Raw genomic sequence first — 57,671 nt, 5'->3', positions numbered from 1 at the left:
GTCCGCACAGGACTGGTCCTTCCTGTGCGAGGCGCGCCATCCCGACCTCGGGTTCGGCCTGGACGGCACGCGGATGCCCGACGCCAAGCTGATGGCCTACGGTCGCCACCTGTGCGCGGTCGCGCGGCGGCACGGCGGTGATGGCGCGGCCACCGAGGTCCAGGACGAGGTGGTGGGGGAGGACGGGCAGGTGGTCCTCTTCGCCGCCCGCCGGATCTGCCCCGAGATGGTGCGGGCCGCCGACGAGCGGGCCGCGAGACAGCGGCGCGAGCTGGAGGCCTACGAGGCGCGCCGCACAGCCGAGTGCGCCGCCCTGCCCCGCCACCGGCCGACGACCAGGCCGGTACGGCAGGCCACGATGCCCATGTCGGCCGAGTGGATGCTGGAGGCCATCGAGGAGGAGACCGAGGGCCTGGCGGGTGAACGGCTGGGCGCCGACGACGTGATGGTCGCGACGCCCGGCAGCCTCGCCATCTCCACCCTCACCGAGCTGGGAAACCTGTGCGTGACAGTGGAGGCCTACCGGGTACGGCCGCCTGTGGAGACCGAGGGCTGGCAGGCGGTGGCCGAGATCGGCTACCGGAGCACGACAGGAGTGCTGGAGATCTACGACGGTACGCGGACGTCGCCGGATCTCGCTGTGGGCGGTGCGGGGGACTACCGCGTGCGCGTGCACCAGCGGGAGCTGCCTGTCGACTACGACGAGCTCGATGAAGGCGAGGATCCGCCGCCCTCGGAAGAGTGGTTGATCATGGTCTTTCCCGGCGGTTCCGGGAAACCGGCGACCTACGTGCGGCACCGGTGAGCGTCAGGCGGATTCGGCCAGTGTGAGGAAGGCGGCGTTCGACGGGGTCTCGCGGAGCCGGCCGACCAGCAGCTCCAGGCCCTGCTGCGGGTCCAGGCCACCGAGCATGCGGCGCAGCCGCCACACCACCTGCCGCTCGGCGGGGTGCAGCAGCATCTCCTCGCGGCGGGTGCTGGACGCCCCGAGGTCGACGGCGGGGAACAGCCGGCGCTCGGCCAGGGCGCGGTTGAGCCGCAGCTCCATGTTGCCGGTGCCCTTGAACTCCTCGAAGAAGGAGTCGTCCATGCGCGAGCCGGTCTCGACGAGCGCAGTGGCGAGGATGGTGAGCGAGCCGCCGTCCTGGAGGTTGCGGGCGGCGCCGAAGAAGCGCTTGGGCGGGTAGATGGCGCCGGCGTCGATGCCGCCCGACAGGACGCGCCCGCCGGCCGGCGCGAGGTTGTTGTAGGCGCGGCCGAGCCTGGTGAGCGAGTCGAGCAGCAGCACGACGTCCTGGCCCTGCTCGACCAGGCGCTTGGCGCGTTGGAGTGCCAGCTCGGCGACCGCGACGTGCTCCTTGTCGGGCCGGTCGAAGGTGGAGGCGGCCACCTCGCCCGCGATGGTCTGGCGCATGTCGGTGACCTCTTCGGGTCGCTCGCCGACCAGGACGACCATGAGGTGCGTGTCGGGATGGTTGCGGGAGACGGCCGCGGCCAGCGCCTGCAGGACCATGGTCTTGCCGGCCTTGGGCGGGGCGACGATCAGCCCGCGCTGGCCCTTGCCGATGGGGGCGAACAGGTCGACGACCCTGGTGGTCAGCGACTCGGTCTCGATCGTCAGCCGCTCCTCCGGGTGGACGGGGGTCAGGTCGGCGAAGTGGGGACGCTCGCGCCAGTCGGCGCGGCCGTTCACCTGCTCGACGGAGACCAGCTTGGCGCCCGCGACGGTGGCGGTCACCTGGTCGCCGGCGCGCAGGCCGAGGTGTTTGATCCGGTCCAGCGGCAGCCGTACGTCGTCGGGGCCGGGCCGGTAGCCGGACAGGCGCAGGAACGCGCTCTTGTCGCGCACGTCCAGCAGTCCGGTGACCTGCCGGGCGGGTGCGGCGGCGGTGCGGGGGCGGGGGACCGTGGGAACAGAAGACACGGTGGAAACAGACATGATGAACCCTCCTCGAGGGCACGCCTGGAAAAACGCAGGCGGTGGGTGAGAGAACACGGGACGGGCCCTCAGCACGGACCCTTCAGGGAAATCAGCGGAGCAGGTGGACGCTCAACGCTGGTTCGCAAGATATCACAGTCAACGCGGACGGCAAGGGTTCTGTTCCCGTCGCCCCAAGCCGCCCACATCTCCCGGAGCGGGATCCGTCAAGCCGGCTGCAGGGCTCCTGCAATCGTCGGAGGCTTTCATGGAGGTGCGAGCCCAAGGGGGATGTCATGAAGAAGACCCAGTGCCCGACATGTCACACCACCCTCGACGAGGGTCCGATCATGTACCGCTGCGCGTGCTGCCGTCGCGCCGTGTTCGCCGCAGACCTGGAGAACGAGTACGTCACCCGGCTAGCGTTGTCGGATGCCGCATAAGTCAAGAATCGTGGCCGATGTCGAGATCACCCCGTTGTGTGATGCCATCGGCCCGATGGGGCCCTCGCTTCGCCTGCCGTTCCTCGAGACCTTTCTCGGTGCGGAGGTCGACGAGGGCGAGTGGATCCTCCACTTCCACTGCTTCCTCCTGCGTGACCGCGACGGCCACGTCACCCTGATCGACACCGGCATCGGGCCCACCTCCAGCTGGGCTCCCGCCCCTGGCGCGCTGCCGGGCGAGCTGGCCGCCGCGGGTGTCGCGCCCGGCGACGTCGACACGCTGATCATCACGCACCTGCACAGCGACCACTTCGGCGGCACGATCGTCGACGGCCGGCCGGTGTTCCCCAACGCGCGCCACGTCGTCCAGCGGGCCGAGATCGAGGCGACGTCCGTCCTCGACCCGGTCAGGGAGCTGCTGCAGGTGGTCGACGGCGATGCGGAGGTCGCCCCCGGCGTGGTCGTACGGCTGACGCCCGGCCACACCCCCGGACACCAGAGCGTCGAGGTCGGCGAGTTCACCATGGCCGGTGACGTCCTGCACCACCCGGTGCAGCTGGCCGACCCGACGATCCGCTACGTCTACGACGGCGACTCCGACCTGGCCGCCAAGACCAGGCTCGACCTGGTCGCCGGACTGCGCGCGCAGGGCCGGCTGCTCGGCACCTCCCACTTCCCCGAGCCGTTCGTCGAGCTGGGCTAGCAGCGCGCGGGCCTTGGCGCGGTAACGCAGCACCTGCACCACGCCGAGCAGCCAGACCGGGTACTGCACGGCCATCGCCCAGCGGTGGTCGCCGGTCAGGTCCATCGTCACGCCGATCAGCGCGATCACCGACATCGAGGCCAGGAAGCCGCCGCCGTTCACGATGCCGGTGGCCGCGCCGATGCGGCCCGCGGGGTTGAACGTCCTGGCGTAGTCGAAGCCGATCATCGATCCGGGGCCGTTCGTGGCGAGCACGACGACCAGGACCACCAGCAGCCACAGCGGAGCCCGGCCGCCCGGCCACAGCAGCACCGCCGTCCACGCGGTGGCGGTCGACCCGGTGACGGCCAGCACCAGCCACGATCGGCGCAGCGGGAAGCGGCCGGCCAGGTAGCCGAGGATCGGGCCGCACACCATGCCGACGGCGGTCAGCGCCGACAGCAGCACGCCCGCGGTCCCGGGCGCGAGTCCCTGGCCCTGCACCAGGTACGGGTAGCCCCACAGCAGCAGGAACGCCGCGGCCGAGCACTGGGTGGCGGCGTGGGTCCACATGCCCAGCCTGGTGCCCGGCTGCATCCACGCGGCCTTCAACCCCGGTGCGCGCCGGTCGGCCGAGGGACGCCCGTCGCGCAGGACGGCCGCGACGAGGACCGTGGCCAGCACGCCGACCCCGGCGGCGCCGAGGAAGGTCGGCGTCCAGCCGTACGCGCGCAACGATCCGATGATCGGCACGGTCGACGCGATGGCGCCGAACTGGCCGAGGATGCCGGTCAGCTGCACGATCACCGGGTTGCGGCGGGCCGGGAAGGACAGGTTGACCAGCCTGATCACGCTGATGAACGTCATGGCGTCGCCCGCGCCCACCAGGGTCCTGGCGGCCAGGCCGAGCAGCAGGTCGTCGGCGAAGGCGAAGACGACCTGGCCGCACGACATGATCAGCGCCCCGATGAGCAGCATGCGTTTGGAGCCGAACCTGTCGACCAGCACGCCGACGGGGATCTGCATCACGGCGTAGACGAGGAGCTGGAGCATCGCGAGGGTCGCCAGACCCGACGCGCCGACGTCGAGACGGGCGGCGGCCGCCAGGCTCGCGACACCGAGGGACTGGCGGTGGAAGACCGCGACGAAGTAGGCCAGGACGCCCGTCGCCCAGAAGATCAACGCGCGTGGTGTCACGGGGACAAATCCTATCTTTTTCGTAGGATGTTCCCATCACTGGCCCCGGCGCCGGACGTTCCGCGTCCGGGACGACGTTGTAGGTTGATCACGTGAGCGTGGACACGGAGTTCTGGGCGTCGCTGAGCAAGGTGCTGGCCGGGGCGGGCGCCTACATCACCGACCCCGGAGGAAGAACGCTGCTGGTCAAGCCCAACTACCGCGACCACTGGGGCTTCGCTGGCGGCCACGTCGACGAGGGCGAGGACCCCGCGCAGGCCTGCGCCAGGGAGGTCGCCGAGGAGCTCGGCCTCACGCTGCCCGTCGGCGACCTGCTGGTCGTGCAGTGGGTGGGCCCGCTGGACGTCCGGCCGCTGCCGCTGGTCAACTTCCTGTTCGACTGCGGCACCATCCCCGCCGACACCCCGATCACCCTGCAGGCGGAGGAGCTCGACGACTACGGCTTCTTCACCGAGGCCGAGGCCAGGAAGCTGCTCCCGCCGTGGGCCGGCGACCGGGTGCCCGCCGCGGCCGCCGCCAGGGCCAGCGGCTGGAGCCGCTACCTGCCGCCCGTCAGCGCCGGCTGATCGGAGAGCAGGGCCGCGGGCAGCGTCACCGTCGCCGTGATCCCCCCGTACGGCGAGGGCCGCAGCCGGACCCTGATCCCGTGCCTGGCCGCGAGCCTGGCCACCACGAACAGCCCGAGCCTGTCGCTCTCGGCCAGGTCGAACTCGGGCGGCTCGGCCAGCCTGGCGTTGAGCTGGCTCAGCTCCTCCTCGGGCAGCCCGAGCCCCCGGTCCTCGATGTCGACCTGAAGCCCCTCCGGCACGCCGACCGCCCGCACGTCCACCCTGGTCTGCGGGGGCGAGAAGAGGGTGGCGTTCTCCACCAGCTCGGCCACCAGATGCACGACGTCGGTCACGGCCGAACCCATCACCGCCACGTTCGGCGGCTGCGGCACCTCGACCCTGGCGTACTCCTCCACCTCGGCCACGGCCGCCCTGAGCACGTCCACGGCCGGCACCGGGTTGCGCCAGCCCCGGCCCGGCGTCTGGTCCGACAGGATGATCAGGCTCTCGGCGTGCCTGCGCATGCGGGTGGTGAGGTGGTCGAGCTTGAACAGGTCGTCGAGGATGACCGGGTCGTGAGTGCGCCGCTGCATGCCGTCCAGCTGGAGCAGCTGGCGGTGCAGCAGCGACTGGTTGCGCCTGGCCAGGCTGACGAAGACCTGGCGCACGCCGTCGCGCAGCTTCGCCTGGTCGACGGCGGCTCCGACCGCCGTGGACTGGACGGAGTTGAACGCCTGGATGATGTCGCGCACCTCGGTGGTCTGCGCTCCGGTGTCGAGCGGTTCGACCTCGGGCTTGGCGCCGCCGGCGCGCAGCTGATCGACGACGCCCGCCAGCCGTACCTCCGCGAAGCCGGTCGCGGCGTCGCGCAGGCCCGCCAGCTCGCGCACCAGCCGGCCGCGGAAGCGCAGGGAGAGCACGATGGAGGCGACGACGGCGACCAGGCCGATGCCCCCTGCGACGCCGATCTTGATCAGGATGGCGGTGGCGGTCGGGTTGACCCGGTCGACCAGGCCCTGCACGGCCTCGGACTGGTTGCGCTCGACGGCGGCGGCGAGGTCGTCGCCCCGCGACACCCAGGTCGCGGAGGTCGCGGGCAGTCCGTTGGCGGTCGCCTGGCCGCGGATGGCGTCCTCGATCGCGACGAAGTCGCGGTAGGCGGCGGAGCCGGCCAGCCCGCGGTAGGCGGCGCCGAGGTCGTCGTCGAGGTGGGTGAGCGCCTGGGAGTAGAGGAGGCGGCGGGTGGCCGACATCCGGGTGAACAGCGCCCGGTCGGAGGGGCCGACCTCGCGGGTCGCGAGCACGTGCACGATCATCGCCCGCTCCCTGGACAGGAGCTCCTTGGCCTCGCCGAGCATGGTGACCGACCTGGCCAGCCGGTAGAGCGCCATGTCGGGCACCAGGATCATCTGGTCGTACATGCGGAAGGAGGCGTCCACGATGTCGCTGTAGACGGTGATCGTCTGGATGGCGCCGACCGAGCGCGCGTCGACCCCTCTGCGCAGCTCGGGGAGGCGGTTCAGCTCGCGGTAGAGCGCCTTGAGCTGCTCGGCCATCTCCGGTGTGACGTTCTCCTGCAGGGCGGCGCGCCGGCGGAAGGCCGCCACGGCGGTGTCCGTCCTGCTGCGCTGGTTGATCAGCTCCCGGTACGGCCTGGCGGACGACAGGAACTCGGCCGACGACAGCCGCTCGCGCTGGAGTTGGATGTTCATCTGCTCCGACGGGTCGGCCAGGTTGGTGACCAGGTTGTTGATCTCCAGCAGGCGCAACCCGTCACCACCGGTCAACGCGGCCGCGAACGTCCACAGCCCGACCAGCGAGATCAGCGGGACCGAGAGCAGGACGAGCAGCTTGAGCGCGATGGGGCGGCCGGGGCGGGTGAAGCGCCTTTTCATGGTGAGATCGTCTCGCAGATCACACCCCTTTTGGGAGGTTTCCCATGCGCTTGCCGCGATCGATATCCGGATGGACCATCGCCGTCTTCGGCTTCCTTGCTTTCGCCCTGGGCCTGTTCGGCCTGCTGAGATCGGACGATCTGCTCGGCCTGCTGGGATTCGAGGTCGTGGAGATGCGCGGGCCCGGTGACTACACGAAGGTGTACATGGCGGCCTCGTCGATGGCCGCGGTCAACATGGGCGTCTACTACCTGCTGGCCGCGGCCACCGACTGGACACCGTTCTTCCGGTGGACCGTCCCGTGGAGGACGGTGACGTTCGTGGTGTTCACCACGCTGGTGGTGACGGGCGCCGCACCCGCCGAGTTCGTGGGCGTGGGGGTGTGGGAGGGGCTCGGCGCCCTGGTCACCGGCCTCGCGCTGTGGCGCGAGGGCAAGCTGTTTCAGCGCTCGTCGGAACGGCGCCCCGCGACCAGGTGATCGTCGGGGTGCGGGGCCTGCCGGGGGATCGTCCGCGTCTCCCCGGCGACGTCGTGGGTGTCGTCGTGGGTGCTGTCGGGGGTGTTGTCGTTGAGCTTCCGCTCCAGCGCCCGCTTCTCGTCCTCCAGCTTGGCGACCCGGTCGTCGGCCTGGACCCGGACGTCGCGCAGCGCGCGGCGCCGCAGGAGCGACCGGCGCGAACCTGAGCCGATCATCGAGACGCCGAGGAGCAGGACTCCCGCGGTGGCCGCGCCCACCAGGAACATCTCCAGGTGGGACGGCTGGAAGGTGTAGCCGACAACGGTGTAGGTGGTATCGGGTTCCATCGCGACGAGGTAGATGGTCGCGGCTGCGATCAGGACCAGGATCAGCCCCAACACGATCATGAGCTCACCTCTCTTTCAAGACGGCGCTTCCTCTGCCCCTGAACGATGGAGTCATGCGGCCGGACGCGGGCCGGTGGCGTCACGGCCATGTTGTCCACACCCTGTGGACAACATGCGGTCTGTGGCCGACCGCCCCGTCCGGCTCACTGTGTCATGCAGGGATCAAGCATGTCGCCGCTCAGGACGGGGGCGGCTTTTCCCCGCTCACGCCAGATCGTCTTGAGCACCCGCCACCCGTCGCGGACGGCGTGCAGGTTGCTGGCCCCGTGGATGCGCGAGCGCTCGTGGCTGGGCACCTCGCGGATGTCCAGCCCCGCCTTCGCGGCCCTGACGTTCATCTGCGTCTCGATCTCGAACCCGTCGCAGTCGAGCGCCATGGCGTCCAGGTGGTGGGCCCAGAAGGCGTTGTAGCCATAGCACAGGTCGGTGTAACGCGTGCCGTACAGGGCGTTGGTGGCGAACGTCAGCACCTTGTTGCCCAACGAGCGGACGGGGCTGATGTCGTCCGAGCCGCCGCCCTCGATGTAGCGGGAGCCCTTGGCGAAGTCCGCGCCGTCGACCAGGGCCTGCACGAACCGGCCGATCTCCCGGCCGTCGGTCGACCCGTCGGCGTCGATCATGACGATGATGTCGCCCTTGGCGGCGGCGAAACCCTCGGTCAGCGCGTTGCCCTTGCCCCGCCTGGTCTGCGTGACGACACGCAGGTCCGGGCGGAGGCTGCGAGCCACGGCCACCGTGTCGTCGACGGAGTTGCCGTCCACCAGGATCACCTCGTCGATCCAGGTGGGCAACGTCGCGAAGACGTGTGGCAGGTTGTCGGCTTCGTTGAGTGCGGGAACAACAACAGTGACGCTCGCCGCGAAGGGGCCTGTGTTCATGGAACCAAGGTCCACGATCACACCTGCAACTCGCTTGACATCCCCTTGCAGCTGGTGATGATCTACCGCATTCGGGACGAAACCCCGTGTTTCTGGGGCTCCCGGTGACCTGCGATGTTGTCTCTTTCGCTCGTTCCACGGCTCTGAAAGTAATGATCCACTTGCCGTCTCTTGACATCGTGTTAGGAAAATGTATGGAATCAGCGCCGGGTGGCCGCCGCCCAGCGCTCCAGGAGCGCCGCGGCCGCGCCCGAGTCGATCGCCGCGCACGCGCGTCCGTAGGCCGCCGCCAGCCCGCGCACCCCCTCCCGCCCGGCCGCCGCCAGCGCCGCGGCGGCGTTCAGGCAGACGATGTCGCGCACCGGCCCCGGAGCGCCGCCCAGCACCTGCCGCGCGACCTCGGCGTTGTACGCGGCGTCCGCGCCCCTGAGGTCGTCGACGGACGCCCGGGCGATGCCCAGCGACAGCGGGTCGAAGCGGCTCGACGTGACCGTCCCGTCCCTGACCTCCCAGATGGTGGACGGCCCTGTCGTGGTCAGCTCGTCCAGGCCGTCGTCGCCCCTGAACACCAGCGACGAGCAGCCCCGCGCCGCCAGCACCCCCGCGACGACCGGCGCCAGGTGCGCGTGGAACACCCCCACCGCCTGCGCCGCCGGCCTGGCCGGGTTGACCAGCGGCCCGAGCACGTTGAAGACCGTCGGCACGCCGAGCTGCCTGCGCGGCCCGGTGGTGTGCCGGAAGGCCGGATGGTGCCGCGCGGCGAACAGGAAGGTGATCCCCACCTCCGCCGCGACCCCCGCCGCGCGCGCGGGGGACAGGTCGACCACGACGCCGAGCGCCTCCAGCACGTCGGCGGCGCCCGTGGACGACGAGGCCGCCCTCCCGCCGTGCTTGACGACCTTCGCCCCCGCCGCGGCGGCGACGATCGCGGCCATGGTGGAGACGTTCACGGTGTGGGCCTGGTCGCCGCCCGTTCCGACGAGATCGACCGCGTCGCCGGGCACCTCCAGCGGGGCGGCGCCGTCGAGCAGCGCCGTCGCCAGCCCCGACACCTCCTCGACGGTCTCGCCCTTGGCGCGCAGCGCGACGGCGAACCCGGCGATCTGCGCGTCGGTCGCCGCGCCGGCCATGATCTGGCCCATCGCCCACGCGGTGTCCCGCGCGCGCAGCGATCGACCGTCGAGCAGCGTGCCGAGCAGAGTGGACCAGGTCGTCATGTTCGAGCCTCCAGTCGTGCGGACGAGGAGGCCAACCATCGATGACCGCCTCGCGAAGGGCGGTCATCGGACATCGCGCAGGGACCGCCTAGAAGGCCGGCCACCAGGAAAGCGCGATCATGACATGACATGCTACCGGCATGTCGGTGCTCTCCCCCCTCCGGGACACAGCGGTCGGCGCCGCCGGCACCGCCCCCGCGCGCACGCGTCGCCGGATCTGTACCGGTCCCGCGCGCACGCGTCGCCGGATCGGGGCCGGCCCCGCGCGCACGCGTCGCCGGATCGGGGCCGTGCCGCCGCAGGAGACACCGCGAAGGGAGCGGCCGTGGATCTGAGGCGAACGTTCGACGAGGACGCGGAGCTCTACGACAGGGCCAGGCCCGGCTACCCGGCCGAACTGTTCACCCGCATCCCCGTGGCGTCGCGCGTGCTGGAGATCGGCTGCGGCACCGGGCAGGCCACCCGCGGCCTGCTCGGCCGCGGCTGCGTCGTCACCGCCGTCGAGCTGGGGCCCGCGCTGGCGGCGCTGGCGCGGGCCCGCATGCCGTCCGTCGAGGTGGTCAACGCCGACTTCGAGACGTGGCCGCTGCCGGCCGAGCCGTACGACGTGGTGTTCGCGGCCACCTCCTTCCACTGGCTCGACCCGGCCACGCGGGTGGCCAGGGCGCGGGCCGCGCTCCGCCCCGGCGGGCTGCTCGCCACCGTGGCCACGCACCACGTGGCGGGCGGCACCGCGGCCTTCTTCGCCGAGGTCCAGGAGTGCTACGAACGGTTCGACCCCGCCACGACGCCGGGCCTGCGGCTCCGGCCCGCCGCCGCCGTCCCGCCCGACGGTGAGGCGCTGCCCGGGTTCGCCGCCCCCGTCTTCGAGCGCTGGGAGTGGGAGCTGGCCTACACCACCGAGGAGTACCTCGACCTGCTGTCGACCTACTCGGGTCTCCGCGCGCTGCCCGCGCGCGCCGCCCTGCTCGACTGCGTCGGGGCGCTCGTCTCCTCCCGGTACGGCGGGCGCGTCGTCAAGCGCTACCTCACCGAACTCCGCACCGCCACGGCCATCGGCTGACACGGCGGCGTTGCGCGACCACGCTCTCCCCTTGGCCGCGCCTGCGAGGTGACCGCGGCCGCGAGGTGACCAGGGTCGGGAGGACCGGGGTCGGGAGGCGGCCGGGGCGGTGAGGTGACCGGGGTGCGGGGCGGCCGGGGCGGTGAGGTGACCGGGGTCGCAGGGCGGCTGGGGCGGTGAGGTGACGGGCGGCCATGGCGGTGAGGTGACCGGGGGCGGGAGGTGAGCGCGGCGGCCGGGTGGCCATGGTTCCACCGGCTTGCCGAGGTCACCTCGGCGGGCTGGAGTCAGCCGTCGGTGCCCGCCGGGCGCAGCGGGGTGACGGAGAGGTCGTCCAGCGTGGGCGGGCTGCCCGTCTCCTGTGGCTGGGCCGGTGACCCCACGGGGTGGTTGGCGATGGAGACCACCTGCTGCCCCTCGATCTTGTTCCGCGCCATCGCGGTGGCGCCCACGCTGGCCCTGAACAGCTGCGCGTGGGCGGCGGCGTTGCCGGGATCCCGATGCGCGATGATCTTGACGCGGGCGTCGGCCCAGGAGTTGACGATGCCGGGCAGGTGCACCGCGAGCGCGCAGAGGCACGGCAGCCCCGTCACGAGCAGGACGCACAGCAGCGCCTGACCGGACAGGGTGGCCGACTGGTTGCCGAGCGCGTAGGCACCGGCCGAGCTCAGCGGCAGGGTGAGCGCGGCCGTCAACCACCCCGGGAGAATGGGCGTCTTTCCTCTGGGCACGCTGGTCGCCTCACCGGCCATGCGGTGCCGTAACGGAACCGGCACCAGGACGGATGTATTCACGGCTGCGCAGTTTTCTAGCCATGGGCGTCATTGCTCCTAGATGGCGATAAGGGCATCTAGATGCGGATAAATCCGCTCTAGATAGACATAAAGGGCCACCGCTCGTGCGGCGAGCGGGAGACCCATGGCCGTAGTGGTACCAGTGATGGCTGGTGCGCGCCGGTGCTTGCCGTGATTCCGGATGTATGCGGACAGTCTCGGACTGCCACCCACATCTGCCGTTTCCCTCATAAACTGGGGCCAGTCGTATTTCTTGGCGGCCCTGCCATGGCGGGGCCTTTCTCGTTCTCGGGAACAGGTTGGCTGATGTGTGAGAACGATCAAGGCGAGGACCCTCTTGCCGTCCTTCGGCGGCGCATCGACAGGCTGTATCGGATAGACGCCGGCAGGCCGTCCTACGCGGCGCTCGAAAGGTACGCCGACGAGATCAGGAAGGAGGGGCCGGGCGACGACGCCTGGCGCCCGCTGCCGCGCGCCACCCTCGGCGACCTGGTGACCGGCAAGCACCGCAGGCTGCCGTCGTGGCCGCTGATCAGGACGTTCGTGCTGGCCTGCCATCAGGCCGCGACCGTCACAGGGCTGCCGGTCGCCGAGGCGGGCGACCTGATCCAGGAGTTCGTCGGGCTGTGGAGGGCCGCGGCCGAGCGGCCCGCGGGCGGCGACGTCCTCGCGCCCGCCCCCGCCGAAACGCCCGCCCACAGCGAGACGCACGCCTCCGGTGAAAGGCCGGCCTCCCGCGAAAGGCTCGCCCACAGGGAAGGGCCGGCCGCCGGGGAACGGCTCGCCCCCGGGGAAAGGTCGGCTCACGGGGAACGGCTCGCCCCCGGGGAAAGGTCGGCTCACGGGGAACGGCTCGCCCCCGGAGGAAGGCCGGCCCTCGGCGAAAGGCTCGCCCCCGGCGAAGGACCCGCCCCGGGCGAGGCTCGCACGTCCGCTCGCGGCGGAGCGCCTGCTTCCGGCGGGTCGTCCGCGCTGGGGAAGTCGTCCGCTTCCGGTGGGTCGCCCTCGTTCGGGAAGGCCCCTGGTGAGTCGTCCGCGCTGGGGAAGACGTCTGTCCCCGGTGAGGCGCCCGTCGGCGCGCTGGGCCCGGCCGCGCATCGCATGCCTGCCAGCTACGGCGCGGTCGGCCTGGAACTGCTCGACAGCGCGCGGGAGGGGAACGCGGGCGCGGCCTACGAGGTGGCCGTGCTGCTGGCCTGCGAGGCCGCGAAGGGCGACCGCGACAGTGAGGTGTGGCTGGAGGCGGCGACCCACTGGCTGCGCCGGGCGACGGGCAGGGTCGCCGAGGCCGCGGAGTTGCGGCTGCGCGGGGTCAAACTGGCCAAGGCGGCATTGGCGCTGGCCGTCGAGCGCAAGGCCGAGGGCGAGCCGAGTGCGCTGATCTTCTTCCTGGCCGCGATGCAGGCCGAGGCCGCCGTGCCGGGCCTCAGGCTCGACGTGTCCGAGGCCCTGTTCTCCTGACCGCGTTCTCCCGACCGCGTTCTCCTGACCGCGCTTCCCGGGGCGGAAAAGGTATGAGGCGGGTGCCGCTGCCGGGACGTATCCAGAGATGAGGGAAAACTCGAGGGGAGTTTTGCCGCGGGCGGTCGGAAGCCACGGGGATCGCCAGGATTACACTCCCCTTGAATCCCTGCAGGGTTTTCCGAGCGATGGAACAGACATGGACAAAGAGGCCACAGCGGTTATTTCGGGCGTCGTCGATGTGCGTGACGTCCCGCTGAGCAGTCTGTGTGAGAACGACATGTGCGACGCGGAGCTGGAGGGCATGCTGCGCCGCGTCGTTCCCGACACCCCGAGGGTCTCCGTCGCGGCGTTCAACTCCGCCATCTGAATCTGACGGGAGGGCGGCGATGGTGCCGTTCCGCCAGTTCGTCCTCAAGGTCCACAGCAGGTGCGACCTGGCCTGCGACCACTGCTACGTGTACGAGCACGCCGACCGGAGCTGGCGCCGACGGCCCAGGGTGATGTCCGCCGAGACGATCGCCTGGAGCGCGTTGCGCATCGCCGAGCACGTCAAGAGCCACGCCCTCGACCGGATCACGGTCGTCCTCCACGGCGGCGAGCCGCTCCTGGCCGGCCACGCCAGGCTGCGGGCCGTCGCCGAGGCGATCGAGTCGGCGCTGGCCGGCACCTGCCGCCTCGACCTGCGCCTGCACACCAACGGGTTGCTGCTGGACGACGACTTCCTCGACCTGTTCGAGGAACACGGCATCAAGGTGGGGGTCTCGCTCGACGGCGACCGGGCCGCCCACGACCGCCACCGGCGCTACGCCGACGGCAGGGGCAGCCACGACAGGGTGGTCGGCAGGCTGGCCCTGCTGCGCCGGCGTCCGCACCTCTACGCGGGGTTGCTGTGCACGGTGGACGTGGCCAACGACCCGATCGCCGTCTACGAGGCGCTGGCCCGGCAGGCGCCACCGCGGGTCGACTTCCTGCTCAAGCACGCCACCTGGGACGACCCGCCGGAGCGCGGGGCGGGCGACTGGCTCGTCGCCGTCTTCGACAGGTGGGTGGCCGACGGCAGGCCGATGTCCGTGCGGCTGTTCGAGTCGATCGAGTCGACGTCGAGGGGTGGCCCGAGCACCACCGAAGCGCTCGGCCTGGAGCCCAGCGACCTGGTGGTCATCGAGACCGACGGCGCCTACGAGCAGGTCGACTCGCTGAAGACCGCCTACGACGGCGCCCCGGCGACCGGGCTTGACGTGTTCTCCCACCCGCTCGACGAGGTGGCCGGGCATCCGGGGATCGTGGCGCGGCAGCGCGGGATCGACGGGCTGGCCGAGGCGTGCCGGCGCTGCCCTGTGGTCGGCAGCTGCGGCGGGGGCCTCTACCCGCACCGCTACAAGGGGGGCGGCTTCGCCAATCCGAGCGTCTACTGCGCCGACCTGCTCAAGCTGATCACGCACGTGCGGGGGCGGCTGCGCCGTACGCACGAGCTGACGTCGGCGCAGCTCGGCGAGCTGGCCGCGGGGCACGGGAGCGCGGAGACGGTCGCGGCGCTGGCCGCGGGCCAGGCCAGCCTGCGCAGGCTGGCGCTGACGAAGGCCGCCGCGCCGGGCGCCGCGTGGCGCCTGCTGACCAGGATCGACGCCGAGCATCCCGCCGCGCTGGCCGCCGTGCTGGACCACCCGTACGTGCTGGCGTGGGCGGCCGGACACCTGGCCGGTACGGCAGGCCCCGCCCACCTCGGCAACATCGCGGCGGCCGCCGCGCTCAGGGCAGGTGTCACGGCCGAGGTCGAGGTGGAGGTGCGTGGCGGCGTCGGCTACCTGCCCGGCCTCGGCGCCTTCACCGGCATGACCGGCACCGTGGTGCGCCTCGACGGCGGGGGCGCCGAGGCGGGCGGGGCAGCCTGGGAGCCGTTGCGGCGGCTCTCGGCAGGGGGGATGGAGGTGGCGGTGGAGGACCTGGACCCCTACCGCGACTGCCACCAGTGGTCGCCGGCACCGCGGCTGACCGGCGAGCAGGCGCGGGCGTGGCAGGAGCGGTTCGCCGCGGCCGTCCGGGTGATCGAGCGCGACCATCCCGCCTACCTGCCCGCGATCAGGGCGGGGCTGACCACGCTGACCCCGCTCAGCACGGTCGGCGGCGCCACCAGTTCGGCCTCCAGGCACGCGTTCGGCGCGATCGCCACCACGCTGCCGGACGAGGGGGAGAGCCTGGCCCTGCTGCTCCTGCACGAGTTCCAGCACGTGAAGCTGGGCGCGGTGCTCGACCTGTTCGACCTGTTCGACGCGCGCGACGCCCGGCTCTTCTACGCGCCGTGGCGTGACGATCCCCGCCCGCTGGAGGGACTGCTGCAGGGCGCCTACGCGCATCTGGCCGTCACCGACTTCTGGCGCCGGCGCGACGCCCGCGCCTTCGCCCGCTGGCGGGCGGACACCGCCATGGCCGTCGAGACGCTGCTCGGCGCGGGCACGCTGACCCCGCTGGGCGTGGCGTTCGTGGCGGGCATGCGGCGGAGCGTCATGCCGTGGCTGGACGAACCGGTGCCCGAGACGGCCGAGCGCGCCGCGCAGGAGGAGCGGGCGGCCCACCGCGGCAGGTTCGGATGACCAGGCGGGAGCTGTCCGGCCAGCTCAGCCGGCTGGGGGTGGCGGCCGGCCAGGTCCTGCTCGTCCACAGCGCGCTGCGCAGGGTCGGCGACGTCACGGCGGCGACCGCCGCGGCGGCGCTGCGCGACGTGCTGGGCGAGGAGGGCACGCTGGTCGTGCCCACGCAGACGGCCGGCAACTCCGACACCTCGCGCGAGCACCTGGAGCGGATCGCGGGCATGTCCCCCGGGCAGGTCGCCGCCTTCCGCGCGACGATGCCGCCCTTCGACCCGCTGACCACGCCGTCCACCGGCATGGGACGGCTGGCCGAGCACGTCAGGACCACCGAGGGGGCGGTGCGCAGCGCGCACCCGCAGACCTCCTTCGCCGCGCTGGGCCCCATGGCCGCCAAGCTGATGGACGGCCACGCCCGCGACTGCCACCTCGGCGAGCACTCCCCGCTGGCCCGGCTGTACGAGGCGAACGCGTGGATCCTGCTGCTCGGCGTGGGTTACACCGCCTGTACGGCTCTGCACCTCGCGGAGTACCGCCTGCCTGACCCGCCGCTCAGGACCTACCGATGTGTGGTGGAGGAAGGCTGGTGGGAATACCAGGACGTGGACCTCCAGGACGCTCACCTGACAGAACTGGGCGCCGATCTCGACAAAACGGATTTCTCGCGGAAAGGCGGTGTTGGCCGGGCAGAATGTCGTCTACTGCCTCTTGCGCCGATGGTGGATTTCGCAGTGAATTGGCTTGCCGTGAAATAGGAAGGAGGCGGGTTGCCCGAATCCCCGTACTTCTTTCTGAGCTACCGGCGCAACGACGTGAGCGACCTCTGGGTCGCTCGCTTCTTCAAACACCTGTCCGACGACGTGCGCGCCGTCGTCAACGTGGAGCAGCCGGGCTTCATGGACCGGCAGGTGCCGATCGGCGGGATCTGGCCATCACATGTCTCCCAGGCGCTGTCCACCTGCAGGGTCTTCGTGCCCGTCTACTCCATGAGCTACTTCGACAGCGAGCACTGCGGCAAGGAGTGGGGCGCCTTCAGCCGGCGTTGCGGTCCCGGCTCCGAGGCCATCCTGCCGGTGCTGTGGGCGCCGCTGTACGACACGCCGGTACCGGAGTGCGCGGGCGTGCTCAACTACGAGCACGCCGCCTTCGGCAAGGAGTACGCCAGAAGCGGCATCTACGGGGTCATGAAACTGCGCCGCTTCCGCGAGGCGTACAAGGAGGGCGTCTGGTGGCTGGCGCGCAGGATCATCGAGGTCGGCAGGACGGTCCAGGTGCCCTACCAGGCCATCCCCGACTACCGGGAGCAGCCGAACGCGTTCGCGACCGTCGAGACCGGCAGGCCGTACCACGTGACGGTGGTGGCGCCGTCCCTGAGTGCGCTGCCGGGTGACCGCGACCCCGGCTTCTACGGCAGGTCGCCGCTCGACTGGAACCCTTTCGCGGGCCCCGGCACGCTCGCCGAGGCGGCGGCCGAGGTCGTCAGGCGGCAGGGGCTGCGCCCCGTCGTCGGCACGCTGGAGGAGGCCGGCGGGCTCGACGGCGAGCAGGGGGTGGTGCTCCTCGACCCGTGGGCGCTGGCCGACGCGGGGGTGCGCGAGGCGGTGTCGCGGCTGACCGCGCCCGTGCTCGTGCCCTGGCCCGCGGGTGACACGCAGAGCGCGTCTGAGCGCGAGCGGCTGGAGCGCGCGCTGCGCGAGACGGTCCAGGCCAGGCCGATCTCCGACCTGGACGCGCTGGCCGACCTGATCAGGCAGGCGGAGTGGCGGCGGCTGCGCGAGGCGCCCGGCTATCCACCGCCTGGCCCGTCGAGCGAGAAACCGAGGTTGAGCGGTCCCGAGGAGTGGTCATGAGCGAGGGCAGGATCATCACGTTCTACTCCTACAAGGGCGGCACGGGACGCACGATGGCGCTGGCCAACGTGGCCTGGATCCTCGCCGCCAACGGCAGGAAGGTCCTGGCGCTCGACTGGGACCTGGAATCGCCCGGCCTGCACAGGTTCTTCCACCCCTTCCTGGACGCGGGGGTGATCAGCGCGACGCCCGGCGTCATCGAGCTGATCACCGACTACGCCTTCGCCGCGTTGCAACCGGTCGAGCGCGCGGCCGACTGGCACCTGGAGTACACCCAGGTGCTGCCGCGCGCGGTGTCCCTGGAGTACGACCACTTCCCGGGCAGCGGCACCATCGACTTCATCTCGGCGGGGCGGCAGAACCGCGACTACTCCTCGCTGCTGTCCACCTTCGACTGGGACAACTTCTACGAACGGCTCGGCGGCGGCGTCTTCCTCGACGCGCTGCGCGCCGACATGCGGCGCCACTACGACTACGTGCTGATCGACAGCCGCACCGGGCTCAGCGACATCGCCGACATCTGCACCGTGCACTTCCCCGACGTCCTCGTCGACTGCTTCACGCTCAGCGACCAGAGCATCGACGGCGCGGCGGCCGTGGCCAGGCACATCGACCAGCGCTACGGCGACAGGGGCATCAGGATCCTGCCGGTCCCGATGCGCATCGAGTCGGGCGAGAAGAAGAAGCTCGACGCCGGGCGGGCGCTGGCGCGCAGGCGCTTCGCCGGATTCCCCAAGGGGACCGACGCCGAGGAGTACTGGGCCGCCATCGAGATCCCCTACGTGCCCTTCTACGCCTACGAGGAGACGCTGGCCACCTTCGGCGAGGTCGCCTCCTCGCCGACGTCCATCCTGTCCGCCTACGAGCGGCTGGCCGGCGCGGTCACCGACGGCGACGTCAACGGGCTGCCGCCGGTCACCGAGGAGGTCCGCGCACACGTCCTGGCGCTGTTCGAGCGCAGGCCGCCCGAGCCGGAGGAGGAGGGGACGCTGGCGCTCGCCTACGTCCCCGAGGACCGGATGTGGGCCGACTGGGTCGCCGCGCTGCTGCGCCGGAGCGGGATGAAGGTCCTGCAGGTCAGCGCCGACCTGCCCGACTGGGAGCAGGCGCTGGCGGGCGCGGCCAGGACCGCCGCCGTGGTCTCGCCCGCCTTCCAGCGCTCGCCGAGGACCAGGCACTTCGTCGCGCAGCCGCCGCCCTACGTCGCCGTCTGCGTCGGCGACGTGCCCACCCAGGAGGGCGTCCGCATCGACCAGCTCGTCGAGGGTGAGGCGGCGCAGCTGCTCCTGCACGCCTTCGGCAGGGCCGGCCACACGCCCGAGCACCCCGCCGAGCCCGCCCCGATCGGCCCGCGCTTCCCCGGCACGCCGCCCAGGGTCTCCAACCTGCCGCCCCGCAACGCCGCCTTCACCGGGCGCGCGGCCGTGCTGGAGGAGCTGCGCAACCAGCTCGTCGGCACCGGCCAGGCGGTCGTCCTGCCGATGGCCCTGTACGGCCTCGGCGGCGTCGGCAAGACGCAGGTCGCGCTGGAGTACGCCTACCGCTTCATGGCCGACTACGACCTCGTGTGGTGGGTGTCGGCGGAGGAGCCCGCCGCCATCTCCGACAACTTCCTCGACGAGCTGGCGCCCAGGCTGGGGCTCAAGCCGGAGGACGCCACGGTCAGAGCCGTGCTGGAGGGGCTGCGGCGCGGCGAGCCGTACCCGAGGTGGCTGTTGATCTTCGACAACGCCACCGAGCTGGCCGAGCTCACCGACTATCTTCCGGTGAGCCCCGCCGGGCACGTGCTGATCACCTCGCGCAACCCCGCCTGGTCGAGCGTGGCCGCGCCGCTGGAGGTGGACGTCTTCAGCCGCGACGAGAGCGTCGAGCACCTGCGCGGGCAGGTGCCGGGGCTGGCCGAGAGCGACGCCGAGAAGGTGGCCGCGGCGCTGGGGTTCCTGCCGCTGGCCGTCGACCAGGCGGGCGCGTGGCTGCGGGAGACGGGCATGCCCGCGGGCGACTACGTCGAGCTGCTCGAGAGCGAGCTGACCAGGGCGCTGCCCACCTTCCGCGGCCCCAAGCCGGTCGCCGCCACCTGGAGCGTCTCGCTCGAACAGCTCAGGCGCCGCTCGCCCGCGGCGGTGCGGCTGCTGCAGCTGTGCGCGTTCTTCTCCGCCGAGCCCATCTCGATGACCATGATCTACAGCGACGAGATGGTGCGGCTGCTGCGCGAGCACGACGACACCCTGCGCGAGAAGCTCATGCTCGGCAGCGTCATCAGGGAGATCAGCAGGTTCGCGCTGGCGCGGGTGGACCAGGGCGACAACACCATCCAGGTGCACCGCCTCGTGCAGGCGGTGATCCGCAGCCAGATGGACGACGAGGCCCAGACGCGCGCCTGCCATGACGTGCACACCGTGCTCGTGGGCGCCCGGCCGCGCCAGGGCGACGTCGACGACCCGGAGAACTGGCCGCGCTACAGCCTGATCTGGCCGCACCTGACGCCGTCGCGGGCGGCCGAGTGCGGGGACGAGGACACCCGCCAGCTCCTCATCGACTCGGTCCGCTACACCTGGAAGCGCGGCAACTTCGAGCGGGCGCTGGAGCGCGGCCGGCAGCTGGAGCGGGCCTGGCTCGACTCGTACGGGCCCGACCACTGGCAGACGCTCTACCTGCGCTTCCACCTGGCCAACGTGCTGCGGTCACAGGGCCGCTACAAGGCGGCGAAGGAGGAGGACGAGCAGGTCATGGCTCTGCAGAAGGCCACGCTCGGCGGGCGGCACCCGCACACGCTCATGACCTCGGGCAGCCTCGCCGCCGACCTGCGCGGCCTCGGCGAGTTCAGGCAGGCGCTCGCGCTCGACCAGAACACCTACGCCCAGTTCAAGGAGCTGTTCGGCGAGGAGCACCCGCGTACCCTCGCCGCCGCCAACAACCTGGCCGTCTCCTACCGGCTGGTCGGCGACTGCTTCTCGGCCCGGCGGATCGACCAGGAGACGCTGGAGCGGCGCAGGTCGGTGCTCGGCGCCACCCATCCCTACACGCTGTTCTCGCAGGCCAACCTGGCGCGCGACCACCGGGAGGCGGGCGAGTTCCGGGTGTCGGTCGAGCTGCTGCGCGACACGCTGGAGAAGTACCAGGACGTGCTCGGCGACGACTTCCTCGACACGCTGCGCACCGCCAAGAGCCTGGCGGTCTCGCTGCGCAAGGCCGGAGCGCAGAGCGAGGCGCTCGAACTGGCCAAGGACACCTACGACCGCTACGTCCAGCACTTCCCCGCCTCCCCCGAGACCAGGGCGGCCGAGCTGGAGTACGCCTGCTGCCTGTCGGCGCTGGACAACAAGCCGCAGGCGCGGCGCATCGCCACGGGGATCCTCGAGGAGTTCCGCGCCGGCCTCGGCGCCACCCACCCCTACACGCTCGTCGTCGCCAACAACCTGATCACCTACCTGCGCGGCACCGGCGCGGTGCGGGAGGCGTGCGAGCTGGGCGAGCAGACCCTGGAGGCCTTCAGGGTACGGCTGGCCGCCGACCACCCCTTCTCCCTGTCGTGCGCCGTCAACTACGCCAACTGCCTGGGCGACCTCGGCGACCTGGCCGCCGCCGAATCGCTCGAGCGCGACACCGCCGCCCTGCTCAGGGGCGTGCTCGGCGCACAGCACCCCGACACGCTCGCCTGCCGTGCCAACCTCGCCGTCACCCTGCACTCGACGGGTCAGCAGCGCGAGGTCATCGGTCTGATGAGAGACGTGCTGGGCCCTGGACACCCCAACATCGAGTCGCTGCGCGAGTGGCGGCGCATCAACAGGGACCTCGAACCTCAGCCGACGTGACCAGCCAGCGCAGCACGTCGGGCAGCACCGACAGCGCGCCGAAGTGCGCCGCCCCGCGCTCCACGGCCACGACCGCGCCGGGGATCCGCTCGCCGAGCCAGCGGCAGTGCGCGACGGGGGAGAACACGTCGTCCTCGCCGTGCCACAACAGCGTGGGCGTCTCGATCACGGCGGGGTCGAATCCCCACGGCCGGATGAACGCCATGGCGTCGTCCACCCAGCCGTCGGCCGAGTGGCGCAGGCCCTCGGCGAAGTTGCGCCACAGCATCGTCCTGATGCCGTCGTCGGCCACCACCCTGCGGTCGGCCTCCGGTAACTCGTGGAACAGCCCCGCGACGAGCTGGGCGGGGTTGGCCCTGATCCGCCTGGCCGCCGCGCCGAGCCGTTCGGCGATCACGTCGTAGCCGGCGCAGGCGGCGCTGTACTCCACCACGTTCGACTCGGCCATCCCCTCGAACCAGTCGAGGCCCTCGGCGGTGCGCGGCGCCAGGCCGACGAGCACCGCGGCCTTCGACGTCCGTCCGGGCAGCAGCGCGGCGCAGGCCAGCGCGTGCGGCCCGCCGCCCGAGCGGCCCACGACGGCGAAGGTGTCGAGGCCGAGCGAGTCGGCGACCGCGCTGACGTCCTCGACCGCGTCGCTGACCCGGCGCCCGCGCGCGGGATCCGACCCGCCGTAGCCGGGACGGTCGAAGGTGATCAGCCGTACGCCAAGCCGGTACAGCACCGAGGCCCTGGGTCTGGGGCCGAGCCTGCTGCCCGGAGTGCCGTGCAGCAGGAAGACGGGATGGCCGGTGGGGGACCCCCATTCCTCGACGGCGAGCTTCCTGCCCCCGGAGGTGCGCACCATTGTCGTCACAGCTCCGGTTATGCCCAGAACGGTGAACTTATGTGGGCCGCGGCGGCTCGTCGTCACCCGCGACCTATTGTGGACAGCAACAATTCGTCACGCGGGGGGAGGCGCGGCCATGGGGAGGACCGAAAAGGCCAAGGCCAAGATCCAGGAGACGAAAGGCAAGGTCAAGCAGAGATTCGGCGAGATGACCGGCAACCGTTCGCTGCAGGCGAAGGGAAAAGCCGAAAAGGTCAAGGGCAGTCTCAGACTGGCCGCTGAGAAGACGAAGGACGCCTTCAGGAAGTGACCACGGCGAAAGACCGTCCGGTCTTTCGCTCAGGGGGCCATCGACGTGTGCCGGGCGCGCTCCAGCGGGTCGTCGGCGGACAGCGTCAGCGCGTCGACCTCGTCGATGGCCATGCACGCCGCGCCCAGCACCACGCAGTTCTCGCCCAGGGTCGACAGGCGGATCTCCGGCATCCGCAGGCACAGCGGCTCCAGCGCGCGGCGCAGCGGCTCCAGCAGCACGTCGCCCGAGCGGGACAGGCCACCGCCCAGCACGACCACTTCCGGATCGAGGGTGAGCACCATGGCCGCCGTGCCCACCGCCAGGTCCGCGGCGTACCGCTCGACGGCCGCCAGCGCGCCGGCGTCGCCCTGCCGCGCCGCGCGGAAGACCAGTCCGGCCACCTCGTCGGGCGCCGCTCCCGCGAACGACGGCGACCGCTCCAGGTGCTCGCCCATGCGCAGCCAGCCCACCGCGTCCAGCATGCCCACCTCGCCCGCCGCGCCGCCGAACCCGTGGTGGAGCCTGCCGTCCAGGACGACGGCGGCGCCGGGCCGCCGACCGGCGTGCAGGTAGACCAGGTCGCGCACGTCGCGGGCCACGCCCATCCGCTGCTCGGCCAGCGCCGCCAGCCTGCTGTCGTTGCACACCAGGACCGGCGCGTCGAACGTGGCCCCGAGGTGCGCGATCAGGTCCACGCCCGCCCAGTCGGGTATCGCGTGGACGGCGGTCACCTGGCCTTTACGGTCGACCACGCCCACCGTCCCGGCGGTGACCGCCCAGACCTCGCCGGGCGCCAGGCCCGCCGTCTCCATGCAGGCGGCGACGGCACGGTCCACGGCGGCCAGCCGCTCAGGGCGCGGCACGTCGGGGCTGACCGGGGTCCTGCCGCTGGCGACGACCCGGCCGTCCAGGTCGGTGATCGCGGCCAGCACCTTGTGCACGCCGATGTCGAGCCCGAGGACGTGACCGGCCTCGAAACGGAAGCGGTAGCGGCGCGCGGGCCTGCCCATGGCACCCCGCGTGGGCGGCACCTCCATGATCCAGCCGCGCTCGCACAGGTCGGCGACCACCTCGACGGCCGACGCCCTGGACAGCCCGGTGCGCCTGGCCACCTCGGCGAGCGTCAGCGGATCGGCCCCGCGCAGCACCCGGAGGCAGGCCAGCGAGTTGAGATGGCGCAGCCGCCGGAGATCTCCGCCACCGATGTCCACAGCCCACCTCGCCGACCGGCCCACTAATGCAGGACTCCATTATTAGTCGCCGGCGGCGCGTGAGCGGCACCTGATCAGTCCTCGGGAAGCAGGGTCCCGAGCGGTCCGAGGTCGAGGTTGAGATCGGCCGGGGTCAGGCCGAACCGGTCGCACAGCTCGGTCATCGCCTCCTCCAGCCGCATCAGCGTCAGCCCGAGCACCTCGATCTGCTCGTCCGACAGGTCCCCCTGCTCCATCCGCCGCACGCACTGGCGCTCCACCAGCTGGCGGACGAGCTCGACCAGGGTCAGCACCAGGCGGGAGAGGTCGCGTTCCATGGCCTCGCGGTCGGTCTCGATGCGCACCCTGCTCGTGCGCGCCGTATGACGTGGTTCCATCGCGCTCTCACCTCCAGCCGGTGTCGTCGCCCGCCGTCGTGTCGCACTCCCGCACGGACATGATCAACGCCCGTACGGAGATCCGGACGAGGTCGATGTCGGCGATGGACAGGACCAGGTCGCCGCTCACGACCACCCCGCCGGCCAGCAGCCGGTCCAGCAGGTCGACCAGCGCCACCCGTTCGGGGGGAAGGCGGCCCTCCCTGGCCAGCTGGGCACCGCGCGGCTCCTCAAGCGTCACCGAGCACCTCCGGCTCCGCCGGATCGGCCAGATCGGTGAAGGAGTAGGGCGCCCAGGGACCGGTCAGCTCGACGTCCACACCCTGCCCGCGCAACCCCTCGACGGCGCGGGTGAACTCGCCGGCGCGGTCCCGCTCGACGAGGTAGGCGCCGTTGAGGATCATGAGCTCGCTGCGGCCCGACAGCTGCGGGTCCTGGGCGCGGTGCCGCCGGCTCCCGATGGCGAGGGACGAGAGCGCCTCGTGGATCTCCTCCGCGCGCGCGGCGGCCTTGCGCCACGACTCCTCGCGACCGCGAATGCTCTGCCGGCGCCGCCTGAGGTAGGCCGCTCCCGGGCCGCCCGCCTGCACCGTCTCCTCCTCGGGGGGAGCGGCGGCGGACAGGTCGACGTAGGCCTTCACACCCCACTCCTGCCGGTCGGCGATGCGGGCGAGCACCTCCACGAAGTCGTCGTGCCTGCGGCTGAGGAGCTGCCTGATCTGGTCGTCGCCGCTGTAGACGGTGACCAGCCGGACCGGCGCGGCCGGGCAGCCCTCCGCGACCGCCTCCACGACGTGATGGTGGGCCCTCGCGGTCCGGCCGAGCCAGTCGAGGTCCTCCATCGACCGCCGCAGCGGCTCCGCCCCGAACAGGCTCAGCGGGACGGTGCTCACGTAGGCCACCAGCCCGGCGTGCGCGACGGCCCGCACCGGCGTGCCGGCCACACCGACCAGGCCCTCAGGCACCTTGAGACCGAGGTCGCGGGTCACGGCGTAGAGGTAGGTCCCCGTGTCCCGCAGGGTGTCATTCGGTGTCTCGTTGGCTGTGTCGTTCACGCTGCTCGTCCGATCGTCCGGCCCGCAGGGACTGGCGCTCCTCTCGGCCCGCGCCCAGGGACTCGCGCTCCTCCAGCGCCTCGAGCCTGGCGCGCAGCCTGCGGTTCTCCTCCAGGAGGCCCCGGCTGTCGCCCGTGAGCCATGGGTCGTGCTCCCACCAGTCGATACCCATCTCCCTGGCCGTGTCGACGGAGGCGATCACCAGCCGCAACTTGATCGTGAGCAGTTCGATGTCCAGCAGGTTCACCCGGATGTCGCCCGCGATCACCACCCCCCTGTCGAGCACGCGCTCCAGGATGTCGCCGAGGTTGGCGGGCTCGCGCCCGCCCTGTCGCGCGGGAGAGGACATCGGTCGTACGGCAGGCGCGGAACGCGGGTCGGTCATGTCATGACTCCTCGTACGCTCTGTCGCCTGTGCCCCGCCGGTACCGTCCCTTCCTCCGGTAGGCGAGAAGGTTGCCCTCCTCGTCGAGGTCCACCTCGTAGAGGGCCAGGATGTCGCCGGCCGAGGGGATGCGGCGGTCCTCGACGACCTCGACCTCCACCACCCAGCCGTCCTCCGCCGGTTCCACCATCGTGACGCCCTCGGCTTCTCGCCCGGTCAGGTCGATGATGTGGCGCAGGCCTGCCTGGCCCGCCGACGCGGCCGTCATGTCACCTGTACGGCGCGCGGCGGGCCGGTCGTTCCGGTCTTCCTCGGGACGTGCGACCCTGCGCTTGGCAGGCACGAAGTCACCTCCCCTCCGTGTCATCGGGCGGGTCGGTGGCCTGGCCGGTGATCCGTAGCAGGACCCGCTCCATGGCCTCCTCCGCCTCCTCCGCGGAGATCTCGCCGGCGTCCCTGGCGTTCTCGATCTCCTCGAGCTCGCGCTTGGCCACCGAGGGGTCGTACAGCTGGCGGTCCGCCTCGTCCCGCAGCACCTCCGCGAGCTTGATCAGTCCTTTGAGCGGCGCGAGCGGAAGGCCCACGACCATGGTGAGAAGTCCCATCACCCACCACCCTGGCCGCCGCTCACCACGAAGTCGTAGGGCGCCATCGGCCCGAGCAGGCGCAGCTCGATCCGCCCGGCCCATTGCCGTCCGAGCTCCTCCACGACCTGCGCCAGCTCGCCCTCGCGGTCGGTCTCGACGAGGAGCGCCACGTTCATGGCGTCCAGCTCGTGTGACGGCTCGCGGAGGGACGACATGACGACGACCGTCTTGACGGCTTCGAGCAGCGCCGCGGTGTCCGCTTCGCGCTTGGCGGCGACCGCCGTGTTGATCAGCTCGCCGAGCTGGATGCGCTGGTTCCGCGTGGCGTCCTCCGGCAGGCCGTGGATCTCCTCCCGGAGCCGCTCGATCTCGGGGTTCTCCTCGAGCACCTCGCCGAGCACCGTCTCCTCGGCGTAGCGGCCCTTCACCGCGAACTGCGCGCGCCCCTCCAGCTCCCGCAGCGCGGCGGCGAACTCGTCGTGATAGGGGGCCAGCAGTTCCTCGACCGCCGCGTCGCAGGTCGCCAGCACGGCGCCGAAGCGGATCGGCAGCACCGGCACCTCGGCGGCGGTCGCGTCGAGCAGCTGCTCGTGCGCGCGCAGGTCGTCGGGGGTGCCGAGCGGGCGGTCGAGGGTGATCTCGCTCACCAGCGCGGCCAGGTCGCCGTGCTGTACCGTGCGTATCCGCGCCTCCGCCACGCCCTGGGCCTCCGGGTCGACCTCCACGTCCGCGGGCACGATGCCGTAGAGGTAGCACCCGGTCTTCTGCTCGGTGGCAGGCTGTTCGGTCGTCTCGGTGGTCTGGCCCATGTCAGCCCTCCTCCCTCTTTCTCCCGCGCGACCGGGCAGGCTCCCGCTCCTCGTCGCGGTCGCCGACCAGGTCCTCCAGCCTCTTGCCGGCCGCCTCCAGCGAGGGGCGCTCGTCGTCCTCGGACGGCACCTGCTCCGCCTGCACCTGTTCGGCCTGGATCTGCTCTGCCGCCTCTTGCGGGCCCCCGCCTCCCGTCACGCTCTGCACGACCTCCGGAAGCCCAGGTTTTCTGGACTTGGTGAGATCCAGCCGATCCGTCGCCTCGGCGAAACGCAGATACGTGTCCACGCTCGCCACGACGATCCGCGCGTCGATGCTCAGGATCTCGATGCCGATCAGCGAGACGCTGACGTAGGCGTCGATGACGAGCCCTTTGTCGAGGATCGTGTCGACGACATCGGCCAGACTCGTTCCGGAAGGACGGCTGGTCACCCCGCCGCCTCCCGCAGGCTGCACCGTCATGCCCTGCCTCTTCCTTGGTGGTCGTTGCTTGCGTGGCCCGTCACCTGGTGCGCGTCGAGCCCGTCCTTCTGCGCGCCGGGGAGGACGGCTGGTCCTCCTCAGCCTCGCGGCGCCGCCGTACCGGACGCGCGGCGCCCGCTCCCGTCGACCGCTCCCTGGCGACGGCGGGCCGGGAAGCCTCCTCGGGCTCCTCTTCCTCCTCCTCGGCGGTCTCCCGCTGGGGTCCTTCCTCTTCTTCCTCCTCCTCTTCCTCGGGTTCCTCCTCCGGCTGTTCCTCCTCGGCCCTCTCGTCCTCGCGTTCCTCTTCGGGCTCCTCCGCGGGTTCCTCCTCGGCCCTCTCGTCCGCGGGCTCCTCCCGCTCCTGCTCCTCCTGGAGCGCCGTCTCGTGGTCCTTCACCACCTCGCCGTCGTGGATCTCGCCACGCCAGCCGTCGTCGGCCATCTCCTCGGGGTGCAGCATCGTCTGCGTCATGACGTGCCGGACGAAGTGCTTGAGCTCCAGCCGTGCCCGCCGCCCCTGCGCGCGCCACATGTTCCCGACCCGCTCGACCACGCCCTGCGGGTGGTACTCGAGGACGAGCACCACGCGGGTGAGATCAGGGGTGAGCGCGTGGAAGGTCACCGCGCCGTCGACATATCCCTTGTTTCCCTCCGAACGCCAGATGATCAGCTTGTCGGGCACCTGCTCGATCACCTTGGCCTGCCACGTCCGATGCGACCAGAAGACCTGCGCCTTCCAGCTCACCTGCTCCTCGGACTCCTGCTCGACGCTCTCGACCTTCTTCATGAAGCCGGGGAAGTCCTGGAAGCGCGTCCACTGGTTGTAGACGACGCGCACGGGAGCGCCGACGTCGACGGATTCGACGATGTTGGTCATCTTGGGCTTGGCGCTCTTCTGGCCCGCCTTCCCGAGCTTCTGCCTCACGCCCCCGAGCTTCTGGCCCGTGCTCCCGATGCCGCCCTTGACGGCCTCAGCCGCCTTGGCCAGCCCGGAACCGCCGGGTTCCGACCCGGTGATGGCGCTGATCAGGCTGGTTCCGCCGCCGGCCGCGAAGTCGGTCAGCCGGCCGGCCATGCCCTCGACCTTGCCGGTCAGGGAAAGCAGCGCCCGCTCGGCCATGGCCTGGACGAGGTTCTGCATCTCCTGGGCGAGCCGGTCCGTGGGCACGGCCTGCGCGATCTTCTCCGCCACCTTCTCGGTGACTGCTGTCTTCGGCGCGGCCATCGACGTCACCTCCGCGTCCTGGAGACCGGCCGGACGGGACGCTGACGCCTCGGCGGTGGTGTGGGCTCCTCCTCAGGAGGCTCTTGTTCCTCCTCGTCGTAGGGCTCCTCGACGTAGTCGTACTCGTCCTCGTCGTACTGGTCTTCCTCGTCGGCCTCCGGGCCGGCCCGGCCGCCCGCGCCACGGTCCGTTGTCTCCTCCGCGCCGCGGCTCCTGCCCGCTCCGCCGGCGGTCCGCTCGCCTTCTCCGTCGCCGGTCTGCTCCTCGGCACCGGCCTGCTCGTCGGCGCCCCTGCCGCCGCCGGGCTGCCGCAGGGATTCGGCGCGGTCGTGCAGACGCGAGCTCAACGAGTCGATCTGCCTGCTGGTCGCGGCCACCGCCGCGGCCTTGCCGACCTCCACCAGCTCGCCCCGCAGGCGTCCGGTCAGCTGTTGCAACTCGGGGCTTTCGCCGAGCAGCTTGCTCCCCAGCTGGAGCAGTCCGCCGCCGCCCTCGCCCCGAGTCATCCCGCTCGCCAGCCCGGCGGCCGCCAGCGCCATGGCCAGCCCCAGCTTGTGCCGCCGACCGAGGTAGTAGCCGGCGATCACAGCCAGCGCTACCCGTGTTCGGTCCTTCATGATGAGCGCTCCTTGCCGTTCCTGCCTCGACCTCGACCACCCGGCAGGGCCGCACCGGCGAAGCATCCGCTCGAACGGCGATCTGCTCCTGGAGGCGCCTCTCCCGAGCCGTGAATCGGTCCCCCTTCTGCCCCGAAAATCTGACAAACACGCATATAGCCGAAAAAGAGGTACAAACTTGACGATCGCTATCCGGCCTGGTGGGCGCCGGACACCGGCAGGTTCGTCGCGGAAGGGGCGGGCGGCACGGCGCGACCGGCGGCCGCGTCAGGCGGATCGGACGGCAGGCGTGGTGAGGCGATTGCTGAAGCGGGCGAGCATTCCCGTCTGGGACGTTTCCGGGATCAGCCGGCCGAGCAGCGGCGGGATGCGCCAGTTGGCGGGATTGCGCTTGGCCAGCCTCGATACCAGGGAGATGTGCGGGTAGCGGGCCTTCTCGTAGGCGCGCAGCCGTACCGCAGGGTCGCCGCCCCTGGCGAGCTCGCGGCCGAGCACCCACGCGTCCTCGAGGGTCTGGTTGGCGCCCTGTCCCAGGGTGGGCGGCATGGTGTGGGCGGCGTCGCCGACCAGGGTGATGCGGCCCTCTCCCCATACCGGGCGGACCTTGTTCCAGTGGTGGCCGAAGAACTCGAGGTCGTCCTCGGTGGCGGCGGCGAGCACCTCGGGGACGGGCGAGGCCCACCGCCCGAACCTGCGCCGCAGCTCGGCCAGCGGGGCGGCGGGCCGGGGGTCGGTGGGTGACCACCGCACGTCGAACCACCACTGCAGCAAACCGTCGCCGGCGGGCATGAGCCCGCACGCGCCCTCCGGCCCGGTGATCATGAGATGGCGGTGCGTGCCGGTGAGGTCGATGTCGATCGGGCTGAGGCCCTGCCACGTGCCGAAGGTGGCCGGCTGGACCGAGCCGTCGCCCCACAGGTGGCGCCGGACGGCCGAGTGGTGGCCGTCGGCTCCGATGAGCAGGTCTCCCGTGGCCGTCGACCCGTCGCTGAAGGTCACCGTGACCCGGTCGTCGTCCTGGCTCACGCCCTGGCAGCTCGTGCCGTAGCGGACGAGGTCGTCGGGCAGCCCGTCACCCAGGCGTTCCAGCAGGTGCCGGCGGGGGATCGCCTGGGTGGCGAAGCCGAAGCGGCCGGCCGCGTGGGCGATGTCCATGCTGGTGCGCAGCCGCCCGTCGTCGGTCATCGCGTCGATCCTGTCGATGCGGGCGCCGACGCCGTCCAGGCTGATGCCGAGATCGTCGAGGACGGCGTTGCCGTTGCTCCAGACGAGCAGCGCCTTACCTCCTGTCCGCCGGGCCGGAGCCTGCTCGTAAACCCGCACGCGGTGCCCGGCGGCCAGTAACGCGCGGGACACCGCGAGTCCGCCCACGCCGGCGCCGATGACAAGGATCTCCATATCTCCTCCAAATCGGAGTATCTCCGATATGAAGATATATCGCCGTGGAGTAGGTTGTGAAAGTGGCCCACAACCACCCGGGAGAGGCCGGGTTCCGCGAGTTCCTGATCGCGGTCCTCCTGCACAACGAGGCGGTCGCCGAACGGCTCGGCCTGCAACCGGCCGACGTCGCCGCCCTCATGCTGCTGGAGACGCGCGGACCGCTCGCCGTGGGGGCGATCTCCGATGAGCTCGGGCTGCCGTCCGCCTCGACCACCCGGTTGATCGACAGGCTGGAGAAGGCCGGCTACGCGCGCCGGGTGCGCGGGGAACGTGACCGGCGTACGGTCACCGTCGAACTGGTCGAGGGCGGCATGGACGATTACGACGCCGCCTGCGCGTCGTCCAGGCGCCACCTGGAGGCGGTCAGCCTGGACTACCGGCCGGAACAGGTCGGGGTACTGCTGGACATGTTCGGCCGCGTCGCCCAGGGCTATCGAGCGGCCGCCAAGGAACTGCGAGAGGGCGCGTCCTGAACGCCTGCCCGTCCTGACCGGCCCTTTCCCCGCGCGCGGGCGGGCAGGAGCCTGGTCAGGGCCGGCGGCGCCGGCGGCGCAGGGCCGCGCGGACGGCGGGGGCGTCGCTCGGCGCGCCCGCCTCGGCCGCCCGCTCGTCCCCTGACGCGAGGTGGCGCGCGAGGGACTCGACGGTGGCATGGGCGTAGAGGGTGGTCAGCGGGACGCGCCGGCCCAGGACGCTTTCGAGCCGCTGCTGGACCTTCGCCATGAGCAGCGAGTGCCCTCCCTGGTCGAAGAACGACCGCTCCCAGTCGACCTCCCGCAGGTCGAGCACGGCGCCCCAGACGCCCGCGATCTGGGTGGCGAGCTCGGCCACGGGCCGCGGCAGGCTCGCCGTTCGCACGGGGGCGGGTCCGGGGCTCGGGTCCGGCAGGGCGGCGGTGTCGATCTTCCCGGTCGGGGTCAGGGGCAGGGTGTCGACCTGGACGATCACGGAGGGAACCATGAAGTCGGGCAACTCCTCGGCCAGCCGCTCGCGCAGCCCGGCGGCGTCGGCGCCCAGGACGTAGGCCACGATCTGGGGCTCGCCCCTGACCTCACGGGTGACGACGGCGGCCCGGGGCACCAGCGTGGCCAGCACGGCTTCGACCTCGCCCAGCTCGACGCGGTGGCCGCGGATCTTGACCTGCCGGTCGAGGCGGCCCAGGTAGGCGAGGCGGCCGTCGGGAAGCCACCGCCCGAGGTCGCCGGTGCGGTAGTACCGCATGCCGTCCGGATCGACGCCGAACCTGGCCTGGTCCCGTTCCGAGGCGCCCAGGTAGCCGGCCAGGTACCGGCTGCGGATGACGATCTCGCCCTCCGCCGGGTCCGGTCGCGGGGCGCGGAGTTCGATCTCCACACCGTCCAGGGGCCGCCCGATGGGCACGACCGGGTCGTCGCCCAGGCCGGCGGCCGTCAGGTGGTTCTGCGCGACGAAGGAGATCTCGGTGGCCCCGTAACCGTTGACGAAGACGCAGGAGGAGGGGAAATGCCGCCGGAAGCGGTCGAGGTCGTGGCGGACGACCTCCTCGCCGCCCAGCACGACGACCCGGATGTCCGGCAGCACCTCGTCAGGGGAAAGGGAGTCGAGCAGATACCGGTAAACGGTCGGGGTCGAGTGATAGATCGTGACCGATCCGCTGACGAGGGCTTCCCGCAGCCGTCCCAGCCCGTGCAGCCGGAGGTCGACCGGCACCACGGCGGCTCCGTTGAGCAGCGCGGAGAAGCCGTCCGTCACGGCCATGTCGTAGCTGAAGGAGGAGACGACACTGATCCGGTCCGAGGGCCCGATACGCAGGTTGTTGGTATGCGTCCGGATCTGGAACAACGCTCCCCGGTGGCTCTGCACGACCCCCTTGGGCCGGCCCGTGGACCCTGAGGTGAACAGGATGTACGCCGGCGCGTCCGGGTCCACGGCGACGGGCCGGAAGCCCGGCGCCGGCGGCACCGAGGTGAGGTCGACGAGGTCGCCGTCGAGCACGTCCTTGTGCTCGGGCAGGGTCACGACCAGCTCCGGCCGGGCCAGCTCGGCCATGCGCTCCAGGCGTGCCCGCGGGTAGGCCGGATCGAGGGGCACGTAGGTGGCGCCGGCCGTGAGCACCCCCAGGATGGCGGCCACCATCCTGGGACCGTGACCGACCAGGAGCCCGACCCGGGAGGCCCCGTGCACGGCCGCGGCCACGGCCTGGACCTCCCGGGCGAGCTCGGCGTAGGTGAGCGGTCCCTCCTCGCCGAGCACCGCGACCCGGTCGGGATGCTCGGCGACGACGGCCCAGAACCGGGCGGCGATGGACTCCTCGAGCCAGTCCGCCCGGAAATCGCGATGCTCGGCGCGCATCGGGCTACCTTCCTCGCGCCACGCGCGGGATCGTGGTGGTCGCGGGGGCCTCGGCGGCCTGCTGCTCCGCGCGGATCTGCTCGACCCTGGCGGCCATCTGGCGCACGGACGGGGCCTCGAAGAGCGTGCGCATCGGCAGCTTGACGCCGACCGCGGCCCGAGCCTGCGCGATCAGCTGGACGGCGATGAGCGAGTTGCCGCCGAGCTCGAAGAAGTCGTCGTCGGCGCCCACCTCGGGCACGCCCAGGATCTCGCTCCACACGCGGGCCAGCGCGGCCTCCACCTCGCCCTCCGGCGCCACGAAGTCCTCGGTCCTGGCCGCCGGGGCCTGGGCCTCGAGGCTCTCGCGGGTCAGCCGCTCCCGCCGGGTGATCTCGGCGAGCGAGGTCGCGCTGATGACGACCTGCGAACCGAGCTCGGCCGCGGCCAGCACGCGGAAGAACGCCTCGGCGCCGTCGGCGGGGCGGATGCCGGCGCCGGGCTGCGGGTCCCCGGCGCTCAGCGAGCCCGTCACCGCCGAGGCGTCGATGCGCCGCAGCACGAACTCCTCGATCTCCACGAGCACCGTGCCCGACTCGTCCATCAGGGTCAGGTCGGCGGTGACGACCTCGGCGCCGCCGTCGCCCCTGCGCTTCAGGTGGCTGTAGAAGCGGTCCGGCAGCGGCGACCTGACCAGCAGCCGCCCGTAGCTCAGCGGCAGGTAGGCGCCGCCGCCGTTGCCCCGGCCGAAGGACGTGGCCACGTCGAGGAGCGCGGGATGCAGGCCCCAGCGGCCGACCTCCTCCGCGACCTGCTCGGTGCCCTCGACGAAGGCGAGCTCCTCCTCCTCGGCCCGCCAGATGAGCTCGGGCGAGCGCCAGCGGGGACCGAAGGTCAGCACTCCGGCGTACTCGCCGTCCTGCTCGGCCACCGGCTCCATCCTGGCCTTCACCTCCGCCACGTCCACGGCCGCGGCGGGCGCGGGCCGTACCCATGCCGCCGCGCCCTGGGTGTGCAGCCGCCCGCCCGCGCGCACCTCGAAGGCCGTGCCGTCGGGGGCGTCGGGGAAGGCGACGACGAGCTCGGTGGTGGTGTCGTCGGGTACGGCGAGCGGCTCGAGGAAGACCACGTCGCGCAGTTCCACCGCGTGGCCTTCGCCCGGCGCCGGCACGACGGCCGCGAAGGCGGCCCGCGCGCATTCCAGCTGCCCGGTCGCCGGCAGCACCGGCACGCCGCCGATGCGGTGCTCGTCCAGCACCCAGTGGCTGTCGGCGGCCAGCGGCCCCGACGCCCTGCCGTCGGTACGGCTGCGCACGACCGGATGGTCGACGGGCGTGCCCCCTGCGACGGCGGCGGTGAGGCCGGTGGCGCCGCCGGTGAGCCCGGTGGCGTTGGCGGCCATGCCCACCTCGAGCCACGCGCCCCAGTTGAGACTCAGGACGCGGGTGCCGTGGGCGGCGCGGGCGCGGGCGTCCAGGTACGCGTTCGCCGCGCAGTAGTCGACCTGGCCGAACCCGCCGCTGACGCTGGTGACCGAGGAGCACAGGGCGACGAAGTCCAGCCCCAGGTCGCCGAAGACGTCGAGCAGCGCGACGGTGCCGGCCAGCTTGGGGTCGAGCACGGCCTGCGCCACGGCCCGCTCCTTGATCTCGGCCATGCCGCCGCCCGGCAGGCCCGCGGCGTGCACGATGCCGTGCAGCCCGCCGTAGGTGGCCACCACCTCGTCCCTGACCTCGCGCAACCGGGCGGGGTCGGTGACGTCCGCGGCCAGGACGGTCACCTTGCCGCCCGCCTGCTCGATCCGTGTGATCGCGAGGGCGGCCCTCGGCGTCACCGTGCCGCCGCGGCCGAGCAGCACAACTCGGGCCCGCAGCCGGGTGCCGAGGTGCTCGGCGAGCGTGAGGCCGATGCCGCCCAGCCCGCCGGTGATCAGGTAGACGCCCTCCTCGCGCAGCCCCGAGTGGCCCGCGCCGCCGGCCAGCCGGACCGGCTGGAACTCGCGGACCCACCGGCGCCCGCCCCGCAGGGCCAGCACGTCGCCCGCCGGTTCCCTGCGCAGCTCGGCCAGGGCGCTCCCGGCGGGGGTGCCGCCGCGTCCGAGCTCGTCGGGCTCGAGGTCGAGGTGGCGCACCCGCAGGCCGTCGACCTCCAGCGGGACGACCCGGGCGATGCCCGCGACGAGCGCGTACTCAGGCCGGGTCACGTCGGCGCCGCCCAGCGGGTCCTCGGTGCCCGTGGTGAGCACGTCGAGGTGGACTCCGTCGGCCCGCTGCTCGGCGGCCAGCGCCTGGACGAGGGAGAGCAGGCTGAAGAAGCCGTGCTCCTGCGCCTGCGCGGGGTCGCTGTCCAGGGCCCAGGCGTGCACGATGCGCGAGGGCAGGGAGTCGCCGAGCGCCGCGACGAGGGCGTCGTAGTCGGCGCGCTCGCCGGGACGCACGGTGAACTCGCCGCCGCCCGTGTACTCCGTGCCGGGGCGGACGGTCACCACCTCGCCGCCCTCGGCCAGGATCGCCGCCACCAGCTCCTCGCCGCGCCTGCCGCTCACGAAGGCCAGGCAGCGGGTGATCGGCTCGCCGGGCGTGGAAGGCGCGAGCTGCTGCCACGCCGGGACCTCGAACCAGTCCTCCAGCGCCCGCGGGCCGGACGGCTGCGCGGCGGGCGTGGCCCTGCCCTCGCCCGGCGGGACGAACCGGTACTCCCGCTCGTAGGGGTAGCCGGGCAACGGCACCCTGCGGCCGGTCTCCTGGCCGTCCGCCATGGTGACCGGCACTCCCGCCGACCACAGCCGGGCGGCGGAGCCGTACAGGACGTGCAGGTCGCCGGTGCCCTCGGCGGGGCCGGGCAGGCTGGCGAGCGGCGGGAGCGCGTCCTTGGCGCCGCGCAGCTGCATGCGGGCGAGCCCGGTCAGCTGCTTGCCCGGCCCGCACTCCAGCATCACCCAGTCCTTCTCGGCCACCAGCCGGGCGACGCAGTCGCCGAAGCGCACCGGGCGGCGGATGTGCCCGGCCCAGTAGGCGGGGTCGACGGCCTGCTCGGCGGTGATCCAGTCGCCGGTCACGTTCGACAGGAACGGCAGGCGGGGCTCCTGGCGCGGCACGGACGCCACGAGGGCCTCGAAGTCGGCCAGGATGGGGTCCATCATCGGGGAGTGGAAGGCGTGCGAGGTGCGCAGCCGGGTGGCCTTGACGCCCTTGCCGTCGAGCAGTTCGGCGAACGCGGTGATCGCCTCGTCCGTCCCGGCGACCACGCAGGTGCCCGGGCCGTTCACGGTGGCGATGCTCACCCCGTCGACGAGCAGCTCGGCGATCTCCTGCTCGTCCTTCATCACCGCGAGCATCGAACCTGAGGGCATCGACTGCATCAGCCGCCCGCGGGCGGTCACCAGGCGCAGCGCGTCGGGCAGGGTGAACACCCCGGCGAGCGTGGCGGCGACGTACTCCCCGACGGAGTGCCCGATCATGCCCGAGGGCCGGACGCCGCGCTCCTGCCAGAGCCTGGCCAGCGCGTACTCCACGGTGAACAGCGCGGGCTGGGTGAAGCGGGTCTCGCGCAGCTTGTCGTCGCCGCCCTCGGCGAACATCAGCTGCCTGATGTCCTCGCCGAGCTCGGCGCGCAGCAGCTCCGCGCACTCGTCCACGGCGGCGGCGAAGGACGGCTCGGCCGCGTAGAGCGCGGCTCCCATGCCCGCGTACTGCGCGCCCTGCCCGGAGAACAGGAAGGCCACCTTGGGCGGGGCCCCGACGGCCGACCCGGCCGGGTGACGCTTGCGGTCGGTCAGCGCGCTCACCGCGCCCGCCACGTCGTCGGCGACCACGGCGACACGATGCCGCTGTTCCGGCCGGCCCACCCGCAGCGTGTGGGCGACGTCGGCGAGCGAGAGCTCGGGGTGCGCGTTGAGGTGGTCGGCGAGCTGGGCGCGCATGGCCTCCAGCGCGCTCTCCGTCCGGGCCGAGAGCCGCAGCAGGTGCGGGCCGTCGGCGCGCGTGGCGGCGGCGGCCGGCGGAGCCTGCTGGAGGATCACGTGGGCGTTGGTGCCGCCGATGCCGAAGGAGCTCACCGCCGCGCGGCGCGGGTCGGCCTCGTCGCCCTCCCACTTCGACGGGGCGGAAACCACGTAGAAGGGGCTGGAGTCGAAGTCGATGGCCGGGTTGGGCCGCTCGAAGTTGATGCTGGGCGGGATCAGCCCGTGCTCCATCGCGAGCACCGTCTTGATCACGCCGACCACGCCGGAGGCCTGGCTGAGGTGGCCGATGTTGGACTTCACCGAGCCGATGCCGCACCAGCCGCGATCGTCGGTGTCGCGCCGGTAGACCTCGCTCAGGGCGGCCACCTCGATGGGGTCGCCGAGGGCGGTGCCGGTGCCGTGCGCCTCCACGTAGCTGATGGTGCGCGGATCCACCCCGGCCACGCCGAGCGCCTCCACGATCACCTCGGTCTGGCCCGCGTGGCTCGGCGCGGAGAAGCCGATCTTGTTGCTGCCGTCGTTGTTGACGGCGTTCCCCAGGACCAGGGCGCGGATGTGGTCGCCGTCGGCCAGCGCGTCCTCCAGGCGCTTGAGCACGATCACGCCGACGCCGCTGCCCCAGATGGTGCCGTCGGCGCGGGCGTCGAACGGCTTGACGTGCCCGTCGGAGGAGGTGAAGCCGTCCATGGCCGGATATCCGACGCCGTGCGGCAGCTCCACGCAGACCCCGCCGGCCAGCGCCATGTCGCATTCCCCGCCGCGCAGCGACTCGCACGCCAGGTGCAGGGCGACCAGCGAGGACGAGCAGGCGGTGGTCACGGTCATGGCCGGCCCGCGCAGGTTCAGCCGGTAGGAGACCGTGGTGGCGACGTAGTCGATGTTGTTGCCGATCGACATGCCGAGCTTGAGCGCGTTGCTGTCCAGGTCGGGGTTGGTCTGCAGGTTGAGCCACTGGTACTGGCTGGGCCCCGAGCCGCCGTAGACGCCGATGGCGCCGTCGTAGGTGGTCGGGTCGTAGCCGGCGTCCTGCAGCGCGGCGTGCGCCTGCTCCAGGAAGACCCGCTGCTGCGGGTCGGCCAGCTCCGCCTCGCGGGCGCTCATGCCGAACAGGCGGTGGTCGAAGCCCTCCATGTCGATCATGATGGGCGCGGCCCTGACGAAGGAGGTGCTGGCCAGCTGCTCCGGGGTCGCCCCTCTGGCGAGCTGCTCCTCGTCGGTGAAGAAGGTCACCGATTCCACCCCGTCGACCAGGTTGCGCCAGAACTGGTCGAGGTCGTTGGCGCCCGGCACGCGGGCGCTCATGCCGATGATGGCGATGGGCTCGGCGCCCGAGTCGTTCGACAACTCTGTCACTGTCTCCTCCTGCGCTTGTCCCGCAGCTGGCGGCGTGTGTCGGCACGCCGGTCGGCGCGGCTCAGTTCCGGATTCGCGGCCTCGCCGTCGAGGTGGGCGGCCAGCGCGCGTACGGTCGGGTAGCGGAACAGGTCGACGACCGTCACCTGTCGCCCGGTCAGGGCGGCCAGCCGGTCCCGCACCACGACGACGGCCATGGAGGTGCCGCCGACGTCGAAGAAGTTGTCGGTCGCGGTCACCTCGGCCCGGCCGAGCACGTCCCGCCAGATCCCGGCCAGCAGCCGCTCGGTGTCGGTGACGGGCTCCGCGCGCGCCCCGGCCGCCACGGGCTCGGCTCGTACGGCGTCGGCCGGGTCGTCGGCCACCCCCCGCGCGAGCACGTCGACGCCCCTCAGCTCGAAGCCGGCCGCGGGGGCGCCGGGGTCGGCCACGGCCTGGTCGAGCAGGTCGGCGAACGCCCGCAGCAGCAGCTCGATGCGTTCGGCGGCGTAGAGGTCGGTGTTGTAGACGATGTCCACCGCGTAGCGCCCGTCCCGCTCCACGACGTAGACCGTCAGGTCGAACGGGGAGCCGGCGGGCGCGGGCACGATGCCGGTGGAGCTCAGCCCCTTCAGCTCCAGGCGCGGCTCGGGGAAGTTGTAGACGTTGAAGAGCACCTGCACCAGCGGGGCCCGGCTCGGCTCACGCCGTACCGCCAGGGCGCCGACGATGTCCTCGATGGCGGCGCCGGGCCTGGCCAGCGCGTCGATGACCGCGTCCGAGCAGCCACGCACCCGCTCGGCGAAGGTGGCCGACCCGGCCGAACGCAACCGGATCGGCACGATGTCGACGAAGAACCCGATCAGGTCCTGGAACGCCTCGTGCCTGCGGTCCGCCGCCGGGGTGCCGACCACGATGTCGTCGCGGCCGGTGATGCGCCGGACCAGTTCGGCGAAGGCGGCCAGCAGCACGCTCGGGGTGGTGGTGCCCAGGCGTACCGCCAGCGCGCGGATGCCGGCGGTGGTCTCCGGCGTCAGCGCTGCCGTGGCCAGGGCCCCTGCATGGCTCTGCACGTCGGGCCGCGGGTTGTCCCTGGGCAGGTCGAGCGTCGTGGGAGCGTCGGACAGCGACCGGGTCCACCAGGCCAGGTCCTGCTCGGCCCGCCTGCTGTTCCGCTCCGCGCGCCACGCGGCGTAGTCGGAGAAGGTGGTCGGGGGTTCGGCCAGGACCTCGCCGACGTAGGCACGGGCCAGATCGTCGAAGAAGGGCCGCTGCGACCAGCCGTCGAAGACCGCGTGCTGGAAGGTCACCGACAGCACGTGGTCGTCCGGGCCGAGCCTGGCCAGTCTGGCCTGCCACAGCGGGCCGCGGGCCAGGTCGAAGCGATGGGCGGCGGCCTCGTCCAGCCAGGCGCGGAGCCGCTGCGCCTGGCCCTGGAAGTCGCCGTCCAGGGCCTCGACCTCCAGGTGCACGGGTTCGGGCGCGGACACCTCCACGCGGGGCACGCCGCCGGCGTCGGGCACCCGCCAGCGCAGCACCTCGTGCCGCGCGGCCACGGCGGACAGCGCCCGCTCCAGCGCCGCCACGTCGAGCGTTCCGCGCAGGCGCTCGGCGACCGCGATGTTGTAGGCGACGTTGCCGGGGGAGAGCCGCTCGAGGAACCACAGGCGCCGCTGCGACGCGGTCAGCGCGGGTGAGCTGCCGGAGGGCAGCCGTTCGGCCGCGGGCGGCGCGCCGTCCACCCGTGCCGCAAGCGCGCCGAGGGTGCGCGCGGCGAAGACGTCCTCCACCGCCAGCTCCCGCCCCAGCGCCTCGCGCAGGCCGCTGACCAGGCGCATGGCGCTGATGGAATGCCCACCGGAGGCGAAGAAGTCGTCCTCCAGCCCGGGGGTCCGGCCGAGCACCCGCGACCAGACCTCGGCCACCGCGCGCTCGGTCGGCGATTCCGGCGGTGTGCCCCCGCCCGCGGGCGGCGCGTCGGGCACCAGCGCCAGCAAGGCCTGGATGTCGACCTTGCCCGACGACGACATCGGCAGGCTCGGCAGGACGAGCACCTCGGCCGGCACCATCACCTCGGGCAGCCGCTCCGCGCAGTGCTCCCGCAGCAGGCCGGGACTCGCGCCGTCAGCGGTGCAGAAGGCCACCAGCCGGAGCCCGCCCGGCCCTTCGACGGCCTCCACCACGGCATGCCCGACCTGCGGGTGGCCGCGCAGCACGGTCTCCACCTCGCCGATCTCCACGCGCTGCCCGCGGATCTTGACCTGGCGGTCGGTCCTGCCCAGGAACAGCAGGTTCCCGTCGGGCTGGCGCACCACCAGGTCGCCGGTCCGGTAGAGCCGCTCACCGCCGCCGCCGAACGGGTCGGGCAGGAAACGCTCGGCGGTCAGCCCTGGCCGGCCCAGGTACCCCCGGGCCAGGCCCACCCCGCCGATCAGCAGCTCGCCGGGCACGCCCGCCGGGACCTCCCGCAGCTCCTCGTCCACGACGTGCGCGCGGTGCCCGCCCTTGGGAACGCCGATCGGCAGCGGCCGGTCCCAGCTCCCCTCGGCCTCGAAGAGGGTGACCGCCACCGTCGTCTCGGTGGGCCCGTAGTTGTTGAGGAAGCGCGCGCCTGACCAGCGTTCCACCTGCTCCGGCCCCGGCGCCTCGGCCCCGGTGACCAGGGTCCGCCACTCGGGCAGACGTGCCGGCTCCAGCACGGGCAGCAGGGAGACCGGCACGCAGCCGGTCGTGATGCGATGCTCCTCGCAGAAGCGCTGCAGCCGTACGGGGTCGCGCCGGTCCGCCTCGCCCAGCAGCATGACGGTGGCGCCGGCGCCCAGGTGCACGAACAGGTCGTGCACCGACACGTCGAAGCCGAGCGAGGCGAAGGCGAAGCCGCGCGCGTGCTCGTCGAGGCCCATCACTTCGATCTGCCTGGTGGCGTACGCGCGCGCGCTCCGATGGCTGATCACCACCCCCTTGGGCGTGCCGGTGGATCCCGAGGTGTGCAGCACGTAGGCCGCGTTGTCGGGCAGCGCGGGGCAGTGACCCGGCGCGGCGGGCGGACCCTCCACCGGGACCACCCGCACCCCGTCGAACAGGCCGGCGGTGGACTCGTCGACCACGACGACGTCGAGGCCCGCGCTCCGGATGATCTGCTCCCGGCGCGCGGCGGGGCCGTCGGGGTCGAGGGGCACGTACGCGCCCCCGGCCAGCAGTACGCCGAGCACCCCGGCGACCATGCTGGGCGTGCGCCGCAGGCACACCCCCACCAGGCGTTCCGGCCCCATGTCCGGCAGCCGGGCGGCCAGACCGCCCGCCTGCTCGGCCAGCTCGCCGTAGGTGAGCACGTCCTGCCACTGCCGTACGGCCGGCGCCCACGGGCGGCGCGCGGCGTGGGCCAGCACCAGATCGGGCAGCGTCATCCCGCGCCTCCAGGAAGGGGATCGACCATGTGCATGCGCAGTTCGGTGAAGTAGCGGCGGCCCTCGGCGTCGAGCAGCCACGTCTGGTCGGGGGTGGGCAGCATCTCCGAGACCACCAGCCGCACGTCCTGCCCGGCGGTGAGGCGCGCCGAGCGCACCATCGAGCAGAGCAGGTCGGCGAAGACCGGGCTGGTGAGGTCGACGTACAGCGGCTTGATCTCCGTGGACAGCTTGACGAAGACCCGTTCGGGCAGGCCGAGCTCGCGCCGCCAGCGGCGTACGGCCAGGTAGCGGGCGCGCTCGCCGCCGACGTCGGTCAGCCCCGTCGCGTCGGCGGTGGTCCGCCAGGTCCGGCGGGCCACCACCAGCCGGTCGATGGTGATCCTCGGGGTGTGCTGGTTCGGTCCGGCCCCGACGAGCTTGAAGCCGTCCACCGCGTGCATGGACAGCAGTTGCGAGAAGACCTCCAGCAGCGGCCGGCTCCGGCCGTCGGGGGCGGTGGCGACCAGTTCCCCGTCCACCTCGCCGACCAGGACGCCCGTGGCGGGCATGAGCCGGTCGGGGTCCGCGCCGGGGGCGGCGGTCCAGGCCAGCTCGCTGTCGGTCGGGTGGTCCAGCGAGTACGACACGCGGCCGGTGTAGCGCGGCCAGTCCACCGGGTAGAGCGGCCTGACCCGGCCCGTTCCCAGGTCTTCGGCCAGCGCGTCGCGCAGGGCGCCGGAGTCGGGGTGGGCGAGGGTGAAGACGGAGCAGTCGAAGGTCGCCCAGGCCGCGTGCATCTCGCCCATGACCACCAGGTAGTCGCCGCGGTTGACCGCCTCGACGCTGTCGGCGCAGATCTGCAGGTCGGGGCTGTGCAGCCGGCCGGCGGACCAGCCGGGGCCGGTGGCGGCGAACGCGTCGGAGGCGGCCAGCTCGCGGGTGCTGAAGGTCAGCTCGGCGGTCTCCGGCGCCACGCTGTCCAGGCCGAACAGCTCCGCCCAGCGGCGGGCGAACTCCTCGGCTATGGCGTCGACGGGTCTGGGCCCGGAGCCGAACAACATGCCCTGGGCGAGGTACCACAGGTCGGACAGCAGCACCGGGCCGTCGGCGCGCAGTTCCTCGTACAGGTCCCGCAGCGCCTGGCCGTAGGCCGCGGCCAGCTCGGCCGTCAGCCACCGGGCGGCCCCGAGCATCAGCGCCAGCGGCTCGGCGATGCCGTCGAGCAGCGGCCCGCCCACGCTCACGGTCACGTCGCGCGTGGTGTCCTCGTAGACGAGACCGCGGCCGGCATACGTCTGGCCGGTCCTGCGGACCGAGCCGGCGCCGGTGACCTCGGTGAACACCGTGCTGAGCGCGTCCAGGGCGGCCAGCAGGGCGTCCGGGTCGCCGGCGGCGCGCGCGACCTCCCGCCTGGCCGACGCGAGCCGCTCCAGCCCCGCCTGGGCACGCTCGCGCACGGGCGCGTCCTCGATGCAGGACAGCAGCAGCCGCAGGCGCTCCTCGGCGTGCGGGGACTGCGGCAGGTCGCCCTGCCAGGTCAGCAGGCCGCGCTCGACCAGGAGGTCCAGCAGCAGGTAGGCGTCGCCTTCGGTGCGGATGCCGGCCTGTCCCGCCACCTCGCCGGCCACGTCCACCGCCCGGCGCCTGCCGTCGCACCGGGACAGCAGCAGAGCCTCGGCGGCCGACACCGGGACGGGCGGGTGCGCCGGCCGCCGTACCTGGCGGCCGTCCAAGGTCAGCTGGGGTTGCAGGGCGGGCGGCAGCCAGCGGCGCACCGCCGGATCCTCGGCCAGCTTCGCCGCGTACGCGCGCAGCGCCCAGTCCTCGAAGAAGACGCGCCGCTCCGACAGCAGCCGCTCGCCGGGTCGCACGCTCAGCGCGGGCTCGTCCTGCGTGCACCGCACCCAGGTCACCGGCCCGAAGAAGCCCACGGTCTCGTTCTTGGCGCTGTAACGCTGCCAGTACTTGACGGCGATGCGCTCGCGTTCGCGCCGCCTGCTGTCGCGACGCTGATCGGCCCCGCCCCGCGCCAGGGCGTCCAGCGAGACCAGGGCGCCCCTGTTCTGCCAGGTGATCGCCTCGCGGAAGAGCGGATCGGCGGCGATCTCGCTCAGTTCCCTCGCGACGTCGTGGCAGGCCTCCGCGAGGATCTTGTCGAAGTCGGCGTCCCCGAGCTCGCCCGAGAGCAGCGCGTCGGCCGCCCGCCCGCAGCCGGGGGCGGCCAGCCGGTCCAGGCCGTCGGCCGGGAAGCCGGTGCTGCGCAGCAGCGCCTCGCGCCACACCCACCAGCCGGTCTCGCCGAGCGGCATGCGGTGTCCGCCCGTGCCGGTTCCGCTCATCCCCGCACCCTGTCCAAGATGTGATCCCGCCGCTCGCGCAGGAAGAAGTGGCCGCCCGGCTGGACGCTGAGGGTGAATCCGGCGCTCGTGTGCCTGGACCAGCCCCGCATGGCCGAGACGGAGACCGACTTGTCCTCGGCTCCGGCGAAGGCCTCGATGGGCACCCCGATCGGTGGTCCCGGCTCGTAGACGTACTCGTGCAGCCAGGTGAAGTCCGCCCGCAGCACCGGCAGCACGAGTTCGCACAGCTCCGGTTCGGCCAGCAGCTCCTCCGGCAGACCGCCGAGCTCGGTGAGCCTGCCGAGCAGTTCCTCGTCGGACACCTCCGACAGCGCCGCCAGCGGTTCCACGAGGTCCGGGGGACGGCACGCGCCCAGGTACAGCCGCCGCGGCAGCCGCCCCCCCCGCCTGGTCAGCTCGCGGATCACCTCGAAGCCCAGCCTGCCGCCCATGGAGTGCCCGTAGAAGGCGTACGGGCGGTCGGCCCGGGCCGAGACGGCGTCGGCCAGCTCCGCGATGTCGAGGTCGAAGGGTTCGGAGAAGCGGCCTTCCCGTCCGGGGAGGACCACGGGTAACACCTCGAGCTCCGGTCCCGCCGCCGCGGCCCAGCCCTGGAAGGCTCCCGCCCCCGCGCCGGCCCACGGCAGGCAGAACAGCTGCCTGGGCGCCGTGGGCCGGGGCTGCGGGGTGGAGAACCAGCGGTCGAGCGAGCTGGTGTCGGGTCTCATGATCGGACCTCCTCCCGTTGGAACGGATAGGCCGGTAGCGAGACGATGCGGCCGCCCGGCGGCGGCCAGGCGGGCCCGCCGCCGTTCACCCAGGCGGCGGCCGCCCGCAGCAGGTCCTCGGGAGCGTCGTACGGCAGGCCGCCGCGTCCCCCTGCCGGGTCGTGCGGCGGGGTGACAGGTTCGGCCAGGTCGCGCAGCCCGGCGACGGCCTGGGTCAGGTTGCGGCAGACGATCGCCGCCCGGCACGCGAAGGCCCGCCGTCCGGCGGTGAGCGTGTGGGCGACGTCGTCCAGGTCCGTGCCGGGAGCCGCCTCCAGGTGGTCGGCCAGCCGTGTGCGGGCCTGGCGCAGCGCCTCGGGCGTCCTGGCCGAGACGGGCAGGACGCGCCAGCCGGCGCCGGCCGGGCGCGGCGGGCCGGCCGGGGCCTGCTCGACGATCACGTGCGCGTTGGTCCCGCCCAGGCCGAAGGAGCTGACCCCGGCCCGCCGGGTCTCCGCGTCCCACGCCACGTTCTTGACCGGCACGTAGAAGGGCAGCGAGGCGAAGTCGACGTCCGGATGGGGCCGCTCGAAGTGGAGGTTGGCCGGGATGACGCCGTGCCGTACCGCCAGCACGGCCTTGATCAGCCCGGCCGCGCCCGCCGCCGTGTCCAGGTTGCCGAGGTTGGTCTTGACCGACCCGAGAGCGACGGAGGCCGGCGGCAGCGGTTCGTCGGAGAAGGCCTGGGCCAGGGCGGTGAGCTCGATCGCGTCCCCGACCGCGGTGCCGCTGCCGTGCGCCTCGACGAATCCGATCGCGGCGGGCGGCAGCCCGGCGTCCGCCAGCGCCTCGGCCACCACTCTCGCCTGGCCCTCCAGCCCGGGGGCGGCGAACCCGGCGCGGCGGGCGCCGTCGTTGACCACCGCCCAGCCCCTGAGCACGGCGAGGACCCGGTCCTGGGCCTCGACCGCGTCCTCCAGGCGTTTGAGCGCCAGCACGGCCACGCCGCTGCTGTAGGCGCCGCCCTGGCCGGCGGCGTCGAAGGCGCGGCAGCGGCCGTCGGGCGAGACCAGGCCGCCGGGCGTGTGCAGGAACCGGGGCTCGGTGACGCTCACGCCGCCTGCGAGCGCCAGGTCGCAGCGGTAGTCGAGCAGGTGCTGGGCGGCCACGCACACCGCGGTGAGCGAGCTGGAGCAGGCGGTCTGCACGGCCATCGCGGGGCCGGTCAGCCCCAGGCGGTAGGCCGTCTGGGCGGCCAGGTAGTCCGGCGCGAAACCCGGGACCAGCGGCTCGTCCGGGTCGCCGGTGAACTGCCGGTAGAGGAAATGCCTGTTGACCGAGGCTCCGCCGAAGACGCCGATCAGCCCGTCGAAGGCCGCCGGGTCGCAGCCCGCGTCCTCCAGGGCGGCCCAGGACTGCTCCAGGAAGAGCCGCTGCTGGGGGTCCATGGCGGCGGCCTCGTCCATCGGCATGCCGAAGAACTCGGCGTCGAACGCCGTCACGTCGGGCAGCCGCCCGCCGGCCCGCACGTGCGCCGGGTCGGTCAGCAGGCGCTCGCCCACCCCGAGCGCGCGCAGCTCGGCCTCGGTGTGGTCGTGCACGGCGTCCACACCGTCGAGCAGGTTGCGCCAGAGCGAGGCCACGTCGGGAGCGCCGGGGAAGCGCCCGGCCATCCCGACGACGGCGATCGCGTCTTCAGGGAGCGACATCAGCGGCAGACCACCGCGGCGACGTCCTCGACGTTCGCCACCTCGGTCATCGCCTCGAGTTCGAGCGGCACGTACTCGGCCGAGGTGTAGCGGCCCGACCCGTGCACGACCACGTCCCGCCAGTCGTCGGCCAGGCCGCGGTCCACGGCGTTGAGCACGCCCGTCATGGCCATGACCAGGGACCATTCCCTGAGCTGCCGGAAGTCGGCGGGCAGCTCGCAGCCGGACCCGGCGAGCAGTTCGCGCACCTGCGGATAGCGGGCCACGCACTCGGCCAGCGAGACCACGATGCCGTCGCCGCCGGCCCGCTCGATGATCGCGTTCATCGCGGGGGACGTGGCGGGCCGGTGGGTGTAGAAGGTCGGGTCGAGCACCTCGTCGGGGTCGTAGGTCACCTGGGGGAAGCGCGGGTCGGACGACTGCCGGTAGAGCCCGTCGAGGGCCTCGTAGGCGGGCAGGTTGGCGCGTTCGAAGTCGCCGTGGCGCAGGTTGAGCACCATGTCGGGGGTGCCGAGATGCTGCACGAGCAGGCTGGCCGGCCGGTGCTCAGGGCTCGAGGCCCCGGAGTCCTCCAGCACGTCCCGGCCACGGTGGTAGCCGAGCAGGCCGAAGGCGCTGGACACCGCGTGCGCGTGCAGCCGGGGCCCTGTGACGGGGGCCGCCGCGTGTTCGAAGTACGCCCTCGCGGTGTCGGCCACCAGGTAGTTGGCCAGGTCCAGCGAGTACCACAGGTTCTCGCCCCTGGCCCGCAGGTCACCGGCGAACTTGTCGGCGAAGGCCCGGCCGAGCGCCTTGACCTGCTCAGGCTCGGGCCCGCTGTAGATCAGCATCGGGTTGAGCGCCCGCAGCGCGGGATCGGTGGACAGCCGGCTGGAGCGGAGCTTGGCCAGGCACGAGCGGGGCGCCAGGATCACCGTGCGCAGCTGGTCGGGCTCGACCAGGCCGGCCTCGATCGCGCGCAGCACCGCGTCGCGCAGCGCGACGCCCTTGTTGGCCGAGGTGGGCGAGAAGATCGTGACGGCTTCGCCGTACCGCCTGATGTACTCCACCGCGCGCGCGACGATCAGCAGCGAGGCGAAGGTCTTGGTGGTTCCCGTGGCGGGGTTGCCCGTGAGGTCGAGCAGGGTCAGCCGGTGCTCGCCGTAGGCGCCGAGCGGCTGCCAGCGGGCGGTGGCCACGGACAGGAAACGTTCCACGTCCGCGTCGAGGGCGGGCAGGTGGTAGCCGGGGGAGAAGCCGGTGTCGGACCTGACCGGCTCCAGGTCGTCGACGCAGGCCGCGATCGAGGCGGGGAGGCGGTCGTAGTAGTCGATAAGCAGGTTCGCTGCGTGCATCGTCGGGCGCACCTCGTTACGGGTTGTCGGCGGGGCTGGGTGAGTCTGCGGGCAGGTCGCGGAGCCGGTCCCGGAGCTGGGCGAACGCCTTGGTCACGGGCGCCAGGTCCGCGACGTGGAAGCCGTCGGCGAGATCGGGGGCGACCCGCGCCAGCTCCTGCTGGGCGGCAGGGCCGAAGGTGACGCGCGTCCCGTCCACGACCACCCCGTCCTGTACGGCGGAGCGCTGGTTGAACGCGACGGCGTCGGCACGGTCCACTCCGGGCGGCAGGCGCAGGCTCAGCCGGCCGGCCGCGAGCCGTACCGGGTAGCCGCCCGGCAGTCCGAGCGGGCCCGGCAGTGAGGTGTCCAGGTCGCCGCCGGTGAGCAGGCAGCCCAGCACGCGGGCGGCGGTCAGGCCGGTGACGTGGTTGAGCTCGGTTCGGGAGGTGGCCCGCTGGCCGGCCAGCAACGTGCCGACGTCGGCGAGCGGGCGGCCCTGATGCCAGGCCCGCGCCTCGGTCTCGGGGGAGGCCGGGGTGTACAGGTGCGCGTGGTGTGCGAGCACCTGCAGCTCTCGCTGGTCGGGCAGGCCGAGCGCGGCCTGGAGGCTGGCGGCCAGCAGGCCGGCGTTGCCGATCCCGCACAGCACCTGGGTGCCGCCGGCGGCCAGCACGGGATTGACCGCGTCGGGGAAGCAGGCGTTGACGAACCACGAGCCGGGGCAGGCCGAGGCGAGCGCCTCGCCCGCGCGGACGGCGGACTCCGCCTGGAAGGGCAGCGTGAGCCCGAAACCTCCGCGCCGCAGCAGGGCGGTCCACGCCGAGGGCGAGCTGAGCGACTCCCAGGGGGACTGGCTGGAGGCGGCCAGCAGCACGCCCGCCGGAGCGGCGGCCGCCAGCGCCTCCGCGAGGGCGTCCTCGCTGGAAGGGTCCGCGGTCTGGGGGCGGAAGCTGACGCCGGTGCCGGACAGTGCGGCTCTGGCCATACCGACATGGCATAGATCGGCGGTACGGGCCGGGTCGCGCCCGATCACGGTGACATGGGCCGGCGGCCCGATCACGGCCAGGGCGTAGCAGACGGCTCTGGCCAGGCCGCCGGTGCCGATGACCGCCAGCGAGGGCCGGGTGGTCATGCCGTTCGGGTCGTCTGCAGGTAGGGGAGGGAGCTGTGCACCGCCATGCTGGACTGAACCTCTCTCCGCACTGGGTGAGCGCGGAATGAAGGAGAACCCCGTAAAACGGACGTATGGTCTGTTGCCGCCCAAGTCGTGGTGACGAGTTTGGGCCCGGCCAATATTTCACCGAGCCTCGGGGCGGTGTCAATGCACGATTCTTGTCATGAACACTGTCAGTGATCGTTAGATGCTGTTCTTCCGACATGTCTTGACTCGCCGGGCGCCCATCTACTTCAATCGGCGACGCTTCTGTGAAAACGACTACAGGGGCTGTCAGAGCCGGATAAGGTGCGCTGCTGCTCCATTACGGGCCGTAACTTGCCAGATTTTGCGGCCCAAAGTCCCACATTGTTCTTTGGCGTGTCGGGCAACCCCTGGCGCCGCGAAAGGGAGTAGGCGGATCCATGCCCAGTGGCGACTACAAGGTAGTGATCAACCACGAAGAGCAATACTCGATCTGGGCAGCCGACCGCCCCTTCCCGGCCGGCTGGCGCGAGGAAGGCTTTTCGGGCGACCGTAAAGACTGCCTCGAGTACATCGACAAGGTGTGGACGGACATGAGGCCCCGCAGCCTGCGCGAGGCCATGCAGGAGTACGAGCGGGCCGAATAGCGTGAGCGCGCCTATGGACCCGGCGAACGGTTTCGAGCTCCCCGCCTCTTTCGCGCAGGAACGGCTCTGGTTTGTGGACCAGCTGGAACCTGGGCTCGCCGTCTACAACATCCCCTTCGGTACCCGCCTGCCGGCCGGTACCGACGCTGCCGCCGTGCCCTCCGCGGCGGCAGCCGCCCTGGCCAGGGTCGTCGCCCGCCACGAGGTGCTGCGTACCGCGCTGGAGGCCCGCGACGGCGTGCCGACCCAGGTCGTGCTGCCCGAGGTGCCGGTCAACGTGCCTGTCACGGACCTGCGAGGGCTCCCACCCGAGGAACAGCAGGCACGGCTCGCCGAGGTGTATGACGCCGAGGCCGCCCGCTCCGTTCCGCTCGACCGGGCTCCGCTGTGGCGGGCGCGCCTGATCCGCACGGATGAGGCCGACCGCCTCTTCTTCACCGTGCATCACGTCGCCTTCGACGCCGCCTCCGTGGCGATCTTCCAGCGGGAGTTCCAGGCCGCCTACCGTGCCGTCACGGGGAACGGGGAGAGCGAGCTCCCCGAGCTGCCGATCCAGTACGGCGACTTCGCCGCCTGGCAGCGCGGCAGGTGGGACGGCGGCGAGCTGGCCGACCAGCTCGGCTACTGGCGCAAGCAGCTCGCCGACCTGCCCGAGCCGCTGCGCCTGTCACCCCGCGCGCCCGATCCGGGCCTGCCGCGGCACACCGGCGGCGACATCGGCTTCGAGCTGCCCGCCCTCACCGTGCAGGGCGTGCACCGGATGGCCAGGGAGCGGCGCACCACGCCCTTCGTGGTGCTGCTCGCCGGGCTCAAAGCCCTGCTGTCACGGCTGGCCGGGCGGGCGGACGTGGTGGTCGGCTCCCCGGTGGGCGGGCGGCCGCTGCCCGAGCTGGAGCCGCTGATCGGCAACTTCGTCAACACCCTGCTGCTGCGCACCGACTGCGCGCGCGAGGTGACCTTCGCCGAGCTGGTCGACCGGGTGCGGACCGCGGTCTTCGACGCCCTCGACCACGCCGAGGTGCCCTACGAGCGGCTCGTCGAGGAGCTCAGGCCGGACCGTGCGGAAGGTGTGGGCACGCCGCTGCACCAGGTCGTGTTCAACCTCCTGCCCTCCCTGGTCACCAACGGGCAGGTGCGCAACGGCACCGCCAAGGTCGACCTGCTGATCGACCTCGCCGAGGTGGACGGGCGCATCGACGGGCGCATCGAGTACGCCACCGCGCTGTTCGACGAGGCCTGGACGAGGGACTTCGCCGCCCGCTACCGCGGCCTGCTCGACGCCGCGCTGGCCGAGCCGCAGACGTCCCTGGCCGACCTGCCGTTCCTGCTGCCCGGCGAGGAGGAGCGCCTCACCACGGCCACCTCGCCGTTCCGCGCCGGGTCCGCCCCCGCGTCCGACACCGTGACCGGGGCCTTCGCGGCCCAGGTGGCCGCCAGCCCGGACCAGGTGGCGGTGGCCGACGCCGCGGGACGCACCCTGACCTACGCCGAGCTGGACCGCAGATCCAACCGGCTGGCCCACCGCCTGGCCGGGGTGGCCCGCCCTGACACCCCGGTGGCGCTCTTCCTGGACACCGACGTCGAGCTCGCCGTGGCCGTCCTCGCCGTGCTCAAGGCGGGCGCCGCCTACCTGTCGCTGGACCTGGAGCATCCCGTGGAGCGGCTGCGCGAGCTGCTGGCGGACTCGGGGGCGACGGCCGTCATCACCCGGGCGGAGCTCGGCCCGCCCGAGACCGGACTTCCGGTCATCGACCTGGGCGAGGCGGACGAGCAGCCGGAGACCGCCCCCGAGATCACCCGGCACCCGGACACGCTCGCCTACGTGATCTACACCTCCGGCTCGACCGGCCGGCCCAAGGGGGTGGGCATCGCCGACCGGCAGCTCACCGCCTACGTGGCCGGGGTCGGCGGTCTGCTCGACCTGGCGCCCGGGCTGCGCCACTCGATGCTGCAGCCGCTGACCTTCGACTTCAGCGTCACCGTCTTCCACGGCGCGCTCCTCACCGGCGGCACCCTGCACCTGGTCCCACGCGAGCACGCGACGGACGCCGCCTGGGTCGCCGAGCACCTCAGGCGCGACCGCATCGACCTGATGAAGATCACGCCCTCACACCTGGCCGCCCTGCACGCCGACGAGGCCGACCTGCTGCCCGGCCGTACGCTGGTGTTCGGCGGCGAAGCGTCACGATGGGACTGGGTACGGCAGCTGCGCTCGCGCCCCGGCGGCCCCGCGGTCGTCAACCACTACGGTCCGACCGAAACCACCGTCGGCGTGCTCGGCCTGGCGGGCGACCAGGAGCCGGCCGGAGCCGGCGCGGTCACGCCCATCGGCTTCCCGCTGCCCCACGCCGAGGCCTACATCCTGGACGAGGACCTGCGCCCGGTACCCGACGGGGTCGTCGGCGAGCTGTGCATCGGCGGAACCACCGTCGCGCGCGGCTACCTGGGCCGCCCCGGACAGACCGCCGCCGCCTTCGTCCCCCACCCGTACGGCGCGCCCGGCGCCCGCATCTATCGCACCGGCGACCGGGCGCGGCGGTTACCGGACGGCGCCATCGAGTTCCTCGGCCGCGCGGACGGCCAGGTCAAGATCCGCGGGCACCGGGTCGAACCCGGAGAGGTGCAGGCCGTGCTGGCGGCCCATCCCGCGGTCACCGACTGCGTGGTGGTCGTGCGCGGGCAGGACGAGCCCGAGCTGGTGGCCTACGTCGTCGGCGACACCCGGCAGCTGCCCGGCTACCTGGCCGAGCGCCTGCCCACCTACCTGATTCCCGCCCACCTGGTGGAGCTGCCCGCGCTGCCCCTGGCCGCGCACGGCAAGGTCGACCGATCCAGGCTGCCCGACCCGCCGGACACCGTGGAGGCCGAGCGGGTGCCCCCGCGCGGCCCGGTGGAGGAGCTGGTGGCGGCCCTGTTCGAGGCGCTGCTCGAGAGCGGTCCCGTCGGCCGGGACGACGGCTTCTTCGCGCTGGGCGGCCACTCCCTGCTGGCCATCAAGCTGATGGGCCGCCTGCGCAAGGCGTTCGGCGTCGGGCTCTCCCCCAAGGCGCTGTTCGAGTCGCCCACCGTCGCCGGGATCGCCGACCTGGTGGCCGCGGCACAGGGCAGGGGCGCCGACCAGATCCCGCCGGTCCTCCCGGTGCCACGCGACGGCCTGCTCCCCGCCTCCTACTCGCAGCGCCGGCTGTGGTTCCTGGATCAGCTGGAGCCGGAGCTGGCCGTCTACAACACGCATGTGCGGCTACGGTTGCGCGGCGCCCTGGACGTGGCGGCGCTGGAGCACGCCCTGACGATGGTGGCCGCTCGTCACGAGGTGTTGCGGTCGCGGTTCGTGCAACGCGATGACGACCTGTTCGTGTCGGTGGCGGCCGAGGCGTTCGTGCCGTTCGAGGTGGTGGCGCCGGAGGCGCTGGCGGCCTTCGGCGCCCGCCGGTTCGACCTGACGGCCGAGCCGCCGCTGCGGGCCGCTCTGGCGCGTCACGCCGCGGACGACCACGAGCTGCTGGTGACGATCCATCACGTCGTCACCGACGCGTGGTCCGCGGTGCTGTTCGCCCAGGAGCTGGGCGAGTGCTACGCGGGCCGGGGCGCGGCGCTGCCCGAGCCGGCCGTGCAGTACGCCGACTTCGCGGTCTGGCAGCGTGACAGGGTCGAGGGCGAGCTGCGCGACACCCAGCTGGCCTACTGGCGCGAGCGGCTCGCCGGCATGCCCGAACGCCTGGAGCTCCCGGCAGACCGCCCGCGCCCGGCGCGCCGCGACTACGTCGGCGCGTACGTCCCGATCACCGTCCCCGGCCAGGTCGTGGAGCGGCTGCGGTCCCTGGGCGCGGAGGAGAACGCCTCCCTGTTCATGACCATGGCCGCGGCGCTCTCGGTCGCGCTCTCCCGGGCGACCGGGCAGCGGGACATCGTGGTCGGCACGCCCGCGGCCGAGCGGCCCCGGCCCGAGCTGGAGTCGCTGATCGGCTGCTTCCTCAACACGCTGGTGCTGCGCACCGACTGCTCCGGCGACCCCACCTTCCGTGATCTGCTCAAGCAGGTCAGGGCCACAACACTGGAGGCCTTCGCCAACTCCGAGGTGCCCTTCGAGGCGCTCATCGAGGAGCTGCAGCCCGAGCGCGACCTGGGCGCGACGCCTCTGGTCCAGGTGCTGTTCAGCCTGGAGGACGCGGACCGTCCGGCGGTCAGCGCGGGCGGCCTGACCATGGAGTGGCGGGGCGTCGGCACCTCGACGGCCAAGTTCGACCTCACCATGTACCTGCGCCGGGAGTCCGGCGGTGTCGGCGGCATCCTGGAATACCGCACCGACCTGTTCGACGAGGCCACCGCCGAGCGCATCGCGGCGCTCTACACCGAGGTGCTGACCGCCGTCGCGGCCGGCCCTGAGCAGCGGATGTCGGGCCTGCCCTCGCTGCCGGCCGCCGACGACGCGCTGGTGGAGCGGTGGAACGACACGGGCGCGCCGGAGGGGTACGCCTCCCTCGCCGAGCTGCTCGCGCGGCGGGTGGCGCGGACGCCGGACGCCCCGGCGATCTGTGACGCGGAGGGCGCCTGGTTGACGTATGCCGAGTTCGGCGCGCGGGTGAACGGGCTGGCCTCGGTCCTGCGGGACCGGGGTGTCGGGTTGGGTGACGTGGTGGGCGTGTGCCTGCCGAGGAGCGTCGACCTGGTCGTGGCCGTGCACGCGGTGGTGGCCGCCGGAGGGGCCTACCTGCCGCTCGACCCCGGATACCCCGACCAGCGGCTGGCATTCATGGCCGAGGACGCCCGAGCGGGCGTGGTGGTCACGGACCAGCCGGACCGCTTCCCGGGAACGACCACCGTCGATCCCGCGGTGCCGGGAGACGGCGCGCCGCTGGGCGTCCCGATCCCGCCCAGCGCGCCCGCCTACCTGATCTACACCTCCGGCTCCACCGGCACCCCGAAGGGCGTGTTCGTCTCCCACGAAGCCATCGGCAACCGGCTGACCTGGACCGATCACGCCTTCACGCTCACCGCCGAGGACCGGGTCCTGCTGAAGACGACCTTCACCTTCGACGTGTCGGTCTGGGAGCTGTTCTGGCCGCTCATCGCCGGAGCCGGTCTCGTGGTCGCCACCCCCGACGCGCACCGCGACCCGGCCGCGCTGGTCCGGCTGCTCGCCGCCCACCGCGTCACCACCGTCCACTTCGTGCCGTCGATGCTGGACGCGCTCCTGGACGAAGCGGTCCTCGACCTGCCCGCGCTGCGCAGGGTGTACTGCTCGGGCGAGGCCCTCCCGGCCACGCTGGCGGCCCGCCTGCACGAGCGGCTCCCGGGCGTCGAACTGCACAACCTCTACGGCCCCACCGAGGCCGCCATCGAGGTGACCTGGCACAGGTGCGAGCCCGGCGAGTCCCGCACCCCGATCGGCGCGCCCATCAGGGGCATCAGGATCGAGATCCTGGACGCCGACCTGCGCCGCGTGCCCGTCGGCACGCCCGGCGAGCTGTGCATCGCCGGCATCGGCGTGGCCCACGGCTACGCGCGGAGGCCCGGGCTGACCGCGCAGCAGTTCGTGCCCGACCCGTACGGCCCGGCCGGCGCGCGCATGTACCGCACCGGCGACCTGGCCCGCTGGCTGCCGGACGGCGAGGTCGACTACCTGGGCCGGATGGACGGCCAGGTCAAGATCCGGGGCATGCGCGTCGAGCCCGGCGAGATCGAGTCGCTCCTGGCCGCCCACCCCTCGGTCAGGACCGCGGTGGTGCAGCCGGTGCGGGGCACGCTGGCCGCCTACGTCGTGCCGTCAGGGGACGGCCGGGCCGACCCGGCGGCGCTCGCCGGCCTGCTGCGCGAGCGGCTGCCCGACCACATGATCCCGGCGTCGTTCACCTTCCTCGACGAGCTCCCGACCAACGCCAACGGCAAGCTCGACCGAGCCGCCCTGCCCGAGCCAGGGGAGGCGCGGCAGGACTCCGCGGGCACGCCGCCGCAGGGCCCGGTGGAGGAGCTGGTCGCGGCGCTGTTCGAGTCGGTGCTCGAGAGCGGTCCCCTCGGCAGGGAGGACGGCTTCTTCACCCTCGGCGGCCACTCGCTGCTCGCCATCAAGATCGTCACTCGGCTGCGAAGCGCTTTCGGGATCGACCTCCCGGTCCGGGCGCTGTTCGAAGCGCCGACCGTGGCCGGTCTGGCCGAGCGCATCGCCGCCGCGCGGCTCGAAGCCGCCACCCCGGTTCCCGAGGTGGTGCCGGTCCCGCGCGACGGGCTGCTGCCCGTGTCGTACGGCCAGCGGCGGCTGTGGTTCCTGGACCAGCTGGAGCCGGAGCTGGCGGTGTACAACACGCACGTCCGGCTGCGGTTGCGCGGTCCGCTGGACGTGGCGGCGCTGGAACGGGCGCTGACGATGGTGGCCGCCCGGCACGAGGTGCTGCGGTCGCGGTTCGTCCAGCGTGACGACGACGTACTGGTGACGGTGGCGGCCGAGGCGGACGTGCCGTTGGAGACGGTGGAGCAGGGCGCGTTGGAGGCGTTCGCCGCCCGCCGCTTCGACCTGACGGCGGAGCCCCCGCTCCGGGCCGCTCTGGTACGTCACGCGGCCGACGACCACGAGTTGCTGGTGACGATTCACCATGTGGCCAACGACGCCTGGTCGGCGGTCCTGTTCGCCCGGGAGCTCGGCGAGTGCTACGCGGGCCGGGGCGCGGCGCTGCCGGAACTGACCGTGCAGTACGCCGACTACGCGGCCTGGCAGCATGACCGGGTCGAGGGTGAGCTGCGCGACACCCAGCTGGCCTACTGGCGCGAGCGGCTGGCGGGCATGCCCGAACGCCTGGAGCTGCCGACCAGCAGGCCCCGCCCGGCCCGCAGGGGCCACGAGGGCGGCAACGTCCCGTTCATGGTCTCCCCGGAGGTCTCCGAACGCCTCCGGCTGCTCGGCGCCGCCGAGAACGCCTCCCTGTTCATGACGCTCCTGGCCGCCTTCACCGTCCTGCTGGCGCGGCACACCGGCCAGCGGGACATCGTGGTCGGCACCCCCGCGGCCGAGCGGCCCCGGCCCGAGCTGGAGCCGCTGATCGGCTTCTTCCTCAACACGCTCGTGCTGCGCACCGACTGCTCCGGCGACCCCACCTTCCGTGAGCTGATCGGCCGGGCCAGGAACACCACGCTCGGCGCCTTCGCCAACTCGGAGGTGCCCTTCGAGGCGCTGGTCGAGGACCTGCAGCCGCGCCGTGACCTCGGCAGCACGCCGCTGGTCCAGGCGCTGTTCAGCCTCGAGGACGCCGAACGGACCGAACCGCGCCTCGGCGACCTGGAGGCCGAGTGGGTGACCTCCGGCACGACCACCGCCAAGTTCGACCTGTCGCTGTACCTGCAGCGCTTCCCCGGACAGCTCGGCGGCATCTTCGAGTACCGCGCCGACCTGTTCGACGCCGACGCGATCGCGCGGATGGCCGAGCACTTCGTCGCTCTTCTCTCCGCCGCCGTCGCCGACCCCGACCTCCCCGTCTCCCGGCTTCCGCTCCTGGCCGCCGACGTGGCGGCAGTGGAGGGGTGGAACGCGACGGGTGAGGCGCGGGAGTTCGTGGCGTTGCCGGAGGTGGTGGCGCGGCGGGTGGCCGAGGTGCCGGATGCTCCGGCGATCTGTGGCGGCGACGGTGTCTGGTTGTCGTATGCCGAGTTCGGTGCGCGGGTGAACGGGCTGGCCTCGGTGTTGCGGGGGCGGGGTGTCGGGCTGGGTGACGTGGTGGGTGTGTGCCTGCCGAGGAGCGTCGACCTGGTCGTGGCCGTGCACGCGGTGATGACGGCGGGAGCCGCGTATCTGCCGCTGGAGCCGGAGTACCCGGACGAGCGCCTGGCGTTCATGGCCGCTGACGCAGGGGCGCGGGTGGTGATCACCGAGCAGCCTGACCGCTTCCCGGGACTGACCGCCGTCGAACCAGGAGTGTCCGGTGACCCGGCGCCGCCGGGCATCCCGATCCCGCCCAGCGCTCCCGCCTACCTGATCTACACCTCCGGTTCCACCGGCACCCCGAAGGGCGTGCTCGTCTCCCACGCGGCCATCGCGAACCGCCTGGTGTGGATGGGCGAGGCGTTCCCGCTCGGCGCGGGCGACCGGGTGCTGCACAAGACGCCGTTCACCTTCGACGTGTCGGTGTGGGAGCTGTTCTGGCCCCTGATGGAGGGGGCCGGGCTGGTGGTGGCACCACCGGGGATGCAGCGGGACACCGCCGGACTGCTCGCACTCATGCGGGAGCAGAACGTGTCGATGGTGCACTTCGTGCCGTCGATGCTGGATGCGCTGGTGGAGGAGCCGGAGCTGGCGGTGCCGTCGTTGCGGCGGGTGGTGTGTTCGGG

Annotated in this window: 42 protein-coding genes and 1 pseudogene (1 of these 43 running past the window's edge); 15 read left to right on the top strand and 28 right to left on the bottom strand. The window is 72.6% G+C overall.

The window, feature by feature from the left end:
• Positions 1–805 carry the 3' portion of a hypothetical protein gene (locus tag ACWEVS_RS04725; protein WP_452549944.1) on the top strand. The gene continues 614 nt to the left of window position 1, outside the view, so 805 of the gene's 1,419 nt are visible here — the last part of the coding sequence; the start codon falls outside the window, past its left edge; the stop codon is at positions 803–805.
• 3 nt (positions 806–808) lie between these two features.
• On the opposite strand, the gene rho is transcribed toward ACWEVS_RS04725, so the two are convergent.
• Positions 809–1,939 carry a transcription termination factor Rho gene (gene rho, locus ACWEVS_RS04720; protein WP_452413017.1) on the bottom strand — a complete coding sequence of 377 codons (1,131 nt, stop codon included), beginning with the start codon at positions 1,937–1,939 and terminating at the stop codon, positions 809–811.
• Between the two features lie 411 nt (positions 1,940–2,350).
• Here rho and ACWEVS_RS04715 point away from each other — a divergent pair, with 411 nt between their 5' ends.
• A complete protein-coding gene (locus ACWEVS_RS04715) occupies positions 2,351–3,064 on the top strand; it encodes an MBL fold metallo-hydrolase (RefSeq protein WP_354921892.1) in 714 nt (237 codons plus the stop codon).
• Positions 3,065–3,208: 144 nt separating this feature from the next.
• Here ACWEVS_RS04715 and ACWEVS_RS04710 read toward each other — a convergent pair.
• Positions 3,209–4,240 (bottom strand): annotated as a pseudogene (locus ACWEVS_RS04710) (MFS transporter); the annotation flags it as partial.
• Positions 4,241–4,332: 92 nt separating this feature from the next.
• Here ACWEVS_RS04710 and ACWEVS_RS04705 point away from each other — a divergent pair.
• Positions 4,333–4,806 carry an NUDIX domain-containing protein gene (locus ACWEVS_RS04705; protein ID WP_449915553.1) on the top strand — a complete coding sequence of 158 codons (474 nt, stop codon included), beginning with the start codon at positions 4,333–4,335 and terminating at the stop codon, positions 4,804–4,806.
• Here ACWEVS_RS04705 and ACWEVS_RS04700 read toward each other — a convergent pair.
• The gene (locus tag ACWEVS_RS04700) at positions 4,779–6,683 is read right to left on the bottom strand and encodes a sensor histidine kinase (protein ID WP_452549942.1); all 1,905 of its coding nucleotides are present in this window, start codon (positions 6,681–6,683) and stop codon (positions 4,779–4,781) included. The genes ACWEVS_RS04705 and ACWEVS_RS04700 overlap by 28 nt on opposite strands.
• A gap of 44 nt (positions 6,684–6,727) precedes the next feature.
• Between ACWEVS_RS04700 and ACWEVS_RS04695 the strand changes: the two genes are divergently transcribed.
• Positions 6,728–7,162: a hypothetical protein gene (locus tag ACWEVS_RS04695; RefSeq protein WP_452549941.1), complete on the top strand. Its 435-nt coding sequence runs from the start codon at positions 6,728–6,730 to the stop codon at positions 7,160–7,162.
• Here the strand turns inward: ACWEVS_RS04695 and ACWEVS_RS04690 are convergent.
• From ACWEVS_RS04690 to trpD, 3 genes are all read right to left on the bottom strand, one after another.
• Positions 7,126–7,548, bottom strand: coding sequence for a hypothetical protein (locus tag ACWEVS_RS04690; RefSeq protein ID WP_452549939.1), 423 nt, complete (start codon positions 7,546–7,548; stop codon positions 7,126–7,128). The genes ACWEVS_RS04695 and ACWEVS_RS04690 overlap by 37 nt on opposite strands.
• Positions 7,549–7,691: 143 nt before the next feature.
• Positions 7,692–8,426 (bottom strand): glycosyltransferase family 2 protein, encoded by a 735-nt coding sequence (locus ACWEVS_RS04685; protein ID WP_452549937.1) that lies wholly within the window; start codon positions 8,424–8,426, stop codon positions 7,692–7,694.
• Between the two features lie 200 nt (positions 8,427–8,626).
• On the bottom strand, positions 8,627–9,643 hold the full coding sequence (gene trpD / locus ACWEVS_RS04680) for an anthranilate phosphoribosyltransferase (RefSeq protein ID WP_452549936.1): 1,017 nt from the start codon (positions 9,641–9,643) through the stop codon (positions 8,627–8,629).
• Positions 9,644–9,968: 325 nt separating this feature from the next.
• Here trpD and ACWEVS_RS04675 point away from each other — a divergent pair, with 325 nt between their 5' ends.
• Positions 9,969–10,706 (top strand): class I SAM-dependent methyltransferase, encoded by a 738-nt coding sequence (locus tag ACWEVS_RS04675; RefSeq protein WP_449915537.1) that lies wholly within the window; start codon positions 9,969–9,971, stop codon positions 10,704–10,706.
• Positions 10,707–10,993: 287 nt separating this feature from the next.
• Here the strand turns inward: ACWEVS_RS04675 and ACWEVS_RS04670 are convergent, their stop codons facing one another.
• Complete coding sequence (locus ACWEVS_RS04670) at positions 10,994–11,500, bottom strand: hypothetical protein (protein WP_452549934.1); 507 nt, start codon at positions 11,498–11,500, stop codon at positions 10,994–10,996.
• A gap of 306 nt (positions 11,501–11,806) precedes the next feature.
• Between ACWEVS_RS04670 and ACWEVS_RS04665 the strand changes: the two genes are divergently transcribed.
• The 6 genes from ACWEVS_RS04665 to fxsT all read left to right on the top strand — a co-directional run bounded on the left by ACWEVS_RS04665 (position 11,807) and on the right by fxsT (position 21,214).
• A complete protein-coding gene (locus tag ACWEVS_RS04665; protein WP_452549933.1) occupies positions 11,807–12,961 on the top strand; it encodes a hypothetical protein in 1,155 nt (384 codons plus the stop codon).
• Positions 12,962–13,160: 199 nt separating this feature from the next.
• The gene (locus ACWEVS_RS04660; protein ID WP_354921837.1) at positions 13,161–13,331 is read left to right on the top strand and encodes a hypothetical protein; all 171 of its coding nucleotides are present in this window, start codon (positions 13,161–13,163) and stop codon (positions 13,329–13,331) included.
• Between the two features lie 19 nt (positions 13,332–13,350).
• Positions 13,351–15,555 (top strand): FxsB family cyclophane-forming radical SAM/SPASM peptide maturase, encoded by a 2,205-nt coding sequence (locus tag ACWEVS_RS04655; protein WP_452549931.1) that lies wholly within the window; start codon positions 13,351–13,353, stop codon positions 15,553–15,555.
• The gene (locus tag ACWEVS_RS04650; RefSeq protein ID WP_449915529.1) at positions 15,552–16,304 is read left to right on the top strand and encodes an aminoglycoside N(3)-acetyltransferase; all 753 of its coding nucleotides are present in this window, start codon (positions 15,552–15,554) and stop codon (positions 16,302–16,304) included. The genes ACWEVS_RS04655 and ACWEVS_RS04650 overlap by 4 nt, the downstream gene beginning before the upstream one ends.
• 12 nt (positions 16,305–16,316) lie before the next feature.
• Positions 16,317–17,399 (top strand): TIR-like protein FxsC, encoded by a 1,083-nt coding sequence (locus tag ACWEVS_RS04645; RefSeq protein ID WP_452549929.1) that lies wholly within the window; start codon positions 16,317–16,319, stop codon positions 17,397–17,399.
• Positions 17,396–21,214, top strand: coding sequence for an FxSxx-COOH system tetratricopeptide repeat protein (gene fxsT, locus ACWEVS_RS04640; protein WP_449915524.1), 3,819 nt, complete (start codon positions 17,396–17,398; stop codon positions 21,212–21,214). The genes ACWEVS_RS04645 and fxsT overlap by 4 nt, the downstream gene beginning before the upstream one ends.
• Here fxsT and ACWEVS_RS04635 read toward each other — a convergent pair.
• Positions 21,183–22,061 carry an alpha/beta fold hydrolase gene (locus ACWEVS_RS04635; RefSeq protein WP_354921889.1) on the bottom strand — a complete coding sequence of 293 codons (879 nt, stop codon included), beginning with the start codon at positions 22,059–22,061 and terminating at the stop codon, positions 21,183–21,185. The two genes, fxsT and ACWEVS_RS04635, sit on opposite strands and share 32 nt — an antisense overlap.
• Before the next feature lie 118 nt (positions 22,062–22,179).
• On the opposite strand from ACWEVS_RS04635, the gene ACWEVS_RS04630 reads away from it, so the two are divergent.
• Positions 22,180–22,353 (top strand): CsbD family protein, encoded by a 174-nt coding sequence (locus tag ACWEVS_RS04630; RefSeq protein ID WP_354921823.1) that lies wholly within the window; start codon positions 22,180–22,182, stop codon positions 22,351–22,353.
• Between the two features lie 29 nt (positions 22,354–22,382).
• On the opposite strand, the gene ACWEVS_RS04625 is transcribed toward ACWEVS_RS04630, so the two are convergent.
• The 12 genes from ACWEVS_RS04625 to ACWEVS_RS04570 form a co-directional block, all read right to left on the bottom strand.
• On the bottom strand, positions 22,383–23,546 hold the full coding sequence (locus ACWEVS_RS04625; protein WP_452549927.1) for an ROK family protein: 1,164 nt from the start codon (positions 23,544–23,546) through the stop codon (positions 22,383–22,385).
• A gap of 74 nt (positions 23,547–23,620) precedes the next feature.
• Positions 23,621–23,923, bottom strand: a complete 303-nt coding sequence (locus tag ACWEVS_RS04620) for a gas vesicle protein K (protein WP_354921818.1) — start codon at positions 23,921–23,923, stop codon at positions 23,621–23,623.
• 7 nt (positions 23,924–23,930) lie between these two features.
• Entirely contained in the window at positions 23,931–24,164 is a 234-nt protein-coding gene (locus ACWEVS_RS04615) for a gas vesicle protein (protein ID WP_449915519.1), read from the bottom strand.
• Complete coding sequence (locus ACWEVS_RS04610) at positions 24,154–24,978, bottom strand: GvpL/GvpF family gas vesicle protein (protein ID WP_449915517.1); 825 nt, start codon at positions 24,976–24,978, stop codon at positions 24,154–24,156. The genes ACWEVS_RS04615 and ACWEVS_RS04610 overlap by 11 nt, the downstream gene beginning before the upstream one ends.
• On the bottom strand, positions 24,947–25,363 hold the full coding sequence (gvpJ, locus tag ACWEVS_RS04605; RefSeq protein ID WP_449915515.1) for a gas vesicle protein GvpJ: 417 nt from the start codon (positions 25,361–25,363) through the stop codon (positions 24,947–24,949). The genes ACWEVS_RS04610 and gvpJ (ACWEVS_RS04605) overlap by 32 nt, the downstream gene beginning before the upstream one ends.
• Position 25,364: 1 nt before the next feature.
• Positions 25,365–25,706 (bottom strand): gas vesicle protein GvpO, encoded by a 342-nt coding sequence (gene gvpO / locus ACWEVS_RS04600; protein ID WP_452413008.1) that lies wholly within the window; start codon positions 25,704–25,706, stop codon positions 25,365–25,367.
• Positions 25,707–25,710: 4 nt separating this feature from the next.
• Complete coding sequence (locus ACWEVS_RS04595) at positions 25,711–25,968, bottom strand: gas vesicle protein GvpG (RefSeq protein ID WP_452549925.1); 258 nt, start codon at positions 25,966–25,968, stop codon at positions 25,711–25,713.
• Positions 25,968–26,759: a GvpL/GvpF family gas vesicle protein gene (locus tag ACWEVS_RS04590; RefSeq protein WP_452549924.1), complete on the bottom strand. Its 792-nt coding sequence runs from the start codon at positions 26,757–26,759 to the stop codon at positions 25,968–25,970. The genes ACWEVS_RS04595 and ACWEVS_RS04590 overlap by 1 nt, the downstream gene beginning before the upstream one ends.
• 1 nt (position 26,760) lies before the next feature.
• Positions 26,761–27,222: a gas vesicle protein GvpJ gene (gene gvpJ / locus ACWEVS_RS04585; protein WP_452549922.1), complete on the bottom strand. Its 462-nt coding sequence runs from the start codon at positions 27,220–27,222 to the stop codon at positions 26,761–26,763.
• A 40-nt stretch (positions 27,223–27,262) separates the two neighbouring features.
• Positions 27,263–28,447, bottom strand: a complete 1,185-nt coding sequence (locus ACWEVS_RS04580; RefSeq protein WP_452549920.1) for an SRPBCC family protein — start codon at positions 28,445–28,447, stop codon at positions 27,263–27,265.
• 5 nt (positions 28,448–28,452) lie between these two features.
• Positions 28,453–29,064 (bottom strand): hypothetical protein, encoded by a 612-nt coding sequence (locus ACWEVS_RS04575; RefSeq protein WP_452549919.1) that lies wholly within the window; start codon positions 29,062–29,064, stop codon positions 28,453–28,455.
• Positions 29,065–29,331: 267 nt separating this feature from the next.
• Complete coding sequence (locus ACWEVS_RS04570; RefSeq protein WP_452549918.1) at positions 29,332–30,462, bottom strand: FAD-dependent oxidoreductase; 1,131 nt, start codon at positions 30,460–30,462, stop codon at positions 29,332–29,334.
• Positions 30,463–30,524: 62 nt separating this feature from the next.
• On the opposite strand from ACWEVS_RS04570, the gene ACWEVS_RS04565 reads away from it, so the two are divergent.
• On the top strand, positions 30,525–30,977 hold the full coding sequence (locus ACWEVS_RS04565; protein WP_452549916.1) for a MarR family winged helix-turn-helix transcriptional regulator: 453 nt from the start codon (positions 30,525–30,527) through the stop codon (positions 30,975–30,977).
• Between the two features lie 55 nt (positions 30,978–31,032).
• On the opposite strand, the gene ACWEVS_RS04560 is transcribed toward ACWEVS_RS04565, so the two are convergent.
• Genes ACWEVS_RS04560 through ACWEVS_RS04525 form a run of 8 tightly spaced genes read right to left on the bottom strand, consistent with a single transcriptional unit; the run spans position 31,033 to position 48,702 of the window.
• The gene (locus tag ACWEVS_RS04560) at positions 31,033–32,835 is read right to left on the bottom strand and encodes an AMP-binding protein (RefSeq protein ID WP_452549915.1); all 1,803 of its coding nucleotides are present in this window, start codon (positions 32,833–32,835) and stop codon (positions 31,033–31,035) included.
• A gap of 4 nt (positions 32,836–32,839) precedes the next feature.
• Positions 32,840–38,131 (bottom strand): SDR family NAD(P)-dependent oxidoreductase, encoded by a 5,292-nt coding sequence (locus ACWEVS_RS04555; RefSeq protein WP_452549913.1) that lies wholly within the window; start codon positions 38,129–38,131, stop codon positions 32,840–32,842.
• Positions 38,128–41,517, bottom strand: a complete 3,390-nt coding sequence (locus tag ACWEVS_RS04550) for an amino acid adenylation domain-containing protein (RefSeq protein WP_449915492.1) — start codon at positions 41,515–41,517, stop codon at positions 38,128–38,130. The genes ACWEVS_RS04555 and ACWEVS_RS04550 overlap by 4 nt, the downstream gene beginning before the upstream one ends.
• Positions 41,514–43,838 (bottom strand): lantibiotic dehydratase, encoded by a 2,325-nt coding sequence (locus ACWEVS_RS04545; protein ID WP_452549910.1) that lies wholly within the window; start codon positions 43,836–43,838, stop codon positions 41,514–41,516. Before ACWEVS_RS04545 ends, ACWEVS_RS04550 begins: the two co-directional genes overlap by 4 nt.
• Positions 43,835–44,566, bottom strand: a complete 732-nt coding sequence (locus ACWEVS_RS04540; protein ID WP_452549908.1) for a thioesterase II family protein — start codon at positions 44,564–44,566, stop codon at positions 43,835–43,837. Before ACWEVS_RS04540 ends, ACWEVS_RS04545 begins: the two co-directional genes overlap by 4 nt.
• On the bottom strand, positions 44,563–46,254 hold the full coding sequence (locus ACWEVS_RS04535) for a beta-ketoacyl synthase N-terminal-like domain-containing protein (protein WP_452549906.1): 1,692 nt from the start codon (positions 46,252–46,254) through the stop codon (positions 44,563–44,565). Before ACWEVS_RS04535 ends, ACWEVS_RS04540 begins: the two co-directional genes overlap by 4 nt.
• On the bottom strand, positions 46,254–47,588 hold the full coding sequence (locus tag ACWEVS_RS04530; RefSeq protein ID WP_452549905.1) for a DUF6002 family protein: 1,335 nt from the start codon (positions 47,586–47,588) through the stop codon (positions 46,254–46,256). The genes ACWEVS_RS04535 and ACWEVS_RS04530 overlap by 1 nt, the downstream gene beginning before the upstream one ends.
• 16 nt (positions 47,589–47,604) lie before the next feature.
• Complete coding sequence (locus tag ACWEVS_RS04525) at positions 47,605–48,702, bottom strand: hypothetical protein (RefSeq protein ID WP_452412997.1); 1,098 nt, start codon at positions 48,700–48,702, stop codon at positions 47,605–47,607.
• Between the two features lie 446 nt (positions 48,703–49,148).
• Here ACWEVS_RS04525 and ACWEVS_RS04520 point away from each other — a divergent pair, with 446 nt between their 5' ends.
• Together ACWEVS_RS04520 and ACWEVS_RS04515 are read left to right on the top strand one after the other, a co-directional pair.
• The gene (locus ACWEVS_RS04520) at positions 49,149–49,355 is read left to right on the top strand and encodes an MbtH family protein (RefSeq protein WP_354923334.1); all 207 of its coding nucleotides are present in this window, start codon (positions 49,149–49,151) and stop codon (positions 49,353–49,355) included.
• Positions 49,356–49,368: 13 nt separating this feature from the next.
• Positions 49,369–57,671: amino acid adenylation domain-containing protein (locus tag ACWEVS_RS04515; RefSeq protein WP_452549903.1), on the top strand; the 8,303-nt coding region annotated here is incomplete at its 3' end.

The sequence above is a fragment of the Nonomuraea sp. NPDC003754 genome, assembly GCF_053605785.1.
The sequence above is the reverse complement of the archived record's forward strand: the minus strand, read 5'-3'. Positions and strand labels throughout refer to the sequence as shown.

Coding starts and splice junctions, on each gene's coding strand:
- rho (WP_452413017.1), bottom strand. CDS start 1,939: ATGTCTGTTTCCACCGTGTCTTCTGTTCCCACGGTCCCCCGCCCCCGC.
- ACWEVS_RS04715 (WP_354921892.1), top strand. CDS start 2,351: ATGCCGCATAAGTCAAGAATCGTGGCCGATGTCGAGATCACCCCGTTG.
- ACWEVS_RS04700 (WP_452549942.1), bottom strand. CDS start 6,683: ATGAAAAGGCGCTTCACCCGCCCCGGCCGCCCCATCGCGCTCAAGCTG.
- ACWEVS_RS04695 (WP_452549941.1), top strand. CDS start 6,728: ATGCGCTTGCCGCGATCGATATCCGGATGGACCATCGCCGTCTTCGGC.
- ACWEVS_RS04690 (WP_452549939.1), bottom strand. CDS start 7,548: ATGATCGTGTTGGGGCTGATCCTGGTCCTGATCGCAGCCGCGACCATC.
- ACWEVS_RS04685 (WP_452549937.1), bottom strand. CDS start 8,426: ATGAACACAGGCCCCTTCGCGGCGAGCGTCACTGTTGTTGTTCCCGCA.
- trpD (WP_452549936.1), bottom strand. CDS start 9,643: ATGACGACCTGGTCCACTCTGCTCGGCACGCTGCTCGACGGTCGATCG.
- ACWEVS_RS04665 (WP_452549933.1), top strand. CDS start 11,807: ATGTGTGAGAACGATCAAGGCGAGGACCCTCTTGCCGTCCTTCGGCGG.
- ACWEVS_RS04660 (WP_354921837.1), top strand. CDS start 13,161: ATGGACAAAGAGGCCACAGCGGTTATTTCGGGCGTCGTCGATGTGCGT.
- ACWEVS_RS04655 (WP_452549931.1), top strand. CDS start 13,351: ATGGTGCCGTTCCGCCAGTTCGTCCTCAAGGTCCACAGCAGGTGCGAC.
- ACWEVS_RS04650 (WP_449915529.1), top strand. CDS start 15,552: ATGACCAGGCGGGAGCTGTCCGGCCAGCTCAGCCGGCTGGGGGTGGCG.
- fxsT (WP_449915524.1), top strand. CDS start 17,396: ATGAGCGAGGGCAGGATCATCACGTTCTACTCCTACAAGGGCGGCACG.
- ACWEVS_RS04635 (WP_354921889.1), bottom strand. CDS start 22,061: ATGGTGCGCACCTCCGGGGGCAGGAAGCTCGCCGTCGAGGAATGGGGG.
- ACWEVS_RS04630 (WP_354921823.1), top strand. CDS start 22,180: ATGGGGAGGACCGAAAAGGCCAAGGCCAAGATCCAGGAGACGAAAGGC.
- ACWEVS_RS04620 (WP_354921818.1), bottom strand. CDS start 23,923: ATGGAACCACGTCATACGGCGCGCACGAGCAGGGTGCGCATCGAGACC.
- gvpJ (WP_449915515.1), bottom strand. CDS start 25,363: ATGACCGACCCGCGTTCCGCGCCTGCCGTACGACCGATGTCCTCTCCC.
- ACWEVS_RS04595 (WP_452549925.1), bottom strand. CDS start 25,968: ATGGGACTTCTCACCATGGTCGTGGGCCTTCCGCTCGCGCCGCTCAAA.
- ACWEVS_RS04590 (WP_452549924.1), bottom strand. CDS start 26,759: ATGGGCCAGACCACCGAGACGACCGAACAGCCTGCCACCGAGCAGAAG.
- gvpJ (WP_452549922.1), bottom strand. CDS start 27,222: ATGACGGTGCAGCCTGCGGGAGGCGGCGGGGTGACCAGCCGTCCTTCC.
- ACWEVS_RS04580 (WP_452549920.1), bottom strand. CDS start 28,447: ATGGCCGCGCCGAAGACAGCAGTCACCGAGAAGGTGGCGGAGAAGATC.
- ACWEVS_RS04575 (WP_452549919.1), bottom strand. CDS start 29,064: ATGAAGGACCGAACACGGGTAGCGCTGGCTGTGATCGCCGGCTACTAC.
- ACWEVS_RS04570 (WP_452549918.1), bottom strand. CDS start 30,462: ATGGAGATCCTTGTCATCGGCGCCGGCGTGGGCGGACTCGCGGTGTCC.
- ACWEVS_RS04560 (WP_452549915.1), bottom strand. CDS start 32,835: ATGCGCGCCGAGCATCGCGATTTCCGGGCGGACTGGCTCGAGGAGTCC.
- ACWEVS_RS04550 (WP_449915492.1), bottom strand. CDS start 41,517: ATGACGCTGCCCGATCTGGTGCTGGCCCACGCCGCGCGCCGCCCGTGG.
- ACWEVS_RS04545 (WP_452549910.1), bottom strand. CDS start 43,838: ATGAGCGGAACCGGCACGGGCGGACACCGCATGCCGCTCGGCGAGACC.
- ACWEVS_RS04540 (WP_452549908.1), bottom strand. CDS start 44,566: ATGAGACCCGACACCAGCTCGCTCGACCGCTGGTTCTCCACCCCGCAG.
- ACWEVS_RS04535 (WP_452549906.1), bottom strand. CDS start 46,254: ATGTCGCTCCCTGAAGACGCGATCGCCGTCGTCGGGATGGCCGGGCGC.
- ACWEVS_RS04530 (WP_452549905.1), bottom strand. CDS start 47,588: ATGCACGCAGCGAACCTGCTTATCGACTACTACGACCGCCTCCCCGCC.
- ACWEVS_RS04525 (WP_452412997.1), bottom strand. CDS start 48,702: ATGACCACCCGGCCCTCGCTGGCGGTCATCGGCACCGGCGGCCTGGCC.
- ACWEVS_RS04520 (WP_354923334.1), top strand. CDS start 49,149: ATGCCCAGTGGCGACTACAAGGTAGTGATCAACCACGAAGAGCAATAC.